Annotated in this window: 53 protein-coding genes and 3 pseudogenes (2 of these 56 only partly in view); 15 read left to right on the top strand and 41 right to left on the bottom strand. The window is 71.8% G+C overall.

Annotation, left to right across the window (positions count from 1 at the left end):
* Positions 1-298, bottom strand: the 5' portion of a protein-coding gene (locus E6W39_RS37420; RefSeq protein WP_141637242.1) for a dihydrofolate reductase family protein. The gene continues 266 nt to the left of window position 1, outside the view; 298 of the gene's 564 nt are visible here — the first part of the coding sequence; its start codon is at positions 296-298; its stop codon lies off the left edge, out of view.
* A gap of 383 nt (positions 299-681) precedes the next feature.
* On the opposite strand from E6W39_RS37420, the gene E6W39_RS37425 reads away from it, so the two are divergent.
* The 4 genes from E6W39_RS37425 (at position 682) to E6W39_RS37440 (ending at position 6202) form a co-directional block, all read left to right on the top strand.
* The gene (locus E6W39_RS37425; RefSeq protein ID WP_141637243.1) at positions 682-1320 is read left to right on the top strand and encodes a hypothetical protein; all 639 of its coding nucleotides are present in this window, start codon (positions 682-684) and stop codon (positions 1318-1320) included.
* Positions 1321-1464: 144 nt separating this feature from the next.
* Positions 1465-2673: a YncE family protein gene (locus E6W39_RS37430; RefSeq protein WP_141637244.1), complete on the top strand. Its 1209-nt coding sequence runs from the start codon at positions 1465-1467 to the stop codon at positions 2671-2673.
* Between the two features lie 50 nt (positions 2674-2723).
* Positions 2724-3860 carry a PucR family transcriptional regulator gene (locus E6W39_RS37435; RefSeq protein WP_141637245.1) on the top strand — a complete coding sequence of 379 codons (1137 nt, stop codon included), beginning with the start codon at positions 2724-2726 and terminating at the stop codon, positions 3858-3860.
* Positions 3861-3979: 119 nt separating this feature from the next.
* Positions 3980-6202, top strand: coding sequence for a HEAT repeat domain-containing protein (locus tag E6W39_RS37440; RefSeq protein ID WP_141637246.1), 2223 nt, complete (start codon positions 3980-3982; stop codon positions 6200-6202).
* A gap of 75 nt (positions 6203-6277) precedes the next feature.
* Here E6W39_RS37440 and E6W39_RS37445 read toward each other — a convergent pair whose 3' ends face one another.
* From E6W39_RS37445 to E6W39_RS37590, 32 genes are all read right to left on the bottom strand, one after another.
* On the bottom strand, positions 6278-7246 hold the full coding sequence (locus E6W39_RS37445) for a hypothetical protein (protein ID WP_141637247.1): 969 nt from the start codon (positions 7244-7246) through the stop codon (positions 6278-6280).
* Positions 7247-7480: 234 nt separating this feature from the next.
* On the bottom strand, positions 7481-8473 hold the full coding sequence (locus E6W39_RS37450) for a tetratricopeptide repeat protein (RefSeq protein ID WP_141637248.1): 993 nt from the start codon (positions 8471-8473) through the stop codon (positions 7481-7483).
* 17 nt (positions 8474-8490) lie between these two features.
* A complete protein-coding gene (locus E6W39_RS37455) occupies positions 8491-12324 on the bottom strand; it encodes an eCIS core domain-containing protein (RefSeq protein ID WP_141637249.1) in 3834 nt (1277 codons plus the stop codon).
* A gap of 74 nt (positions 12325-12398) precedes the next feature.
* Positions 12399-12686, bottom strand: coding sequence for a hypothetical protein (locus E6W39_RS37460; RefSeq protein ID WP_141637250.1), 288 nt, complete (start codon positions 12684-12686; stop codon positions 12399-12401).
* Entirely contained in the window at positions 12683-14362 is a 1680-nt protein-coding gene (locus tag E6W39_RS37465) for a hypothetical protein (protein ID WP_141637251.1), read from the bottom strand. The genes E6W39_RS37460 and E6W39_RS37465 overlap by 4 nt, the downstream gene beginning before the upstream one ends.
* A complete protein-coding gene (locus E6W39_RS37470; RefSeq protein ID WP_181799627.1) occupies positions 14325-16241 on the bottom strand; it encodes an eCIS core domain-containing protein in 1917 nt (638 codons plus the stop codon). The genes E6W39_RS37465 and E6W39_RS37470 overlap by 38 nt, the downstream gene beginning before the upstream one ends.
* A gap of 235 nt (positions 16242-16476) precedes the next feature.
* Positions 16477-18768: an AAA family ATPase gene (locus E6W39_RS37475; protein ID WP_141637253.1), complete on the bottom strand. Its 2292-nt coding sequence runs from the start codon at positions 18766-18768 to the stop codon at positions 16477-16479.
* Positions 18765-20513 (bottom strand): hypothetical protein, encoded by a 1749-nt coding sequence (locus E6W39_RS37480; protein WP_141637254.1) that lies wholly within the window; start codon positions 20511-20513, stop codon positions 18765-18767. Before E6W39_RS37480 ends, E6W39_RS37475 begins: the two co-directional genes overlap by 4 nt.
* Before the next feature lie 3 nt (positions 20514-20516).
* Positions 20517-21824, bottom strand: a complete 1308-nt coding sequence (locus tag E6W39_RS37485) for a hypothetical protein (RefSeq protein WP_141637255.1) — start codon at positions 21822-21824, stop codon at positions 20517-20519.
* 3 nt (positions 21825-21827) lie between these two features.
* The gene (locus E6W39_RS37490; RefSeq protein WP_141637256.1) at positions 21828-23300 is read right to left on the bottom strand and encodes a hypothetical protein; all 1473 of its coding nucleotides are present in this window, start codon (positions 23298-23300) and stop codon (positions 21828-21830) included.
* On the bottom strand, positions 23297-23833 hold the full coding sequence (locus E6W39_RS40070; protein WP_181799628.1) for a hypothetical protein: 537 nt from the start codon (positions 23831-23833) through the stop codon (positions 23297-23299). The genes E6W39_RS37490 and E6W39_RS40070 overlap by 4 nt, the downstream gene beginning before the upstream one ends.
* Complete coding sequence (locus tag E6W39_RS37495) at positions 23830-24843, bottom strand: hypothetical protein (protein ID WP_141637257.1); 1014 nt, start codon at positions 24841-24843, stop codon at positions 23830-23832. The genes E6W39_RS40070 and E6W39_RS37495 overlap by 4 nt, the downstream gene beginning before the upstream one ends.
* Entirely contained in the window at positions 24840-26048 is a 1209-nt protein-coding gene (locus E6W39_RS37500) for a hypothetical protein (protein WP_141637258.1), read from the bottom strand. Before E6W39_RS37500 ends, E6W39_RS37495 begins: the two co-directional genes overlap by 4 nt.
* A gap of 11 nt (positions 26049-26059) precedes the next feature.
* The gene (locus E6W39_RS37505) at positions 26060-28168 is read right to left on the bottom strand and encodes a phage tail protein (protein ID WP_141637259.1); all 2109 of its coding nucleotides are present in this window, start codon (positions 28166-28168) and stop codon (positions 26060-26062) included.
* A gap of 2 nt (positions 28169-28170) precedes the next feature.
* Positions 28171-30138, bottom strand: coding sequence for a putative baseplate assembly protein (locus E6W39_RS37510; RefSeq protein WP_141637260.1), 1968 nt, complete (start codon positions 30136-30138; stop codon positions 28171-28173).
* A gap of 1 nt (position 30139) precedes the next feature.
* On the bottom strand, positions 30140-30478 hold the full coding sequence (locus E6W39_RS37515) for a GPW/gp25 family protein (protein ID WP_407658649.1): 339 nt from the start codon (positions 30476-30478) through the stop codon (positions 30140-30142).
* Between the two features lie 68 nt (positions 30479-30546).
* Complete coding sequence (locus E6W39_RS37520) at positions 30547-30948, bottom strand: PAAR domain-containing protein (RefSeq protein ID WP_141637262.1); 402 nt, start codon at positions 30946-30948, stop codon at positions 30547-30549.
* Positions 30949-30956: 8 nt separating this feature from the next.
* Positions 30957-31541, bottom strand: coding sequence for a phage baseplate assembly protein V (locus E6W39_RS37525; protein ID WP_141637263.1), 585 nt, complete (start codon positions 31539-31541; stop codon positions 30957-30959).
* A 13-nt stretch (positions 31542-31554) separates the two neighbouring features.
* Complete coding sequence (locus E6W39_RS37530) at positions 31555-32673, bottom strand: phage late control D family protein (RefSeq protein ID WP_181799629.1); 1119 nt, start codon at positions 32671-32673, stop codon at positions 31555-31557.
* A complete protein-coding gene (locus E6W39_RS37535; protein WP_181799630.1) occupies positions 32670-33353 on the bottom strand; it encodes a CIS tube protein in 684 nt (227 codons plus the stop codon). Before E6W39_RS37535 ends, E6W39_RS37530 begins: the two co-directional genes overlap by 4 nt.
* A 4-nt stretch (positions 33354-33357) precedes the next feature.
* Positions 33358-33567 carry a hypothetical protein gene (locus E6W39_RS37540; protein WP_141637265.1) on the bottom strand — a complete coding sequence of 70 codons (210 nt, stop codon included), beginning with the start codon at positions 33565-33567 and terminating at the stop codon, positions 33358-33360.
* Complete coding sequence (locus E6W39_RS37545) at positions 33564-34004, bottom strand: phage tail protein (protein WP_141637266.1); 441 nt, start codon at positions 34002-34004, stop codon at positions 33564-33566. Before E6W39_RS37545 ends, E6W39_RS37540 begins: the two co-directional genes overlap by 4 nt.
* Positions 33997-35676: a phage tail sheath family protein gene (locus tag E6W39_RS37550; protein ID WP_181799631.1), complete on the bottom strand. Its 1680-nt coding sequence runs from the start codon at positions 35674-35676 to the stop codon at positions 33997-33999. The genes E6W39_RS37545 and E6W39_RS37550 overlap by 8 nt, the downstream gene beginning before the upstream one ends.
* Positions 35673-36125 (bottom strand): phage tail protein, encoded by a 453-nt coding sequence (locus E6W39_RS37555; RefSeq protein ID WP_101378748.1) that lies wholly within the window; start codon positions 36123-36125, stop codon positions 35673-35675. The genes E6W39_RS37550 and E6W39_RS37555 overlap by 4 nt, the downstream gene beginning before the upstream one ends.
* A 12-nt stretch (positions 36126-36137) precedes the next feature.
* On the bottom strand, positions 36138-37661 hold the full coding sequence (locus tag E6W39_RS37560) for a phage tail sheath subtilisin-like domain-containing protein (RefSeq protein ID WP_141637268.1): 1524 nt from the start codon (positions 37659-37661) through the stop codon (positions 36138-36140).
* On the bottom strand, positions 37654-38703 hold the full coding sequence (locus E6W39_RS37565) for a carboxypeptidase-like regulatory domain-containing protein (RefSeq protein ID WP_141637269.1): 1050 nt from the start codon (positions 38701-38703) through the stop codon (positions 37654-37656). The genes E6W39_RS37560 and E6W39_RS37565 overlap by 8 nt, the downstream gene beginning before the upstream one ends.
* Positions 38700-39311, bottom strand: coding sequence for a DUF4255 domain-containing protein (locus tag E6W39_RS37570; protein WP_181799632.1), 612 nt, complete (start codon positions 39309-39311; stop codon positions 38700-38702). The genes E6W39_RS37565 and E6W39_RS37570 overlap by 4 nt, the downstream gene beginning before the upstream one ends.
* On the bottom strand, positions 39308-39649 hold the full coding sequence (locus E6W39_RS40075) for a hypothetical protein (protein WP_181799633.1): 342 nt from the start codon (positions 39647-39649) through the stop codon (positions 39308-39310). The genes E6W39_RS37570 and E6W39_RS40075 overlap by 4 nt, the downstream gene beginning before the upstream one ends.
* Positions 39650-39948: 299 nt before the next feature.
* Positions 39949-40617, bottom strand: coding sequence for a LuxR C-terminal-related transcriptional regulator (locus E6W39_RS37575; protein WP_141637271.1), 669 nt, complete (start codon positions 40615-40617; stop codon positions 39949-39951).
* Between the two features lie 449 nt (positions 40618-41066).
* A complete protein-coding gene (locus E6W39_RS37580; RefSeq protein ID WP_228718576.1) occupies positions 41067-42659 on the bottom strand; it encodes a multicopper oxidase family protein in 1593 nt (530 codons plus the stop codon).
* A 201-nt stretch (positions 42660-42860) separates the two neighbouring features.
* Positions 42861-43937 carry an iron ABC transporter substrate-binding protein gene (locus E6W39_RS37585; RefSeq protein WP_141637272.1) on the bottom strand — a complete coding sequence of 359 codons (1077 nt, stop codon included), beginning with the start codon at positions 43935-43937 and terminating at the stop codon, positions 42861-42863.
* A 170-nt stretch (positions 43938-44107) separates the two neighbouring features.
* Positions 44108-45073, bottom strand: a complete 966-nt coding sequence (locus tag E6W39_RS37590) for a GlxA family transcriptional regulator (RefSeq protein WP_141637273.1) — start codon at positions 45071-45073, stop codon at positions 44108-44110.
* Positions 45074-45199: 126 nt separating this feature from the next.
* Here E6W39_RS37590 and E6W39_RS37595 point away from each other — a divergent pair, with 126 nt between their 5' ends.
* The gene (locus tag E6W39_RS37595) at positions 45200-45493 is read left to right on the top strand and encodes a putative quinol monooxygenase (protein ID WP_141637274.1); all 294 of its coding nucleotides are present in this window, start codon (positions 45200-45202) and stop codon (positions 45491-45493) included.
* 75 nt (positions 45494-45568) lie between these two features.
* Positions 45569-46066, top strand: a pseudogene (locus E6W39_RS37600) (MSMEG_1061 family FMN-dependent PPOX-type flavoprotein); the annotation flags it as partial.
* Between the two features lie 150 nt (positions 46067-46216).
* On the opposite strand, the gene E6W39_RS37605 reads toward E6W39_RS37600, so the two are convergent.
* Both E6W39_RS37605 and E6W39_RS37610 read right to left on the bottom strand, forming a co-directional pair.
* A complete protein-coding gene (locus tag E6W39_RS37605) occupies positions 46217-46627 on the bottom strand; it encodes a RidA family protein (protein ID WP_141637275.1) in 411 nt (136 codons plus the stop codon).
* A gap of 111 nt (positions 46628-46738) precedes the next feature.
* Positions 46739-47478, bottom strand: a pseudogene (locus tag E6W39_RS37610) (ArsR/SmtB family transcription factor).
* 65 nt (positions 47479-47543) lie between these two features.
* Between E6W39_RS37610 and E6W39_RS37615 the strand changes: the two are divergent.
* From E6W39_RS37615 to E6W39_RS37630, 4 genes are all read left to right on the top strand, one after another.
* Entirely contained in the window at positions 47544-48191 is a 648-nt protein-coding gene (locus E6W39_RS37615; protein ID WP_141637276.1) for a flavin reductase family protein, read from the top strand.
* 109 nt (positions 48192-48300) lie between these two features.
* The gene (locus tag E6W39_RS37620) at positions 48301-49068 is read left to right on the top strand and encodes a DUF72 domain-containing protein (protein WP_141637277.1); all 768 of its coding nucleotides are present in this window, start codon (positions 48301-48303) and stop codon (positions 49066-49068) included.
* A gap of 7 nt (positions 49069-49075) precedes the next feature.
* On the top strand, positions 49076-49342 hold the full coding sequence (locus E6W39_RS37625; RefSeq protein ID WP_181799634.1) for an acylphosphatase: 267 nt from the start codon (positions 49076-49078) through the stop codon (positions 49340-49342).
* A gap of 185 nt (positions 49343-49527) precedes the next feature.
* Positions 49528-50436 carry a G1 family glutamic endopeptidase gene (locus tag E6W39_RS37630; RefSeq protein WP_141637278.1) on the top strand — a complete coding sequence of 303 codons (909 nt, stop codon included), beginning with the start codon at positions 49528-49530 and terminating at the stop codon, positions 50434-50436.
* A gap of 94 nt (positions 50437-50530) precedes the next feature.
* Here E6W39_RS37630 and E6W39_RS37635 read toward each other — a convergent pair whose 3' ends face one another.
* The 5 genes and pseudogenes from E6W39_RS37635 to E6W39_RS37655 all read right to left on the bottom strand — a co-directional run bounded on the left by E6W39_RS37635 (position 50531) and on the right by E6W39_RS37655 (position 52964).
* Entirely contained in the window at positions 50531-50944 is a 414-nt protein-coding gene (locus tag E6W39_RS37635; RefSeq protein WP_141637279.1) for a hypothetical protein, read from the bottom strand.
* Entirely contained in the window at positions 50941-51312 is a 372-nt protein-coding gene (locus E6W39_RS37640) for a hypothetical protein (RefSeq protein WP_141637280.1), read from the bottom strand. Before E6W39_RS37640 ends, E6W39_RS37635 begins: the two co-directional genes overlap by 4 nt.
* 308 nt (positions 51313-51620) lie before the next feature.
* Entirely contained in the window at positions 51621-52031 is a 411-nt protein-coding gene (locus E6W39_RS37645) for a hypothetical protein (RefSeq protein WP_220140324.1), read from the bottom strand.
* 203 nt (positions 52032-52234) lie between these two features.
* Positions 52235-52444 (bottom strand): annotated as a pseudogene (locus E6W39_RS44405) (helix-turn-helix domain-containing protein); the annotation flags it as partial.
* Between the two features lie 127 nt (positions 52445-52571).
* A complete protein-coding gene (locus tag E6W39_RS37655) occupies positions 52572-52964 on the bottom strand; it encodes an SHOCT domain-containing protein (RefSeq protein ID WP_141637283.1) in 393 nt (130 codons plus the stop codon).
* A 141-nt stretch (positions 52965-53105) separates the two neighbouring features.
* Between E6W39_RS37655 and E6W39_RS43275 the strand changes: the two genes are divergently transcribed.
* A complete protein-coding gene (locus E6W39_RS43275; RefSeq protein WP_267286723.1) occupies positions 53106-53237 on the top strand; it encodes a hypothetical protein in 132 nt (43 codons plus the stop codon).
* Here E6W39_RS43275 and E6W39_RS37665 read toward each other — a convergent pair.
* Positions 53201-54001: a class I SAM-dependent methyltransferase gene (locus tag E6W39_RS37665; protein ID WP_141637284.1), complete on the bottom strand. Its 801-nt coding sequence runs from the start codon at positions 53999-54001 to the stop codon at positions 53201-53203. The two genes, E6W39_RS43275 and E6W39_RS37665, sit on opposite strands and share 37 nt — an antisense overlap.
* 105 nt (positions 54002-54106) lie before the next feature.
* Between E6W39_RS37665 and E6W39_RS37670 the strand changes: the two genes are divergently transcribed.
* The 4 genes from E6W39_RS37670 to E6W39_RS37690 form a co-directional block, all read left to right on the top strand.
* Positions 54107-54760: a winged helix-turn-helix transcriptional regulator gene (locus tag E6W39_RS37670; RefSeq protein ID WP_141637285.1), complete on the top strand. Its 654-nt coding sequence runs from the start codon at positions 54107-54109 to the stop codon at positions 54758-54760.
* A 318-nt stretch (positions 54761-55078) separates the two neighbouring features.
* Positions 55079-55600, top strand: a complete 522-nt coding sequence (locus tag E6W39_RS40080) for a hypothetical protein (protein ID WP_181799636.1) — start codon at positions 55079-55081, stop codon at positions 55598-55600.
* A 193-nt stretch (positions 55601-55793) separates the two neighbouring features.
* Complete coding sequence (locus E6W39_RS37685) at positions 55794-57125, top strand: VWA domain-containing protein (RefSeq protein WP_141638195.1); 1332 nt, start codon at positions 55794-55796, stop codon at positions 57123-57125.
* A 2-nt stretch (positions 57126-57127) separates the two neighbouring features.
* A protein-coding gene (locus E6W39_RS37690; protein WP_141637288.1) for a peptidase crosses the window boundary here: on the top strand, positions 57128-57671 show its 5' portion. The gene runs 374 nt beyond the window's last position; only the first 544 of its 918 coding nucleotides appear in the window; it begins with the start codon at positions 57128-57130; the stop codon falls past the right edge of the window.

Below are 57671 nucleotides of genomic sequence, written 5' to 3' on the forward strand. Positions count from 1 at the left end.
GGCGGGCATTGCCCTGCACCGCCGACAGCGTGGTGGAGAACACCACCTTTGGAAGCGGCTTCCAGATCGCGGCCCACTCGAGCATCGAGTCGTCGAGCGATGGATCCTGGTCGGCGGTCTCCCAGTACAGCATCGTCTCGTACAGCCGTCGTCCGAGCAGGTGGACGCCGACCCCTCGGATCTCGTCGGTGACGAAGCGAAAGACCTCCTCGTCGGGCACCGTCCAGTTGAAGTCGCCGTCCGGCCCGACGATGTAGCCGTCAAGGGAGACGCCCATCGAATAGGTCACGCTGCGCATCAGAAGTCCTCCTCGGCAACGGGTTCCACCGTACGACCGCCGGACGCCGCAGACTCGTCGCGGCTCGCGGCTCGCGGGACGCCCTGGGGCCTGCTGGGGTCACCCGCTTTGACGACAGGACCCAGCCGCCCCGCCGTACAGGGGAACGTGCAGGGGCGTGCGGCTCGCCTGGGCGTCGGCCCTCCTGTCGTCTGATAGGCAATGTTCCGCTTGGTGCACTCCTGCTCCCAGAGATGGCGACCGAATGGCCTCTCTGCGTTCGAAAAAACCCCGCGCCACGACGGCGCCTGAACCGACGGTCGAGGGAAACCATGGGTTGGACACTCACGCGTCGGGCGACAGCGTCAGCGGCTCTCGCCGGAGCGATCGCCATCGTCTCGACGGTGCTGCCGCCGGCCCATGCCGGAACGCGGACCGGGGTTGCGCAGGCGTTCGCGACCATGGCGGGGAACCGGCCCAGTTCGCCGACGCCGCCGCCCCCTTACCTCCCTCGGGACTTTCGCGGGAAGGGTGAGTGGGTCGTCCGGGACCTGGGCATCACGGTCCCGTTCACCTGGGAGGGGAGAAACGGCGACAGCCAGATGATCGCGGGCGGCCCGCAGTACCCGATCTGGTTCACAAACCTGATCTACCACGGCACGCTCTACACGCTGACCTACAAGTGGCCCGGCCTGACCGAACATCCGTGCTCAAAGATCCCGGGCTTCGACCTCGACCAGTTGAACCAGGCATTCCAAGGCGCACGGTTCGTCGGGCGGGAGATCCTCCAGCGGAGCCCGAACCGGCACGTGAACCACTGGAGGGTCGGCGTCGTCGTGCCGAAGCTGCCGCCGGGGAAATTCCTGCGCTTCCCCCTTGCACTGGGCGACATCTATGTCGATCAGGACGATCGGAGTACGTTCTGGCAGGTGCTGCAATTCGGCGTCCAGAACCTCTACGACCCTGAGTTGGACGAGTGGCTGGTGATGGACACCTTCGAGCAGAAGGCCGGTACGGTCACGCTTCCCGAACGCTGTTCCTGACCGTCCCCGCCCCGGGGCGTCCCCGCCCCGGATTGTCCCCGAACGCCAGTGCCGGGCTGCGGCGTTGGCGGTCCCGGACATGGCCCGTGGCCGCCCGCCCCGCCCAGACTTGACGCGACCCGGACCGAACGAGGGGAGCGCACCATGCCCGCACGCTGGATGGGAGCACGTCTGCTGAACGGCTCGGTCGCGCTGGCGACACTGGCCGGAGCCCTGGTGGCGACCGCCACCGCCCACGCCGACACGGCCGGCCTGCGCAGCGTGGTGCTGGTCGGCAACAGCCAGTCCGGCACCGTCTCCTTCCTGGACGCCCAGACCTTCGCCGTGCTCGGCACCTTCGACGTGATCCCGGACCTGCAGCAGCGGCTCGCCGAGATGGACCTGATCCAGCAGGCCGGCTACGCGGCCGTCAAGCAACAGGAGGGCGGCGACCGGTTCGTGGACGACGTCGCGCTGTCCCCTGACGGCCGCACCCTGTACGTGTCGCGCGGCAACCTGGACGACACCGCCGCCTTCGACCTGACGTCCCATCAGGAGCTGTGGCACACCCGGTTGGCCGGCTTCCACGCCGACCACGCCGCGCTGTCGCCGGACGGCACCCGCTGGGTGGTGTCCGCCACCACCGCCAACGAGGCCCAGGTGCTCGACACCGCCACCGGCGCGGTGGTCGGCAGCTTCCCGACCGGCACGTATCCGCACCAGAACGACTTCACGCCGGACGGCAAGTACATCTACAACTCCAGCATCGGCGTGATCATGTTCCCGCAGGCACTGGAGTGGATGAAGGGCAGCTTCCAGCTGACCAAGGTGGACGCCCGGACCCTGAACGTGGTGCAGACCTGGTCGTTCCCGCACGGGATCCGGCCCAACGTGCTGGCCGCCGACGGCACCACGTTCTACGCCCAGCAGTCCTACTTCAACGGCTTCATCAAGTACGACCTGAACAGCTCGAAGATCACCGCCACCGTGCCGATGCCGTTCAGCCCCGCCGGCCACGCCCTGAGCCCCGACGACTACCCGAAGAACTCCGCGCACCACGGCCTGGCGCTCTCCGGCGACCAGAGCCGGCTGTGCGACGTGGGCACCATCGACGACTACACCGCGCTGGTCGACACCGCCAATCTCGCCACGGTGGGCCGGGTCGACTACCCGGTCGGCAGTCTGCCGTACTGGGCGGTGAGCGCCGGGCCGGCCAACCGCTACTGCTTCGTCTCGCTCAGCCAGGCCGACCAGGTCTCGGTGGTGGACTACGCGAGTGGGCAGGAGCTGGCCCGGGTACCGGTGGGAGTGTTCCCGCAGCGCGAGCGGGCCGCTCAGCTGGCCGGGGACGCGCTGACCGCGCTGTCCCGGTAGGGCCGGCGGTAAAGCCAAAAGGGCGACAGGGCGGAGGGGTGACGGGGCGATTGGGCGACGGGACCGGCCGGTCGGCGCTGCGACGGGTGGTCGAGGGGATGCGGGCCGACCCCGAGGTGCTGGCGGAGGTCGTCGCCGCCGCCCGGGGCGCCTCGGACCCGGTGGCCGCGCTGCCCGAGCGCGAGGTCCGGCGCCACATCGCCGCGCTGCTCGGGGTGGTGTCCGCCGCGTTCGTCCACGGCTCCGGACTGTCCCGGGAGCATGCCGAGTCGGCCGCCCGGCTGGCCACCGACCGGGCGGTGCAGGGGGTTTCACTCGACGCACTGCTCGACGGCTTCCTGGCCGGGCGGACCGCCGCACTGCGGATCATCGCCGCCCGGCTGATCGGGACCGACGTACCGCCAACCGTGCTGTTCGAGGCACTGATCGAACTCGACGCCTACGTCGGCGAGTTGCAGAAGCAGCTGGTCACCGCCTACCGGGAGGCGGCGACCGACCTGGCCGGCAGCCGTTCCGCACGGCTGCTGGCCCTTCGCGCCGTGCTGGTGCACGGCGCGGTCGAGCAGTTGGCGGCGGCCGGGCTCGCCGCGGGCGGCGTGTACCACTGCGCGGTCGCAGAGTCGGGCGATCCGGTGCAGGTGCGCCGGGCCGCCGCCGAACTGACCCCGCGCGGCGGCGTGTCGGGGCTGGTGGAGGGTCACCTGTGCGTGGTGGCGCCGCGCGGCTGGCGGGCGGGCGACCTGGCGGCGGACGCGCTGCTGGTGACCGCTCCCGCCGTCCCCGCCGGCCGGCTGCCCGTCGCCTACCGGCTCTGCCGGGCCGCGCTGGACGCCGGGCGGCGGCGCGGACGCACCGGCCGGGCCGGGCTCACCGAGCTGGCCGTCGCCGTCGCCGTGGACGCCGTGCCCGGCATGGGTGAGCTGCTGGGCGTCGAGCTGCTCGCCGCGCTGGACCCGGGGAACGCCACCCACCGCCTGCTCGCCGAGACCGCCGCCGTCCACCTCGACCACGGTGCCCGGCTCGCGTCGACCGCCCGGGCCCTCCACGTGCACCCGAACACCGTCAAGCACCGCCTGCGGCGCTTCGCCGAGGCCACCGGCTGCGATCCCGCCGGCTTCGGGGCCGGCCCCGACCGGTTCGCGGACGCCGTCCGCTGGCGCTGGGCGCTGGAACACTGGCTCGGCTGACGCACCACCACCAAGCGTACCGGCCCCGGTCGGTCCGCAACTGGACCCGGCCGTAAGGGTGTCCGAGTGATCGGTGAGACTTGCCTGGCAACCGGCCATCTCACCACTCGGGGGACCCCATGCCTGACCCGCTCGACGGGCTCGACGACATCGACTGGACCGCCCTGAACCACGCCTACGGCGATGCCGACGACGTCCCCGAACTGCTGCGCGGCCTCAGGTCGCCGGATCCGGCCGAGCGTGAGGGCGCGCTGGACGCGCTCTACGGCGGCGTGCACCACCAAGGCGACCTGTACGACTCGACGCTGGCCTGCCTGCCGTTCCTGTGCGCACTCGCCGCCGACCCGGCCGTCGAGGACCGGGACGCCCTGCTCGGGCTGCTGGACAGCATCGGTGAGAGCGCCGACCAGGCCAGGGAGTGCGCAGGCGATGACATACCCGACCCGCAGGCAGTGGTCGACCAGGCCAAGGACGAGGACGAGTGGTACGAGGAGGTCAGCTGGGCATACGGGCTGCTGGCGCATGCGGCGCTTCGCGACTTGCTGCCGGCGCTGGTGCCACTGCTGGCCGATCCCGATCCGGGCGTACGCGCCGCAGCTGCCGGGCTGCTGGCGCGCCGTCACTCCCGACCCGACGCCGTGCTGGAGCTGCTGATCGAGCAGGCAGGCCGGGAGGACGACGGCGCCGCCCGGCACGCCCACGCCGGCTCGCTCGGCACCCTCGTCGGGCGGCTGCACGACGATCCGCCACAGAGGCTGCGGGCCGTCCGCGCCCTCGCCCGACTCGCCGAGCCGGGCGGGGATCCGGGCACCGAGCTCACCGCACTCGCCGCCCTCGCCCGCCACGCGCCGGACCAGCTGCCCGACGGCACCGCCGAACAGGCCGCGGCTGCCCTGGACCGCTCCCGCGAGCAGCCCCCCGCACCCGCCACCGACCCCCGACCGGACACCGACACCCTGCTGTCGCACCTGCGCAACCTGCGCGCCACGACCTTCGCCGAGGACGCCGACGAGCGGGTGGCCGATGCCCTGGGCGCACTCCATCAGGCCCTCGGCGACCGGGTGACGATCCGTCACCAGCTGGTCCTGCACACGCTGCGCCACGGTGACCCGCAGAGCCCGCTGGAGGCGGTGGACCGGGCGGGCGACCTGCACAGCGGCTGGCGGGTACCGGACTCGGCGGCCGCCGAGACGGCCGAGGCGCTGGGCCGGCTGCTGCGCGATCCCGACGAGGAACTCGCCACCGCCGCCGCCAGGGAACTGCGGCTCGGCCGACTGCCGCTCTCTCCAGAACTGCTGGACACGGCCGCGGCCATCGCCGAGGACGGGCGGTTCCACACCGGCTGGGGCTGGGAGCGCAACCTGGCCGGCCAGTGCATCCAGCTGCTGGCCGCCGCCGGTGACGAACGCGGCGTCAGCACCCTGGCACCGCTGCTGCCCGGGCGCATCGCCCCCGAGGACCTGCCCCACTGGTGCGAGCAACTGCGCCCGCACGTCAATGGCGACCTGTTCGGGATGCTGTACGTCCGGATGCGACAGATCGCCAAGAGCTGCGACAAGAAGGACGAGGACGGAAAGCTCAACCACACCGCGCTGCGTGAACTCGGCCGCCTGCTGGCCGCCATGGCAGCCACCCGGCGACCCGAGGCACCCAAGATCATCGGCCCGATGCTGACCGCCGCGCTCACCCTCACCCAGGACACCACCCGCGAGTTGCACGACGGCCCGGCCACGGCCCTGTCCCTTTCGGACGGTCTCGGCCCCGACGCCGAGGACGCCCTGCCGGTGCTGCGCCAACTGCTCGGCGACCCCGCGCAGAAGACCAGGGTGGCCGCCGCCCGCGCGCTGTGGCACGCCGGGCAGGACCCGGCCGAGTTCCTGCCCGCCCTCGGTGAGGTGATCGCGGATGCCGACAACTGGTACGCCAGGGTCTGCGCCCTCGAACTGGCCGCCGTGATGGGCCCGGCAGCGGCCCCGCTCGCCGAGCAGATCCGCGAGGACCTCGCTGCCGAACGGGACGGCACGGACCACGACCCGACCCTCGCCCGACTGCTCATCGCAGCCCGGGCGATCGCACCGGACGCCGAGCCCCACGACGAGCTGATGCGCGCCCTCTGGACTCGCCGCCGCGACATCCGACCGCTCATCGCCGCAGCCCTGGTGCGCGAGCGGGCCACCCGCGGCCTCCCGGACGGGTTCCCCGAGCTGCTCCGCGCGGAACTCGCGGACCCCCGTCGAGTCGACAACAACAGCAAGTACTACGGCCGGATGCGGTACAACACCGCCACCGACGACGCCTTCCGAGCCGACTGCCGGGCCTTGCTCGCCGAGCAGCCGGCCTGACACCAGGAGCAGACCCGGCTCGAACCCGACAGGTGACCGGCTCCGCAGGAGCTCGCGAGCGCAGGGTGCCGCGGCCTACTGCCGTCGGTCGCCCTTGGGCGTGGCCCGCCCGAGGGGTTCGCGGCGGGCCCCGGGCGCCGGCCGCTCCAGGCCGCGGGTGCTCGCCGCCGCCGCATAGCCGAGCAGCCCGAGGCCCAGCGCCGTGGGCAGGCCCCACAGCAGGCCGGCCCGCTCCAGCGAGGCCGAGTCCGCCAGCACCGGCCGCAGCGGCGAGTCACCGCCCGGCATGTAGTACGCGCTGACCAGGGCGCCGGCGGGTGCCGGGCAGGAGCCGGTGGTGCGCAGCGGCTCGGTGTCGCCGCCCGGCAGGTCCAGGTAGCACTGGCGGTAGTGGGTGCCGTGGCTGCCGATCTCGCCGTCCTCGTAGGCGATGCGCACGGTCCCGTGGGTGCCGAGCGCCATCACCGCCACCGTCCCCGTGGACGCGGTCGCGTAACACAGCACCAGGGCGCCCAGGATGTAGGCCACCTTCACCGCGCGCGGCGCGGTGCGCCGGCCGTAGACCAGCCGGCGCACCGGCAGGAGCCAGCCGATGATCAGCCCGACTCCGCCGAGCACCATGCCGATGCCCAGGTCCACGAAGCCCAGCAGCGCCTGGACGACGACCAGCAGCAGTACCAGCGCCCAGCCCAGCACCGCCCGCCGCGGGGTGCGCGGGCGCAGCGGTTTGCGCTCCCGCTCCTCCAGCGGCTTGCTGTCGCCGAGCGCCGAGCGGGTCAACCCGTTGTCCGGGTCCAGGCGGTCGAGGCCACGTTGCGCCAACTGGGCGCGCAGCACCGAGCCGGGCCGATGGCTCGCGATCCGCCATGCCTCGCCCACCCGCGCCACGTCCGCGATGCCGGGCCGTTCGCCCGGGTAGGAGCCGGTGAAGCACAGCAGCACACTGCGGATCTGGGAGACGCCGTACTTGCTGCGGCTCAGCTGGTAGAGCCGATCGAGGTCGAACCCGACCTCGGCCAACTCCCTGCGCTGCTTCTCCGTCAACCGCGGAAGCCCAGGTGAGTGCCAGTCCTGTGGAGCGTTCATGGTGTCCCCCGTTCGCCTGTCCGGCGGACCCTACCGCACGGCGCTCACACGGCCGCGCATGAGACAGGCGCAGGTGGATCCGCCTCGGTCACGGGCGGAACCGCCTGGTCGGGGGGTGGTATGTCGGCTGGGCGTGCCGGCGGATCAGGCGGACCTACCACCTGATCGCACACTACGGCTGGGCGCGCTGGACTATGACGCCTCGTCCACCAGCGCCTGCCGCGCGCGGTCCGCCTGCTCGCCGTCGCCGTCCGCGATCGCCTGCAGCAACTCGTCGGCCTCCGCGAGCCGTCCGAGCTCGCGCAGCGCGAACGCCCGGTGCAGCCGGGCCCGGTCGTCATCCGGCCCCGCCTCCAGCGCCCGGTCGAGCTGGGTGAGCGCCGCCGCGGCCCGGCCGGCGGACAGGTGCAGCACCGCCAGGTCGACCCGCGACGTCGCGTCGTCGGGCGCCAGCCGCACCAACTCGCCGAACTCGACGACGGCCTCATCCGTGCGGCCCAGGGACAGCAGCGCGAGCGCCAGGTGCCGACGCGGACCGGGGTCGTCCGGATCCAGCCGCTTCGCGTTGGCCAGCGCCTCACCGGCCGACGCCACATCGCCGCGCAGCAGCAGCACCGCGCCGAGCTGTGCCCACGCCGCGCCGAACTGCGGGTCCAGCGTCAGCGCCTGGTGCAGCAGGCCGGCGGCCTCGCCCAGCCGGCCGGTCGCGGCGACCGCGGTGGCGAGGGCGGTGCGCAGCCGGGGGCCGTCCTCGATCGCCAGGGCGTGCCGCCACGCCGCCTCCGCCTCGGCGATCCGGCCTTGCAGCATCAGGAGTTGGCCGAGGTTGTCGTAGGCGGTGGGGTCGCCCGGGGCGAGCTCGGTGGCCCGGGACAGTTCGGCGATGCCGCCCTCCAGGTCGCCGAGCGCGGCGCGGACGTTGCCGAGGTTCAGCCGCGCCGTGGCCCCGTCCTCGATTGCGAGCGAGCGCTCGTAGAGCTCCACGGCCTCGTCGAAGCGGCCGGACTGAGCCGCGGCGAAGCCGAGGTTGTTCAACGCGGTGGCATTGTCCGGGCTGGCGGCCAGCACGGCGCGGTAGCCCGCTTCGGCGCCTTCGAGGTCACCCCGGAGATGGTGCAGCACGGCGAGGTCGAGGTCGGGCGGGGTCGAGGGCGTGGCTGACGGTGTGTCGGTCGGCGCGGTCATGAGGAGGTCCCTCCCGGTCAGACGATCTTGTGGACCAGGTCAGTGAGGATGCTGGTGGGGTCGATGTTCGGGAGCTGGAACTTGACGTCGGAGGGGGAGAAGCTGAAGGGCTTGCCCTCCTCGTAGTGGATGGGTGCGGTGACGCCGATCTGGAGGCCGGAGCCGTACTGGACCGAGGCCAACTGCCAGTGCTTCTCGTAGAGGTTGACCGTGTCGAACCAGAGGTCTGCGGTCACCTTGACGTAGCCGTTGATGCCGAAGGTGAAGGTGGGTGAGGCGGTCAGGGATGCTTGGGCGTCGATGACCAGGCCCTTCTTGGGGGTCCAGTTGACGGTGACGCCGGCCTGGACCAGGGTCTGGAGGCCGAGTTGTCCGGTGATCTGCAGGCCGGCTTCCGCGCTGACGACCGGGATGCCGGCGCCGATTCCGCCGTTGACGTACAGGCGCAGGCCGGCGTGGGCGGGGATGTCGAGTTGGGCGGTGCCGGTGATCTGGGTCTGGTCCTCGTGCTCGGGGTTGTACTGCACCTTGAGGCCCAGTTTGTTGAGTTGGCCCGGTCCGACGCCGGCGGAGGCGTCCAGGCCGCCCGAGACGTCGGCGAAGATGCCGATGCTCTGGCCCAGGACCGAGACGCCGACGATCGGGATCTTGATGCCGACGTTGAGGATGTTCTTCTGGACCTCGATGGCCTTGAACAGGTCGATGGAGTCGGGCAGTTTGATCTCGCCCATGAGTTGGACGCTGCCGTCCTTTTGGATCTGCACCCCGGCGGTGCCCTGTAGCCAGGGTGTGATCTTGGCGGTCAACGTGCCGCTGCCGTAGGGGTGGAGTGGTCCGCTGGCCTGCGGCGCTCCGCCTGCCTTGGGTGCGCCGGGCTTGGGTGGGCCGGCGTCGGGGCGGCCGTCGGTGCCGAGGGGTTGGTTGGTGAGGCCGACGGTGAGTGATCCGGCCAGCATGCCCCGGGCGTAGGCGACGGTGCCTTCGATGGTGTAGATGCCGTCGTGGTAGGAGGCGTTGAGGGTGGTGTTGATGCCGGGGATCTTGGGTTTGACGGTGCCGGAGGCGGCGACGGACCAGTGGTTGGGGGGTTGCTTGGTGACGGTGGCGCTGACGCTGCCGCTTTCGATGAAGGCGCTGGGCGCGAAGGCGAGGGTGCCGCCGATGGTGAGGCCGGTCTTGTCGGCGTAGGTGATGGCGAGGGAGCCGTTCTGCAGGCCGGGGATGGACAGGTCGGCGCTGCCGTCGATGGCGAACTTGCTGTCGGCATAACTGACGTTGACGTGCGCGCCCTTGACGCCGGGGACCTTGCCGGCGGGGATGCCGAGGTTGCCGTTGATGCCCCAGGAGTAGTCGGAGGAGCCGGACTTGCGGTAGGTGAAGCCGAGGGAGGCGGGCTGGAACAGGGTTTTGTCGAAGTCGAGTTGGCCGTCGAGGGTGAAGGCGCGGTTGGTGTCGACGGAGGCTGAGATGCTGCCGGTGGCGACGGTTCCAAGAGCCAGGTCCAGTGTGCCCTGGACGCCGAACCCGTCGGTCCCGGCATGGACGGTGATGCCGCCGCTGGTGAGCTTTATCGGTGCGGGGACCGGTAGGTTGCGCACGCCGAAGGACTTCTCAAACGTGATGTCACCGTCCTGGAACGTGACATCGATGGGGGTGCCGCGCAGCAGCGGCACCGACGGCTTCAGCACGCCCAGCGCGGAGAATCCGACGAAGGGGATGAGCGAGGCTTGGGTGATGTCGATCTGGCTCAGGGCTTTGTAGTGGAAGAATCCGACCTTGGGTGCCAGATTCTGCTCGTTCAGTCGAGCGTACGGTCCGCCGCCGGGCTGCTGCTTGAACCCGGTGAGCTTCGTGCTGATGTTCTTGGTTTCATCCACATCCTTGTGGGTGACTGTGCCGTACAAGCGGTTGGCGTCGGCATCAGGGTTCTTCTCGTCGTATCTCACCCTGGTGACTGTGAAGTGGGGGTAGATGTGATCGAAAACGTTTTTGAGCTCGTCCTTTGGCTTCGATATCGTCCCGGCAGGCCACTCCACGCGCACGAACGTCCCACCCGACTTCCCGCCGAGGACGATCGTCAAGAACCTCTCGTTGCTGCGGATCAGCTTGAGCTTCTCCGCCTCGGCCTCGCTGACAATGGTGAGCTTGTCAGCCGGCTTGCCTTCGGCGACTTCCTGCCGTGACCAGTGGGCATCCGGGGAGCCGAGCGGCTCCTCAAGCCCCTCGACCAGATTGCGAATCTTGATCCGCCATCCGGCGTTGACAGCCGCCGTCCGGTTCGCGGGAGGGGGCGGTCCCGGCTTGCGCTGCGTCGCATGCGCTTTTCTTGCGGCGGCGAGCAGATCGTTGACACTCGTAGTGATCGCCGAGCGGAGCTTGCCACCCCCGCTCTGGTTGGCAACCGCCTCCCAGAGCCAGTAGTTCTCGAATTTGTCCGTGGCTTGTTTGCCGGCTACCTGTACCTCCACGACGTGGTCGATGTTCATCGGGTTGAATTTTCCGGTCTGGTCCCAATACGGCTGGAGGGCTGTAGTGATCAGGTCTTCCTTCGTGCCGATGATCACTCCCTGCAGCGTCTCCGCGGTGGCCGAGTCGGTGGTCGGCCCGCCGGGGCCGAAGCGCAGCAGATACAGCGGGTCCGCGGGGTCGGTGGCGTCCGGAGGAATCCTCGCGGGATTCTTCTTGATCAGATCCCCGATCTTTTTCGTGGTTGCCGCTGCATCATTCTTGATCCTGTTCGGCCAGATCGAGTCCTGCGAGGTGCTCCCTCGCTTCGGAGGGACGATCCGCGGGCTGCCCTTGAACAGCGACTCGGCGTCGACACCGGTCTTGTCCTTGTTCAGCTTCAGCTTCGAGTAGAGGACCTTGGCTACCTCGATCGTTTTCTTCTCGTCCCCGTCATTGTCGTTGGACGGGGCATAGTCGACCCTCCCCAGCGCCCCTTCCCCGTCGCTGAAGTCGTCGTACGGCGCCGGCGTCGTGTCCTGGGCGGTCCCCGAACTGTCGGCCTGCCGGTGCACCACCCCGCCCTGGTGGTGCAGCACGTGCGTCACCTCATGGGCCATCAGCGACAGGTCGGTCGGCGACGCGTCGCTGGCCAGGAAGATGTGGTTGCCCCGCGTCACCGCCCTTGCGTGGAGGGCGCGGACAGCCTGGTCGGCGGCGGCGTCATGGTGGACGACGACGTGGCTGAGGTCGGTCTTGAGCCTGGCCTCCAGGATGCCGCGGGTGGGCTGGGGGAGCGGCTGGCCGGGGCCAGGGTGGTCGAGGATGGCGGCGGGGTTGGGGCCGGCGGGGCCCGGGTGCTGGGTGGCCGCTACCTGGGTCGCGGGGTGCTGCGTCGCTGCTCCGTGCTGCGGGGTGTCTGGGTGCGGTTGAGCCGGGGCGGTGTGCGGGGCGATGGCGCGGTGGGTGAGCTCGGGGTCGCCGGCGATCTTGGGCGGGTCGCCCGGGGCGCCGCCGGAGGGGGCGGTCTTCGCGGCGGTGCCGTGGGAGTGGGTCGGATCGGCGCCGCTGGTGACGTGTTTGGCGACCGCCTCGGCTTCCTTCTCGTGGGCGTCGTCGGGGTGACTGACCTTCACACCGGCAGGGGTGTGCGGGTCCTTGTCGGGTTCGCGAGCCGCTCGCATCAGACGGTTGGCCTGCTGGTTGCCGACGGCCTGCTGCAGGGCGGCGGTTTGGCCCGCCGGGGTGGCCTGGTGCGGGGTCTGCTCGCCGCTCGCCGGCGGGGTCTGCTCGGCGGCCTTGGCCGGGCCCGCCTGCTGGTCCTTGGGTGCGGGCTGGGTGGTCGGCATCGGCGGCTTGTCGGTCTTCTTCACGCGCGGCTGGTCCGGCGCCTTCTCGTCACCCATGGTCCCCTCCGTTGCCGAGCCCGTTGCCGAGCGATTCGCGTGCCGCCCACTCGTAGCAGGGCCGGCTGATGTGGTCAGGCGATCTTGTGGACCAGGTCGGTGAGGATGCTGGTCGGGTCGATGTTCGGCAGTTGGAACGTGACGTCCGAGGGGGAGAAGCTGAACGGCCTGCCCTCCTCGTAGTGGATGGGCGCGCTGACGCCGATCTGCAGGCCCGAGCCGTACTGGACCGAGGCCAACTGCCAGTGCTTCTCATAGAGGTTGACCGTGTCGAGCCACAGGTCTGCGGTCACCTTGACGTAGCCGTTGATGTCGAAGGTGAAGGTGGGCGAGGCGGTCAGCGATGCCTGGGCATCGATCACCAGGCCCTTCTTCGGGTCCAGTTCACCGTGACGCCGGCCTGCACCCCGCCCTGGATCCCGAGTTGTCCGCCGATCTCCAGGCCGGCCTCCGCGTTGACGCCCGGGATGCCGGCGCCGATCCCGCCGCGTACGTACAGCCGCAGGCCGGCGTGGGCGGGGATGTTGAGTTGGGCGGTGCCGGTGATCTGGGTCTGGTCCTCGTGCTCCGGGTTGTACTGCACCTTGAGACCCAACTGCTTGAGTTGGCCCGGCCCGACGCCGGCTGAGGCTGTCAGGCCGCCCTGGACGGTGGCGAAGATGCCGGCATGGATCGGTCCCGCCGAAACGCCGACGATCGGGATGTCGATGCCGACGTTGAGGATGTTCTTCTGCACCTCGATCGGATCGAACAGGTTGATCGAGTCGGGCAGTTTGATCTCGCCCATCAGTTGGACGCTGCCGTCCTTTTGGATCTGCACCCCGGCGGTGGCTTGCAGCCAGGGTGCGATCTTGGCGGTCAAGGCGCCGCTGCCGTAGGGGCGCAGTGGCCCGCTCGCCTGCGGTGCCCCGCCGCCCTTGGGCGCGCCGGGTTTGGGCGGGCCCGCGTCGGGTCGGCCGTCTGCGCCGAGGGGTTGGTTGGTGAGGCCGACGGTGAGGGAGCCGGCCAGCATGCCTCGGGCGTAGGCGACGGTGCCTTCGATGGTGTAGATGCCGTCGTTGTAGGAGGCGTTGAGGGTGGTGTTGATGCCGGGGATCTTGGGTTTGACGGTGCCGGAGGCGGCGACGGACCAGTGGTTGGGGGGTTGCTTGGTGACGGTCGCGTCGAGGCTGCCGCTTTCGATGAAGGCGCTGGGTGCGAAGGCGAGGGTGCCGCCGATGGTGAGGCCGGTCTGGTCGGCGTAGCTGATGGCGAGGGAGCCGCTCTGCAGGCCGGGGATCGCCAGGTCGGCGCTGCCGTCGATGGCGAACTTGTTGTTGGTGTAACTGGCGTGGACGAGTGCCTTTTTGATACCGGGGACCTTGTTGGCGGGGATGCCGAGGGTGCCGTTGATGCCCCAGGAATAGTCGGAGCCGGACTTGCGGTAGGTGAAGCCGAGGGCGGCGGGCTGGAACAGGGTTTTGTCGAAGTCGAGTTGGCCGTCGATGGCGAAGTTCTGCTTGGCGTCGACGGACGCGGAGATTTTGCCGGTAGCGACGGTCCCGAGGGCCAGGGAGAGGGTGCCCCCGACCTGGAAGCCGTTGGTGCCGGCGCTGACGGTGATGCCGCCGCTGGTGACCTTGAGGGGGGCCGGGAGCGGGAGGTTTTTGGCGTCGAATGTCTTCTCGAAGAAGATGTCGCCGCCGTCGAACACGACGTCGATCGGGTTGTTGCGGAGGACCGGGATCGACGGTTGCAGGATGCCGCGCGCGCTGAAGCCGGTGTAGGGCACCATCTCGGCTTCGGTGATCGTGATCGGGCTCAGCTTCTTGAAGTTGATGGGGCTGACCTGCTGCGCCAGCAGCTGCTCGCTCAGTTTGGCGAACAGTGGATCGTCGGGTTTCTGACCTGGAAACTTGGTGAGCTTCAGGCTGAGGGGCTTGATCTCCCACTGCCGGCCCCTGACGTCGACTTCTCCGTGCAGTTCCTGATTGGTCTTGTCGAAGTCGATCTCGGTGGCTTTAAAGTGAGGGAGGAGCTCCTTGAAGGCGTTGTTCACGTCCTTGCCGGAAGCGCTCCTCTGGTCCTTTTTCCAGGGCAACCGCACCAGTGCTCCGCCGCCTGACGCGCCGCCGACGATGATGATCAGGTCGCCCTTGCTCCCCTTGGCGTCCAGGCCCATTGCCTCTGCGTCGGCGGTGGTGACCTTGCTGAGCAGCTTGGCGGGCTCGCCGCTGCTGACCTCCGCAGCGGTCCAGTAGACGTTGGCGCTGCCGTTTATTCCGCTGAGATTGGCCCCAGATTGCCGATCTTGATCTGCCACTGCGGCCGGTTGTACTGGGTGAGGCTCTCGGGAACGGCAGGCCCCCGGGGTCGTTCTTGTGCTTCTTCCTCGCGGCGGTGAACAGGCGGGTGACTTGCTCGTTGATCGCGATGAACAGCTGTCCACCAGCGCTCTGGTTGGCCTTTGCTTCCCACAGCCAGTAGTTGTCGAACTCGTCCAATCCGCCAACCTGCAGCTCGACCAGGTGGTCGACGTTCATGGGGTTGTATTTCCGGTTTCGGTCCCAGTGAGGCAGTAGGGCGGTATCGATGAGCTGGTCCTTCGTGCCGACGATGACTCCGTCCAGGGGCCTGGCAATCTTGACGCCGTCCGTTTCGGCGTTCTGCCTGGCAGCAGTCGATCCGGCGACCCCGAACCGTAGCAGGTGCATCGCGCTCGGGTCGGTGGCCGGTTTCCGGTCCGCCACTGGTAGCTGTGCGGTGTCAGGCTTGATCAGATCCGAGATGATCTTTTCGGTCTCGCTGCGGTTGATGTTCTTCCACCACTTGTCCCGCTGTTTCTTCGCGCTGCTGCTGCGGGGGTTGGGTCGGACGGTTCGGGTACCTGCCTTGAACTTGGCGCGGACGTCGACTCCTGAGAGTTTCAGTTTCGCGTTGGCGTAGGGCACGTCAGGTATTTCGACTGCTTTCTTCGTCGCGCTGTCGATGGTCCCCTCTTTGCCCTTGTAGTACGGCGCTGCCGGCGCGTTCGCCGGTGCCGCTGGCGCGTTGGCAGCCTGCCGGTGCACCACTCCGCCCTGGTGGTGCAGCACGTGCGTCACCTCGTGCGCCATCAGCGACAGGTCGTTCGGGGACGCGTCGCTGGCCAGGAAGATGTGGTTGCCCCGGGTCACCGCCCTTGCGTGCAAAGCGCGGACGGCCTGGTCGGCGGCGGCGTCGTGGTGGACGACGACATGGCTGAGGTCGGCCTTGAGCCGGGCCTCCAGGATGCCGCGGGTGGGTTGGGGGATCGGCTGGCCGGGGCCCGGGTGGTCGAGGATCGAGGCGGAGTTGCGGCCGGCGTGGCCCGGGTGTTGGGTGGTTGCCCCATGGGGCGCCGGGTGCTGGGCAGTTGGCGACTGGGGCGCTGTGTGCTGCGGGGCAGCGGTGTGGGGTTGGGCGGGACCGGGGTGCTGGGTGGTCGCCCCGTGGGTTGCCGGGTGTTGGGTGGCCGATGTCTGGGGTGCCGCGTGTTGCGGGGTGGCCGGGTGCGGGGTGCTCGCAACCGGGGTCGCCGGGTGCTGGGCGGCTGGTGTCTGGGACGCCGTGTGCTGTGGGGTCGCCTGGTGTTGGGCGGCTGGCGTTTGGGGCGCGGTGTGTTGCGGGGCGGCGGTGTGGGGCTGGGCGGGGGCTGGATGTGGGGTGCTCGCCACCTGGGTCGCCGGGTGCTGTGCAGCCGCCGTCGGGGTCGCGGTGTGCGGGGCAACCGCGCGGTGGGCCATCTCCGGGTCGCCGACCACCTTCGGCGGGTCGCCCGGGGCGCCGGCGGAGGGGGCGGTCTTCGCGGTCGCGCCGTGCTCGTGGGCCGGGTCGCCGCCGCTGGTGACGTGCTTGGCGACCGCCTCGGCCTCCTTCTCGTGGGCGTCGTCGGGGTGACTGACCTTCACGCCGGCCATGGCGTGCGGGTCCTTCTCCGGCTCCCGGGCCGCCCGCATCAGGCGGTTGGCCTGCTGGTTGCCGACCGACCTCTGCAGGGCGGCGGCCTGGCCGGCCGGGGTCTGCTGCGGGGCCGGCTGCTTCTGCTCGGTGGCCTGCGCCGGGCCCGCATGCTGGTCCTTGGGCGCGGGCTGCTGGACCGGCATCGGCGGCTTGTCGGTCGTCTTCGCACCCGCCTGCTCCGGCGTCATCCCGTCACCCATGGTCCGCTCCCTCACCGAGCCCATCGCCGAGCAGTTCGCGTTCCACCCACTCGTAGTAGGGCCGCCCGAACTCGCCGGGCGTCACCGGAAGTCCGAGCTTCTGGTACTCGCGGCCCGCCGACACGACCAGGTCGCGGACACCGACCGTCTCCGTGCTGGGGTCCGCGCGCAGCGCCCGGAACGCCGCGTCCAGCACGATGTTCTTGATGCTGCCGCCGGACACCGGGAACCGGGCTGCCAGCACGGCCAATTGGTCGTCGTCGGGGAACCGCAGGCCGGGCGGGAACATGCCGCGCCAGATGCGCAGCCGCGCGGCGGCGTCCGGTGCCGGGAAGTCGACGATGGCGTGCAGCCGGCGCAGGAACGCCGTGTCGATGTTCTGCCGCAGGTTCGAGGCCAGCACCACCACGCCGCGGAACTCCTCGACCCGCTGCAGCAGGAACGCCATTTCCACGTTGGCCCAGCGGTCCCGGGCCTCCTTGACCTCGCCGCGCTTGGCGAACAGCGCGTCGGCCTCGTCGAAGAAGAGCATGGCGTTGGACTGCTCGGCGTCGGCGAACACCCGGTCCAGGTTCTTCTCGGTCTCGCCGACGTACTTGCTCGCCACCGCCGACAGGTCCACCTTGTACAGGTCGGCGCCCTGTTCACGGGCCAGCAGCTCGGCCGCCATCGTCTTTCCGGTGCCGGAACCGCCGGTGAACATCGCCACCACGCCGCGGCCGAGGCTGAGCCGCCGGTCGAAGCCCAGCTCGGTGTAGACCCGGCCGCGCAGGCCGATCCGGGCCCGCAGCTCCTCCAGTTGACGGCGGCTCGGGTCGGGGAGGACGAGGTCGTCGAAGCCGGTGTCGGTGTGCGCGTCGACGCGCCGGGCGAACGCGACCAGCCGGCGGCCGGACTGGCGGCGGCAGCCCTCGAACAGGTCGTCCGGATGCAGCAGCGGTCGTGCAGGGGTGCGCAGCCGGGCCACGCCGCACGCGGAGGAGACTGCGTCGGTGATCTGGCCGGCGGTGAGTTGGAAGGTGTTGGCCAGTGCGTGGGCCAGCTGGTCGCGGCGGGGGCGGGGGCGATCGAACGCGGTGTCCGGCGGCAGGAGTTCCAGCCACAGGGCGCGGCGCTGGGTGAAGTCGGGCACCGGCAGATCGACCCGGACGAAGCGGCCGGTGGCGACCGCGCCGGCCGGCTCCCACGGCTCGGTGCTGGTGACCAGGGTCGGGCCGGCGAAGCGGTCGGCGGCAGCGGTGAGGACGTCCCAGCGGTCGTCGTGCTCCGCGCCCCCGGCTCCCTCGGGGTCGGTGGCGAGCAGGCGGTCGGCACCGAGCCAGCACAGGGCCGCGCCGCGCAGCGTCGCCTCCCGGTAGCTGAGCTCGACGATGGTCGGCCACGGCTCGCTCGCGACAGTCGGGATGGTGGCGTGCAGCAGGGGCAGGGCCGCGTCGCCGCAGAGCGCGGTGGCGGTGCTGCGCCGGCCGGTGCCGTACGGGCCGTGCAGGAACAGCAGGGTGCCCTCGGGGCGGGTGCGCAGCCAACTCGCCATCTCCCGCAGCTCGTTGCGGCGGGCGGCGGCCAGCACCAGGTCGTCCAGGGAGGCGGCCGGGTCGGCGACGGTGAGCACCCCGGACAGGCGCTCGTCGACGCGGTCGTCACCGAGGAGGTGGCCCGCGATCCGGGGGTCGATGCGCAGCGCGCCGGACGGCCCGTGCTCCAGCAGACGGTGGTTCAGCAGTTGTGCGGACGCGCCGAACAGGGCGAGGCCGTGCTCGGTGAGGCCGTGCTCGGCGCCGGACGGCTCCGGGTCGACGATGCGCAGCGCCAGGTCGGCGGTCGGCGCGGACGCGGTCGCGTCGTCGAGGAGGTAGCCGAACAGCCGGCGGTAGCGCGGCTGGAGGTAGCCGAGCAGGCAGAGCAGCAGCACGTCCTGTTCGCGGCGGTCGAGGCCGAAACTCCGTGCCAGCATGGGGAATCGGAGCGGGACGGTGCTCTGGGCGGTGCGCTTGTCCAGCTCGGCCAGCGCGGTCGCCGCCGCGTCGAGGTGGGTGCGGGCTGCCGCCGGGAGCGGGTCGACGAGGGCGAACGGCTCGGCGAGGTAGCGGTCGATCTCGCCCTCGGCGACGCTGGGCAGGCCCCACTGGGTGGCCGGTTTGTCGGCCCCCAGCTGGTGGCGGAAGACCTCGATGCGCGCGCGGACCAGCAGGTCGGCGCGGTGCAGTTCGGCGGCCAACTGCGCCGCGCTGTCGATGTAGCCCGCGCTGTCGACGTAGCCCGTGCTCTCGGAGTATCCGGTCATGACGCTCCCATCCGGTACCGAACCGTCCGCCCGCCCAGCCACGGCACCGCCTCCAGCGGCCGGTCATAGCCGGCCATCGACACCACGACGTCCAGCGGCCCGGGTTCCAGCTCCACCACCAGCTCCTCGGCCGTCCAGTGCAGCCGCCCCCGGCGCCGCACGAAGTGCGCCAGCAGGTAGCTGCCGCTCGACTCGCTGAACTGGCCCAGCCAGCGCGACCAGGTGCGCAGCACCGCGCCCGCCAGCAGCCCGATCACCGCGTCGGCCTTGGGCCGGCCGAGCTTGCCGTCCGGCAGGTCGGTGTCGGCCAATGCGGTCAGCTCGGCCGGGTCGGGCAGCCGCTGGGCAGCCGCCTGGACCTGCAACTCGCTGCGCAGCGACGCCAGATGGTGCACCTGCCGCCAGCCGCGGCGCACCTGGGTCGGGCGGCCGGCGAAGGCCCGCACCGCGGGCTCGGCGGAGTCGGCACCGGTCAGCCGGCCGGCCACCGCGAGCAGGATCTCGGGCAGGAAGTCGGCGAGGCCGGCGCGCGCCAGCACGGCGGGCACCCGCAGCTCGGTGACGGCGCGCAGCAGGAGCAGTATTCCGGCGCAGGGACTGTCCTCGACATCCGCGTCGAAGTGACCGGCAAGTCCGGCGAGTTGAGCGAGCACCGGATCCGCCTGGCCCGCCGCCCAGCGGTCCTGCACCTCGGCGAGGACCGCGACGACGAATCCGTCGTCGGCCCACTCCGGATGTTCCGCGACCAGCGCGGCCCGTAGCAGCAGTGCGGCGCGCGGCCCGGGGCCGGCCACTCGCACCGCCGCACGCAGCTCGGGGCTCGCGGCCAGCACATCGGCCAGCGCCTGCCGGGCCGCCGCCTCGCGCCGCCCGGCCGGTTTCGGCGAGGCGGCGGTCAGGCCGGGGAGCAGCAGGTCGGTCTCCAACCAGTCGAACCGGTCGGCGAGCTCGGCCGGCGGGGGAGCGGTCGGCGTCCGCAGGTCGCCCCGGGCCGCGAGCCGCCGCAGCACGTCCACCACGACGAGCGTCAGCGCGGTGGAACTGCGCCAGTCCGGCACGGCGCGCGAGCGGTAGAGGCGAGCCACGTCCAGCGCGGCGAGCGGGACGCCGGTCCACAGCCCCCAGGCGTCGGCGATCGCCACGGCGGTGGTCAGCAGCGGCCAGAGTCCTGACACATCGTCAGTGGGAGCCGGTGGCCGGGCGGTGTCGGCGGCCAGCTCCCGGATCGCCGCGTCGGGCAGCGTGGCGAGGAGCGCGGGCAGCATCGCCTGCCGGTGCAGGGCGGCCAGCACCGGGACCGGCGGCTGGGTCGCGAGCAGGGCGCGCGCCGCGCTGCCGGTCGGCTCGGCGTGCCAGGCGGCGAACGGATGGAAGTACCAGTGCTGGGCAGCCGTGCCGCCGAGGTGTTCGACGAGGTAGGCGGCCAGGTACTCGGCCTGGTCCGCGAAGCGGATCACGTTGCCGTCAGCCGACGCTTCCGCCGCGACGGCGGTCACGATCGCGCGGGCCAGCGCCTCGGCCCAGTGGCGGGCAGCGGTCGGGGCGTCGGCGCGCAGCGCGAACTCGGCGTGCACCTGGCGGATGACGTAGACGGTGGGGTCGTCGCCGTACACGGAGTCCAGCAAGGTGCTGAGGATGCCGGGGAGTTCGAGGCGGGCGAGCTGGTCGAGGTGCGCGGCAGCGGCGGCCGGCTCGACGCCCCGCGCGAGGTAGTCGCAGGTCAGCGACCTGATGCTGCCGTCCACCGATCAGCCCTCCCCGGTCAGGTGCTGCGCCAGCGTGCCGGCCGTGGCGCCGTACCCCTGCTTCAGCTGCGCCGCGACCTGCTGGAGCAGCTCCGGATCCGCGGCCAGCGCCGTCGCCACCACCGACGCCGACGCGGTCGTCCCCTGCGGCCGGTACAGCCGCGCCGCGACCCCGGCCGCGCCGCCGATGCCGCTGAGCAGCGCCCCGGTGGCCAGCGACTGCACGGCGGCGCTCGGCGCCAGCGCCGCGGTCGCCGGGGCGCTGAGGTTGCCCTGCACCGTCAGGTTGCCGTGCACGGTCACGGTGTTGTCGCCGCGGACCGTCAGACAGGGCGTGAAGGTGGCCTTGTCCGCCGACCACGTGCCGATCACCAGCGCGTTCGCCGCCCCGGAAGGCAGCTCGACGCGCAGCTCCCGCTGGGTGCCGCTCTGCGCGCCGTAGACCTGCCACGGCTGCGCGGCGTCCATCGGAGCCTTCGCTGACGCCTCGGCCGGCGTTGACTGCGCGGCCTGGACCGGGAACTCCAAAGCCCCCTGCTCGATGCGCAGTTCGCCGTTGACCGCCAGGTTGCCGTGGACCGTCGCCGTGCCGGTCGCGGCGATGTCGAACAGCGGGTCGGTGTTCGAGTCGGCGCGGACCGCGAAACGGGTCGGATCGGTGTCCGCCGCCGCACCGAGGTCGATCCGGGCGTCGCCGCGCGGGTGCGCCACCGAGGCGGCGACCAGGCCGGCGTAGCGACGGCCGGATCGGTCGATCGCAAGGCCGGACCCGGTGGTGCGGCGGACCCGGCCGAGCAGCACCGGCCACGGCATGGTCTCCTCCGGCGCGGTCCGCTCCGGGCCGAACTCGAGGTCACCGGGCGGCACTTGCGGCGGCTGGTTGGCGTCCACGGCGTCATCGGCCGCGGTGATCAGCAGCCGGGGCAGCTCCAGCCAGCGGTAGTAGGCGGTCGCCTCGCTGCCGCAGGCCCCGTAGCCGGTCGGCGCGGTGTCGGAGCCGGCCCGGTCGTAGATCAGCCAGATGTCGTAGGCGATCTCGCCGGTCAGCGGCGCGGGCGGCAGCGGCGGCACGGTCATCCGCTCGATGACCACGACCTCCCGGCCGTAGCCGTCGACGGCGAGGCCCGGCTGCACGGCGAGCGGGCCGCCGTCCGCGGTGAGGTCCAGGCCGTGCAGGATGCCCCAGCTGTGGCCGGCGACGTTGTGCCGGCGCCGCATCGCAACGTGGTAGGCCTGCTCGTCGCTGAAGTCCTGCGGGCGCAGGAACTGCCGGTCGAAGTACCGCACCCGGACGATCCGGTCCGCGTCCACGGTCTACCTCCAGTGAAACCGTCCAGTCCGGGGACTGGCGCTGGGATTGGGGACCGGCGGCACGCTCCGCCAGTCGAAACTGGTGACCCCGAGCGTGACCTTGCCACCGGGCAGCAGGCCGAGCGCGACCACCTCGACGTGCACGGTCACACTGTCGGCCGCGGGCAGCGGCACGCTGCCGGGGATCTCGAACTCGGCGTCCGGCTGCAGCAGTTGCGACGACCCCAACCGCTCGCTCTTCTGTACGCCGTTGACCGTGATGACCGCCGCCACCGTCAGGTCGGTCACCGCCTGACTGGTGATGCTGGTGACCTTGACGTCGTAGGCGAGGGTCTGCGGCGGCACCACCGGCGCCGCGGCGGCCTTCCGCGCGGACTTCTGCTGCTGCGGCGGCGGATTCGGGTCCTGGACGACCGCTGCGACGGTCAGCGCCGAGTTGTCGAACAGGTCGCCGCTGAACTGCCGGTCGATCGCCAGGCTGCTCTGCCCGACCGCGCCGGTCCAGGTGCTCATCAGCGTCGCGGCCAGCCGGGGGTCGCCGGGATCGACGGCCAGCGGCCCGAAGATCAGGGTGCCCTCGACGTCGAGGGAACCGACGGTGGTGTCGCCACCCGCGTGGACCACCAGCGGCAGGGCGCCGTCCGGGGCGGTGCCCACCGCGAACCGGTACCAGTCCGGCACCTCGGTAGGCCCCGGCGCGCCCATCTCCACGCGCAACTCCTGCCCGGTCTGCACGCCGTCGGCGAGGATCGCCGCGCGGTACCAGCGCCACGGCGACGCCGTCTTCGGCGCGGGTACCGCCGGGTCGAACCGGAGCGGCCCGCCCGGAGCGAGCCGCGCGCCGTGGGCGATGACCGAGCCGTTGACGGCCGTCCCGGTCGTCGGTGACACGGCCAGGCGCGGCACCGGGCGGCCGGCCGGGTCGGGGAGCGTGACGGTGAGCGCCGGGTCGTGATCCAGTTGCATGGTCCCGCCGGTGGGAGCGGCCACGGCCGCGCCCTCGGCGGTGCCCCACGTGACCGGACTGGACGCGGGCACGTACGGCGGCCCGGTGGACGCGACCAGCCGCCCGAGGTAGACCGTCCCGGCCGGCCCGGCCACGTCGTCGCCGGGCTGGACCTGGGTTACGTGGACGTCGGCGCCCTCGGTGACACGATCGGCCGCTGTGACGTCCTCGCGGTAGCCGAGGAACAGGTCCAGCGCCGCCGCGCCGGCCGGCAGGTCCGACCAGCGCAGCAGCACGGGATCCGGCAGCACCACGGCCCGGCCGAGGCCGTCCACGGCCAGCCCGGCCGCGATCTGGCAGCCGGTGTGCCGGGTGGACAGGCCGAGGCCGTGAGCCACCCCGGCGGTGTGCGCCGTGGTGTCGTGGCGACGGCGGGTGGTGATCCGGTACTCCTGCTCGGCCTCCAGGTCGGCCACACCGAGCTGCTGGTTCTCCCGGTAGTGCGGGCGGATCAGATCGGGCCGGGTCATGACGACCCCGGGGCGGGCGGCTGTGCCGGGGCCGGGGTGATCGGTGCCGCAGGTGCCCCAGGTGCCCCAGGTGCCGCAGGGGGCGGGCCCGGTGTCGTCGGTACCTGGGCCTGTTCCGTTGCCCGCGTCATCGGCACGGAGTTGTCCGCTGTCGCCTGTGCCTGCGCCCGTGCCATCGGCGGTACCTGCGTCTGCACCTGTGCCGTCGTCGGTGCTGGTGCTGGTGCTGGTGCTGGTGCTGGTGCCGGTGCCTGTGCCTGTGCCGTCGTCGGCGTCACCGGCGCGGCGTTGCCCGTCCGGAACCCGACCACCCGCAGCCCCGTGAGATGCGTCGCCTGGTGGGACGGCACGAAGTAGGCCACGTCCACCGCGTCATCGGCCCCGAAGAACACCGGCGGCGTGCCGAGCATCGTGATCAGGTCGTCCAGGGTGGACGGCGCCCACTGCCTGACACCGCTGACCGACACGCCGAGGTCCCGCAGCGCCAGTTGGGCCTCTTCGAGCCGGTGCCAGACCACCCGGCCGAGGTTCACCCGACCGAACGGAGCCGGCCACTGGACCGGGCCGAAGTCCCTGCGGAAGGGCGACACCGGGTCGATCGCCTTGACCACCCAGTGCCTGACCTGCTGGGCGTCGTCCTCGGCGGCCAGCCAGACCCGCGCCAGCGGCACCGCGTCCCCGGGACACCCCGGCGGGCGGGACCCTCCCCCAGACTCCGTCCGGGGGTGCCCCATAGCAGGGAGAGGATCCGGTCCTGGGCGATCCAGAACAGCAGCTCCGTGAACTGCCCGGCGTCGAGCGCGCCCGAGCCGCCCACCCGGTCCGCGACGAACGGGAAGTGCCGCAGCGGCCGTTCGCGCAGTCGCGCGCCCAGCCAGGACTTCAGGCCCGCGTCGTTCGCGGTGCCCGGCAGCCCGTCGGCCTGCGCTCGGTACAGGACCGCGACGGCGTCCTCGTAGGCCTGCTGCCACTGCCGCCAGTCCGGCCGGTCCGGCTCGCTGCCGTCGACCACGGACACGCAGCGCAGCTCGAAGGACTCCACGATCCGGCTGTCCTCGCACTCGCCGGCCTGCGAACAGCCCGCCGTGCCGAGCGCGGGCACCGGGTCCTCGCCGACCTCGCGGTAGGCGATGCCGATGTCGAGGACGCACGCCGTCGGCGGCTCACCGGACGGCGCCCCGCACGGCGAGGTCGGGTCCGGGCAGGAGGCCGCGAGGTCGAGCGTGGTCGCGGAGCCGACGACGACGTCCTCGCCGCAGGAGCTGACCGCGTAGCCGGGCTGGAGGACCACGGTCGCCGCCGAGGCCCCCGGCGTCGGGTCGAGGCCGATATCCAGGCCGGTCACCACGCCCCAGCCGTCCCGGTACCGGCCCAGCCGCCGCCGGTCCAGCACCCACGAGGCCAGCCCGGACAGGTCCTGGTCGGTGAGCAGTTGGCCGCAGAAGAACCGCGGGCGCACCAGGGCCTCCAGCCGGCACCGGCGCCCGTCACACGGCTGCGGGCAGCCACACCCGTGGCCGGCCACACTGAGCACGGCGGTCATCGTTCAGTCCTCCGGTCGTCGTCATCGTCGTCGTCGCGAACCTCGAACCAGCTCTCGAACAGCCCGCCCTGCACGCCGTCCCCGGACGGCAGCCGGCCGCGCAGGTGGTTGCCGTCCACCGGCACCCCGCGGCAGTCCGGGATGAAGTCGCAGCGCAGCGACACGAAGACGGTGGTGTCGCGCAGTGCGCGCCGGCCGTGCCCCGCGATGTAGCTCGGGTCGATGGTGAACACCGCGACGCAGCCGTCGTCCTCCAGGCGGGCCGGCAGTTCCTCCGGGTAGGGCAGGAACGCCAGCGCCTCCGAGGGGCCGGTCGCGTACTGCACGACGAAGGTGTACGGGTTCACGCCGTGCCCGGCGCGGTGGCTGTGCCGTAGCGGCCGGTCGAAGTGGACCCGCAGCTCGCCGCGCAGGTGCTCGCGCAGGTGGCGCAGGGTGACCGCGCCGCCGTGCGGCCAGTTCACGTGGGTGATGTGGGTGAGGTCGGCCGGGGACGGCGGCTGGACGCGGCGGCCGTCCAGGTCGAGCTCGAAGCCGCCCTCCGGCAGCGGGATGATTCGGGCCAGCGGGACCAGGTTGCCGCACGGGCACTCCGGCTCCGGGCAGTGCCCGCCGCAGCCGCGGTGCCGGCGGTGCCGGCGGTCGTCATCCGCACAGTCGTTGTCGTCGCCATCGCAGTCGTCGCCGTCGCCGTCCTCGCACGGATCGTCCGGCCAGCACCCCGGTGTGACGTCCGCGACCACCAGCTGCACGCCGTCCCGGAACCGGTTGTACTCGCGGTGGCGAGGGTCGCCGGTCTCCTCCGCGTAGAGCGTCGGTACCGGCTCCACCTGCTCCTCGGTGAACTTCGCGCACAGCAGGTACGGCTCCGACCGCTCCGGAAGCTCGAACGCGGTGTCGCAGCGCAGGATCAGCTCCCGGCCGTGGCAGTCCAGCGCGAAGCCGGCGGTCACCACCACCCAGGTCCGGGCGCACTCGGGGCGGGGGTGCCGGTGCACGTCCAGCCCGCACACGATGCCCCAGCCGTGCAGCAGCCGGTTGTGCAGCCGGTGGTGGTCCAGCAGGTAGTCGGTGTCGGCGGCGAAGTCGCGGGCCGCCATGAACTTGCCGGTGAAGTAGCGGTTGCGTTCGGCCTCCACCTCGCCGGTGTGTCCGCTGTGGTCGTGGCTGCCATCGTCGTGACATCCGCACCGTCGTGCTGACATGCGTCCTCTCCTCACCTGATCCCGGTTCCGGTGTCGATGCGGGTCGTCGCTTCGACCCGTACCGGTTGCTGTGGTCGTGCGGATGCCAGCACCGTGTCCCAGCCGAGTCGGTGCCGCGGTGCGCGGCTGGGTGGTGCGGCGGCGTCGTGGGCGCAGGCCAGCCGCGCCCGGGGCACCGCGCCGATCACGGTGTCCAGGCCGACGGCGGACTGCACGGCCACCCGCAGCCTGGGCTCGACGAGGTCCAGGTCGTACCGGCTGGTGGCCGGGCGTTCGGCGGCCAGCAGCCGATGGACGGCCCGCTCGTCCTCCGCGGTCCGCACCCACACCGACGGCAGGTACACGCGGAAGCTGTTGGCGGTCTGCGTGAACAGGTCGTGCGCAGGGTCCCCGGTCGACACCAGGCGGGCCCGCCCGACCTCGGCGTAGGCGCCGAGCCGCAACCGGGCCACCACGTCCGGGCTCCAGAGCGGCAGCGGCGTCGGATCCGTGGACCCCAGCTGCAGTCGGCCCCTGGTCCGGAAGCCCTCGACCAGCGCCGGCAGGCCGATCTCGCCCGCCGGGACACCGGACTCGGTGGCCAGCAGCGCGGCCAGCAGCTCGGTGATCGCCGCCGGGGTGCCGCGCCGGCGCAGCACCGCCAGGCTCGCCAGCAGCCAGGCGCGCTGCTGCTCGGCGGTCCAGCGCTGGTCCAGCGGGACGCCGACCCAGCCGGCCAGGTAGCCGAGCGGCGCGCCGGCCGGCACCGCCTTCGGGTCGATGTACGCCGGCAGGTCGGCGATGCGCGCCGCCACCTCGTCCCATTCGGCCTGGAACACGCCGAGGAACCGCTCCAGGAAGTCCTTGCCGTCGGCGTCCATGCCGAAGACGGCCGGCAGGAACTCCAGGTACGACGAGCGCGGGTAGTGCGCGCGCACCGCGCGGACCAGCGGCGTCGCCCGGCCCGGCCCGGTCAGCCGCAGCCGGACGGCGAGGTAGCGGCCCGGGGCGCTGCGGACGGGCCAGTCGACGTCGGCGGACAGCGGCGCGGCGGCCGGGGCGTGCGCCTGGCCGGTCTGCGCGCCGGCGGCCGTCCACTCACCGAGGCCGGGCGTGTCGGAGGTGGTGGTCTCCACCGCGACCGAGGTGCCCGGCGGCAGCGCGGCCAGGTCGAGCCGGACCCGGTCCCAGACGCAGCGGTAGATCCGGCTGTCGAGGACGGCGCTGACCCACTCGCCGTCGCGCCCGTACGGCTTGGGGCCGCGGGTGGGCCGGGGCGGCGGCACCGGCTGCCCGGCGCGGTCGAACGCCGGGCCGTGCGGCGCGCTCGACGCCGGCTCCGCGACATCGCCCTCGCGGTCCGGGTCGGCGTGCCGGTCGCACTCCCCGGTCAGCCCGGCCGGCAGCACGAACACGGCGGCGAGCAGCCGGATCGGCGGCGCGGTGAACAGCGGGCGCAGCGGGCCGGGGTCGGTGAAGACGGGGCCGCGGCGGCCGGCGGCGTCGTACCGGGTGAGCGCGCCGGGGCTGGCGAGGTAGACCGTGCCGCCGTCGTCCATGGCCAGCCCGGTGGCCCGGCCGGCCTGCTCGGCCGCGGTGAAGAGCACCCGCGGCTCGTCCTCGTGCGGCAGGTGCCGCCAGACCGTGCCGGTGGCGGCGTCGAGCAGTTGGGTGGCACCGCCGCCGGTCCGGACGTCGGCGAGGTCCCAGTCCCCGGTCCAGACGTGCCGCAGGCTCAGCTCCGGCAGGCCGTAGGCCAGGACCCGCCGGTGGAGCCGGTCGGCCAGGTACAGCAGCCGCCCGGTGATCGCGATGTTCACGACCCGGCCGAGCTCGGTCACGTCGCCGCGCGGTGGCGGCACCGCGCCGAGTACGGGCTCGAACCGCTGCGTCGCCGGATCGAAGCGCCGGACCAGGGCGCCACCGGGGTCGAGCAGGTAGCAGATCCCGTCCTCGGAGACCGCGAATCCGGTCGGCAGCACCAAGCCGCCCAGGCTGCCGTCCTCGGCCGCCAGTCCCAGCGGGCCGTCCGGGATCGTGGCCAGCCGCAGGTCCGGGCCGGCCACGACACCGTCGGCGCTCGCCGTCCGCCAGCCGGTGCGGGCGTCGAGCAGCCAGTGGGTGGGTCCTTGCGGTCGCACCGCTACACCTCCTCGCGGGCGGTGCTGCCGGAGTCCGGCGTCACGTCCAACTGGTGGGTGCCGGAGCGGGTCAGACCGCCCGGCGGCAGGTCGATCGCCACCCGTGGGTCGTCGTGGACCCGGCCGTCGACGGTGATCTCCAGCGCGGTGACCGCGAGCACCCCGGGCACCGCCAGCAGCACCGCGTAGAGGCTGGTCGGCTGGAACTGGTCGGCGAAGTGCGCGGACCGGGTGCCGTCGGCGGCCCGGTGCAGCGGCGCGAGGAAGTCGCGCAGGGCCTGGTCGGCGAGCGCTGCGACCCCGTCGGCCGCCGCGTACGGGTCGATGGTCAGCGCCGCGTGCACCGAGACCGGCACGAACACCGGGCCGCTGACGTACAGTTCGGTGGCGATCAGCCGGTACTGGTCCAGGTAGCGGCAGACCGCGGCGATCAACTCGCCGCTGGGCGCCGGCGGGTCGTCGTCGGTGTCCGCGACGACCACCACGGTGACCGAGCCGGCGACGTCCACCCCGGGGTGGTCCGGGTGCGCCAGCGGCAGGGCGAGCGCGTCGGCCACCCCGCCGACCTGGCGGGCCAGCGACGCGTAGTCGGCCGCCGTGACCGCGCGGCCCTGGCGGCGCAGTAGCGCGGGCGCGTTCCGCTTGAGCTCGTCCAGCGACTCCAGGTCGGTACCGCCGGCGGCCGCCCGGGAGTTGGTCACCGAGTCGACGCCGGGCAGCGCCGACAGCAGGGTGTCGATCGCCCCCGCCGGCACGTTCCCGGCCGCGCCGCCGCCGGAGCGGTACGAGACGGCGACGATCTCGGCGTCGACCGCCGGGATCAGGCCCCGCACACCGTTGCCGAAGGTCACGATCCCGGTGGCCGGGTCCAGCGTGTAGTGGCGGTCGTTCGGGCCCGACGCCAGGAAGTCCGAGACCTGCGTCCAGGTGGTGCGCGTCAGGTTCGCCGGGTCGCCGGTGTCCTCGCGCACCTCCAGGGTGACGCTGCGGTCCTGGACCGGCGGCTGGGCCAGCGGGAAGGTCTGGTCCGGGTGCGCCTCGCTGACCCCGAGCAGCTCGTCGCGCACCGTCGCCAGGTTGCGGGCGGTCGTGGTGTTCGCCGTGACGGCCTCGATGACGGGCTCCTGGCCCGCCGGGTACCGGCCCGCCACGACCCGGACCCGCAGCCAGTACCTGGGGTCGTCCACATCGGCGGCGCGCGCCGGCAGGATCGAGGCCGGCCCGGCGAGGGTGACGTAGCCCTGCGCGGTGAATGCGGCGCTGCCGTCGGCGAGCACGTTGAGCCGGCTCCACTGGGTGGCGTCCGGCCGCGGCAGGTACTCCCAGACCAGGGTGACCGGCGCCAGCGGGGGCCGCACCGCCTGCCCGGCCCGCTGCGGCGCCCCGGCCGCCGCGGCCGCCGACAGCGTCACCAACAGCCGCAGCTCCTGCGGGAACTGGCCCGGCTCGGTGGCCGTGGTCGGGGCGAACCCCAGGTACAGCGCGTTGTTCGGCTGCGGGATCCAGCCCAGCGGCCGGAACGGCGCACCCGGCGTCACCGTGGTGAAGACCTGGCCGTCGTCGACCACCAGGTCGGTCAGCTGGTAGGGGACCAGCGCCAGCGCCTGGTCGGTCTCGAACACCAGCGGCAGCCCGGTCGGCCCGGTCGCCGACAGCTGCGACCGCGCCGGCACTACCACGCCCGCGGTCCGCGCCGTCGGGGTGAAGGTCACCTCGGCCACGGCCGGCGCCGCCGGGTTCTGCTGCAGACCGATCAGGTCCAGGAACTTGACGTAGGTCAGATCCGGCACCTGGTTCAGCTGGTACAGCGTGATCTCGGTGAGCCAGGCGAACAGTTCGACCAGCGTCACGCCCGGATCGCTGGGGTTGAAGTCGGTCCAGTCCGGCGTGAAGCGCAGGATCCGGCGCTGCGCCTCGGCCACCAGCTGGTCGTAGGTGCGGCTGTCCAGGTTGGGAACGTTCAGCGCCATCTCAGACCCCTGTGCCCTCGGAGAGGAAGAACGGGTAGACCAGGTTGTGCGCGGTGTTGGTCGCGCGGATGCGGTAGGCGATCCGGATCAGCAGCACGTTGGCGGCGTCCGGAGGGGCCTCGACCGTCACGTCCAGCACGTCGATCCGCGGCTCCCAGGTGACCAGCGCGTCGCGCACCCGCTGCGCGACCACGCCGTGCAGGGCGGTGGTGTTCGCCTGGAACACCAGGTCGTGGATGCCGCAGCCGAAGTCCGGCCGCATCCGGCGCTCGCCGGGCGCGGTGGCCAGGATCAGCCAGATGCTCTGCCGCACCTTCTCCGCGCCGGAGGTCGTGGGCAGCGCCTTGGTGAGGTCCGGCCGGACCGGGAACGCCAACCCGGTGCCGAGGAACGCGGGTTCGGCCATCGTCAGCCCCCGATCCGCACGACGCGGGACGGGCCCGCCGGCGCCACCACGACCGTGCCCACCGGCGCCGGCGCCGGGTCGTTGCAGGTGATCGCGGTGTCGCCGGCCCGGGCCGCCGGCCTCTTGTTGATCCGGACCGTTGAACTCCCGGTGCTGACCGAGCCCTTGTTGGTCGGCGGGTTGACGAACGTGCCGCCCTGCGGGACGTGCGGCGGGGTGTTCGTCGCCGTGCTGCCGACCGTCGCGGCCGGCCGGCCGTTGATCCGCACGTTCGGCGACAGCCCGCCGTCGATGACGCCGCTGAACGGATTCGGCAGCGCGACCGGCGGCCCGGACGGCGGCTGGATCAGGTGCGAGTCGACCGCCGTCACCCGGTCGCCCTGCTTCGCTGCGGGCTGGCCCATCACATCCCCTAGTTGATGTCCACGGTGTCGCCGGTGATGGTCACTTGGGCGCCCGCGAGCGTCAGGGCCCCGGTGGCGCGCACCTCCACCGTCTGGCCGGTCAGCTGGATGTTCCCGGTCGGCGCGTGGACCTCGACATCGCCCTGGGCGGCGGTGACGGTGACCTTCTTGCCGGCGCTGTCCAGCACCACCGAGCGCTGGCCGTCCTTGTCGATCACCTCGACCTTCTCGGCACCCGGGGTGTCGTCGAAGCGGATCACGTGGCCGCTGCGCGAGGTGAGGGAGCGCCAGTTGTTCTGCGTCGGGTTCCCGTCGTCGGGCGGCGGCGGGCTCTGCTTGCTCCACGAGCCGCCGAGCACGTACGGCGCGCGCATGTCGCCCTGCAGGAACCCGACCACGACCTCGTCGCCGACCTCGGGCCTGAACATTGAGCCGCGGTTGGAGCCGGCCATCAGAGTGGCCTGCCCGGCCCAGTCGCTGACGACGCCGCCCAGCTCCGGGAACGCCACCTGGACCCGGCCCAGCCGGTCCGGGTCGTCCAGGGAGTGCACGACCCCGACCAGCAGGCCGTTGCGGGTCGATGTGCTGCTCATCGGATCGCCTTCCTCAGTCGTCCCGCCGGCAGGTGAACTGCGTGACGTAGCCGGAGTCGTCCAGGGTGTGGGTGGTGCCGGTCACGAAATAGCGCCCGTTGAAGCGGGTGCCCAGGCCGTCGATGCTCATCCGGCGGCCGGCCCGCAGGTCCGGCAGGCCGACCGTCGAACCGGTGCCCGTCACCATCTCGTGCGCGATGTCCCGCAGCCGGTCGGCCGCGACCCGCTTGGCCTCGGCCTCGTCCGCGACCACCACGCTGGTGATGTCCTCGCGCTGGTTGAACGACGACTCGACGTCGGCGTCCTGCTGGCTCGGCGGCCGCTGCGCCGTCACCGTGATCATCTTTCCGGCGCTGCGGTTCCAGGCCCGCACGGTCACCTGGCCGACCTGGTTGGCGGTGGTCAGCGTGGGCTGGAACTGGACCAGCGACTTGCCCCAGGTCAGCTGGTAGGTGACCGGCTTCAGGTTCTCCGAGGGCTCGAAGTGCAGGGTGCTCTTGCCGGTGCGCTGGTCCTCCTCGACCCAGAGGTCGTAGCCGATCCGCCGGGCCCGCTCTATCAGGAAGACCACGTCGTACTGGTTGTCCTGGACGATGTACGGATACGGGCGCTCGTTGTCGGGCCGGGTATGGACCGGCACCCCGAGCCGGGCGGCCACCTGGCGGGCGATCTGGCTGTCCGTCTTGTTCAGGTAGGGATGCGTCTCCTGCTTCTTGCGGAACCGGTGCAGCACGTTCAGCGCGCTCACGGTGAGCGTCGGCGCGCCGTCCGAGGGGAAGTTCGGCTGGAGCGAGGTGATCTCCCCGGTGATCAGGCGCCGCAGCGGGTCCTTGCCCCGGTAGCCCATCCACAGCTCCAGCTGCTTGCCGGGCAGGAACGTGGACCCGTCGCTGTACTTGAAGGTCCTGGTCCTGGCGTCCCAGTTGTTGACGGTCAGTTGGAAGCTGTCGATCGTCGTGATGTCGTCGGTGTAGCTGACGCTGATCACGTCGTGCAGCACCTCGTCCGGCAGCCGGCTGCCCTGGCCCGGCGGGGTGACCTCGAACGCCGGCACGTAGAAGTCCTGGCCGGGGTAGATCGGCTGCGCCGCCGGGTCGTTGCCCGGGTCGGTGGTCGGCAGGGGGGTACTCACCGCGCACCTCCGCCCGGGGCCAGCGGCGGGATCTCCAGCGCGGTGCCGGGGCGCGGCCGGCGTGGATCGGCGATCCGGTTCCGGTCGGCCAGCACCCGCCAGGCGCCCGGGTCGCCGTACTCGGCGGCCGCGATGTCGGACAGCGTGTCGCCGCGCCGCACCACGTACACCTTGGTGCGGTCCGGGGACTCCAGCTTCAGCTCCCGGAGCTGCTCCTCCAAGGTCTTGTACTCGCGCAGCGTCAGCGACACCGTGGCGCGCAGCGGCACCCCGGTCGGGCTGAACAGGGTGAACTTCTGCTGCACCTGCTCGGCGATCGCCTTGAAGGACAGCGAGGTGCCCCAGGTGACCAGGAACCGCGGCGGCGCGTGCGTCGCCGGCTGGATCTTCACCAGCTGGTACACCTGCCGGGTCAGGGTGGTGACGTCGACGGCGGCCTCGTCCATCCCGCTGTCGGTGGTGTCGAACAGCAGGTCCAGGGTGAGGCGTTCGTCCTGGCCCCGGACGAACTGGAGCACCGGCGAGTCGACGCCCGGGATCCCGATCTCGGCGATCTGCGCCGCCTTGGTCAGGGTGTACTCGGTCGGGTTGAACTCGACGTCGAAGTGGTCCAGCAGGCCTTTGCCGCTGTCCACCGCGTCCTTGTCGAGGATCTCGATCCGCAGCTTCGTCAGCGCCATCGGGTCACCCCTCGATCGGGCTCGGCGGGACCACTGACCGGCGCAGGCGGGTGGCCTCGGCGTGCGCCTCGGCCTGCTGCTCGGCGCGCGCCAGCCGGGCCGCGACCAGTTCCACCAGCCGGGTCAACTGCTCATCGGTGAACGGCAGTTCGCCGGAGGTCACATGCACCTTGCTGGTGAGGTCGTCGATGTGGATCGGCACGGTGCGGCTCACCCCATCCTCTTCAGGCCCTCGTGGACCAGTTCGAGCGTCTCGATGGCGACCTGGTTCTGGGTCGCGTTCAGCGACGGGCCGACCCACTTGACCGGGTAGACCCGGTGCAGGCCCCACTGCGCCACCGGGGTGTCGCCCGCCTGGTCGTAGAGCAGCACCACCACGTCCCAGCGGGTCACCCGGCCGCTCACCACGTCGTCGTGCCAGTCCCACAGGATCCGGTCGGCGAGGCCGCGCTTGAGCGAGAGGTTGGTCTGCTTGGTGCGCACCGGGAGCTTGTGCACCACGTCGTTCACCCCGCCCTCGGGGTAGTCGAAGACCTCGGTCTCCAACTGCAGGCCGCCGACCTCGCTGAAGCCGCCGATCGGCTGCCCGTTGCGCAGCACCGTGAAGCGGAACCCGGGGAACGGGTCGGTCCGCCGGGCCAGTTCAGGCATGGCCGCCTCCTGACTCGTCGTGCGTGTCGACCACCGACACCCCGGTCGGGGTGCGGACCACCCGGATCACCACGAACTCGGCCGGCGGCGGCGGATTCAGGGTGATCAGGCAGGTGAGCTTGCCGACCGCCACATCGGACGGCGGGTTCACCGAGGCGTCGCAGACCACGGTGTAGGCGTCGTCCGCGGTGGCGCCGTTGAGCATGCCGCGCCGCCAGACCTGGTCCAGGAGACCCCGCACCAGGCTGGTGATCTGCGCCCACAGCACCGGGCCATTGGGCTCGAACACCGTCCACGCCGTATCGGCGGCGATCTGCGCCTCCAGCGCGCACACCAGCCGCCGCACGTTCAGGAAGCGCCACTCGGGCAGACTGACCGTCAAGGTCCGGTCGCCGAGCACGCGGACCCCGCGCTGCACCCGGATCGCGTTGACGTTGCCGTCGTTGAGGTCGCCGTGCGCCAGGTCGTCGACCGCGAACACGGTGTCCACCGGGAGCTCGATCACCTCGCCGGCCGGCGGCTTGTGCACGCCCACGGTGGTGTCGACGCGGGCGCAGACCCCGGCGAGGTGACCGCTCGGCGGGACGGCCGTGACGTCGGCATCGAGTGACAGCGGGTCGGTGACCAGCAGCCAGGGGTAGTAGAGCGCGCCGAAGTCCGAGTCGAAGCGGGCCCGCCAGGCCAGCGCGTCCGCCGGGCTGGTCAGCGGGTCCTGCGGCGAGTCGAGCAGCGCCACCCGGTTGTGGTGGCGCTCGCAGTGCGCGACGATCGCTTGCTGGAGATCGGCGATCTGCTGCGCCGTGAACTGCGGCCGAGCGGCCGGTACCGGTTGGGGCGGAGGCGGAGGCGGAGGCGGTGGCGGCGGGGCCGGGATGTCCGCCCCGGCGCACAGGTCGCCGCACTGCGGCGGGGGCGGCGGTGCCTGACGGAGCACCGGGACCGGCCGCGCCCACAGGTCCGGCGCGACCACCATGGCGACCTCGTCGATCACGTCCAGCACGGCCAGGCCCCAGTCGTGGTCATGGCCCTCGAAGTGCTCGGGGAGCAGGCTGTCCACGCCGTCGGCACCACCGGACGGCGTCAGCCACCCGGCCGCGGCCGGCGTGCCCGACCAGTCGGAGACCGTCACCAGCCGGGACCCGGTGGCGGGGTCGTTGAGCAGCGTCAGCGGGTCCCGGCCCGGCGTACCGAGGTTGCGCCAGACCTCGGTGGCGGGTCCGTAGGACAGGAACAGCGTGAACGCCCCGGCACCCGCCTCCTGCACCCGGTACCGCACCTGCTCGCCCCAGCTGCCGGGGCTGCCGGTGGCCAGGGTGAGCGCCGGCTTCCCCGAGGCGTCGAGCAGCTGCGCCGTCGCGGCCCTGGCCCGGTCCGGATCGGCGACCCGGACCACCCAGCACGTCGTCCCGCCGTTGGCGTAGAAACCCTCGACCGCGTACGCGAGGTACGCGGTGGGCAGGTGGTCGCCGAACACGCCCCGGAACTGGTCCCAGCCGTCCACCCGCACCGGGCGGTGCAGCGGGCCGCGTTGGGCGACACCGATGAAGCCGGCGATGTCGGTCCGCAGCGGTGTGCGCGCCTGCGAGGCGGCGTCCAGCCACTCCAGCCGCACCCCGGGGGTGCGGTAGGAGCTCAGCGAGGATGTGCGCGGCAGCGCACCTGAACCGGTCACGAGGTCGGCTTCTCCAGTTCGAGGCCTTCGACGGCCAGCACCAGCTCCTCGACGGCGACCTCGTTGGTCTTCGCGTTGAAGGCCGGCGCCGAGTACTTCTTCGGCCAGGCGTTGGTGAACTTCCAGCGCAGCGCGTCCCGGCCGGCCTCGTCGCGGAGCACCAGGTGGCCGCCGCGGCGCACCACCGAGCCGTCCATCGCGGTCTTGCGCCACAGCCACAGGTCCTGGCTGGTGGTGAAGCCGCGCTTGAGGGTGATGTCGCCGAACTTCTTCAGCCCGGGGATCTTGATGACGGTGATGTCCATCGTGCCCTCGCGGTACTCGATGACGTCCTGTTCGGAGTTCGCCCCCGTGCACTCGGAGAAGCCGTGCACCCCGGTCAGCCCGTCGATGTCCAGGGTGAAGTTGAAGGCGGCGTACGGGTCCAGCCGCGCACCGGTGTTGGCCATTCGTCAATCCCCTTACTGGGTCGCTTCGGAGGTGAACTGCGAGAACCGCAGGATCACGAACTCGGCGGGCCGCACCGCCGCCAGGCCGATCAGGCAGACCAGCCGGCCGTTGAGGATGTCGTCGGTGGACATCGTGGTGCGGTCGCAGCGCACGAAGTACGCCTCCTCCTTCGTGGTGCCCATCAGCGCGCCGCTGCGCCAGACGTTCTCCAGGAACGTGTCGAGGGTGCGCCGCACCTTGGCCCAGGTCGGCTCGGCGTTCGGCTCGAACACCAGCCACTGCAGGCCGCGGTCCACGGACTTCTCGACGAAGATGAACAGCCGGCGGACGTTCACGTACGTCCACTCCGGGTCGCTGGACGTGGTCCGCGCGCCCCACAGCCGGATCCCGTTGCCCGCGGGCCGGAAGTCGCGGAAGCAGTTGACGCCGGCCGGGTTCAGCTCGTCCTGCATGCCCTTGGTGACCGGGAACTCCAGCGGGCCCTCGGTCGGGCTGATGTCCGCGTTGAGGATGCCGGCCACCTGGTAGTTGGCGGGTGCCTTGTGCACGCCGCGGGTGATGTCGTTGTTGGCGTAGATGCCGGCGACGAAGCCGCTCGGCGGTACCAGTGCGGTGGTCCGGCTCACCGGGTCGATGACCCGCAGGTGCGGGAAGTAGATCGCCGAGTAGTCGGAGCGGCGGGTCACGTAGGTGTTGGGGTTGTTGGCGATGTTCCCCGCGCCCGGCGGGATGTCCAGCACCGCGACCCGGTCGCGCAGCTGCTCGCACTGGTCGACGACCGCGTTCACCAGGTCGTTCTGGTCGGCCGCCGCCAGCGACGGGTTCACCGCGTCCGGCACGGCCAGGATGGCGATGTCGTCGATGACGGCCAGCGCGGCCAGGCCGGTGAGCTGGTTCGGCGGCTGGCTCGGGTCGCCCTTGAAGGCGGCCGAGGTCAGCGCCGCGCTGCCGTCGTCGCCGCCGGCCAGCGGAGTGGTGGCCACCGCCGCCGGGGCGGCCGCCGCGGTGCCGGCCGGGAAGGCCAAACTCACCAGGTGCGAGCCGGCGTTCACCACGGAGGGCGCGTAGCGGGAGTCCTTCGGGTCGGTGCTCAGCTGGTCGAAGTCCTCGGTCAGCGTCTGGTAGCTGACGGTCAGTCGGAACCGGTTGGCGTCCCGGACCGACACCGCCACCTGGACGTGCACGTCGTTGCCCCAGGCCCCGGGGCCCAGCGCCGTGATGGTCGGCGCGCCGTCGGCGGTCAGCGTCAGGCTCGCGGTCTTCGCGTCCGACCGGACCACCCGGGCCACGAACACCCGCTGGCCGCCGTTGGCGAAGAAGCCCTGGACCGACCAGGGCAGCGCGGACACCGACGGCTCGATCAGGCCGCCGTACCAGCGCGTGTACTCGGGCCACGAGGTGATCAGCATCGGCTGGGTCGGACCCCGCTGGGTGAGCCCGACGAACCCCGCTGTGCTCGTGCTCACCCCCTGGATGGGCACGACGTCGCCGCGGACCTCCTCGACATAGGTGCCGGGGCTGAGGTACTCAGGCATCGGTACTCCTCTGGGCTGTGATCGCGGGTTCTACTCGTGTCGGTGTCGTATGCGGTGTCGTATTCGGTGTCGGTGTCGTATCCGGCGTCGGACCGGGGCGGGGGAGCCGCAGGTCGGGGACGGCCGTGGTGGTCCTCGGGACCACCTGCACGCCCGGGACGGACAGCGAACGCCCGTCCGGCATGGTCGCGTTGACGGTCACGGTCGTCGCGGCCTGCGTCGGCGCGAAGTAGTAGGCCCACACGCCGTCGCTCCGCACGCCGGCCCGTCCGGGCTGCCCCGCGATCTCGACCGTCGCCGCCGTGGGATCGACGCCGGGGGCGACGATCCGGCCGCGCAGCGCGGTCTGCGGCAGCGCCGCCTCGCCGCCGGGTGTGACGGCGACGCCGGTCACCACCGCCGGCCCGGCCCCGGGCGCGGTGATGGTGACGTCGACGGCACCGGCGGCCGGCACCCCGCCGGCGAACACCAGCACCCACTGGCCGTCGGCGTCGGTGCGGTACGGCGTCGCGCCGGGCGCGGACACGTTCGCGTCGGCGACGCCCGAGCCGTCCGGGGCCAGCACCGTGCCGCGCAGCAGCGCCAGCGCCGCCGACGTCGGGCCGCCGACCTCGACCGACGGTGCGGTGGCCGCGACCGGGAACGGATAGCTGTAGCCGGCCGCCAGCACCATCTCGTACGGCTCCGGCTGGCCGACCGTCGCCGGCAGGGACACGCCGTCGAAGTCGGCGACCTGATAGCGGTCGGAGCGAACCCGCAACAGGTACGGTCCGGCCCCGAACGGCTCGACGTGCCGGCTGCCGTTCGGCTGCTGCACCACTCCGAAGCTGATCGCGTAGCCGCTGTCGCTCGTGGCCAGCACCAGCTCCGGCGGGTCCGTGAACGTCCGCTCAGCACCGGGGGTGCGGTCGGCGACCAGGAACAGCCGCACTCGCCCGAGCGGCCGGGGGCGCTCGCCGTCCAGCCCACGCTGCGCCGCGAAGCCGTCGACGATGTCGAAGACCCGGGTCGCGGCCAGGCTGCGGTGATCGTACGTGGTCATGACGCTGACGCCGACTCAGTCGTTGGCGCAGCCACCAGCGGCCCGAGGCCGGTGGTGATGTCCAGGATCGGGGCGCTCTCGTCCAGCTGGGTGCTGTCGATCCGGATCGAGCGCACGAGGTAGCACACCGACAGCCGGTACGGCTCTTGCAACGCCTCCCAGATCCGGGTGACCTCCTCCAGCGGCAGGCGGCACAGGATGAGCCGGATCTCGTCCACCACGTCGTTCAGCGGGTCGCGGACGTAGATGCTGGCATTGTCGTGCAGGACCTGCATCGTCTTGCCGAGCAGCAGCTGGTCGTTCTCGCCGGAGCTGGTGAACGGCGTGATCAGGTAGAGCAGGTCCAGGGCCAGCGGCGAGCCGCGCCGGATCCGGCGGTCCGGCTCGATCTGCGGCGGCAGGTTCTTCAGGAACTCGTTCTCCGTGATCCGGTACAGCCACAGGGACAACCGGTGCGACGGGTCCTGCGCCGTCTCGGTCGGGTTGCTGAAGACGATGCCCGCTTCGCCGCCGACCAACGGCCCCACGGTGAGGTCCGCGTCGTAGGCGACGGCGAGGATGCGCCGGACCGTGCGGCTCACCGTGTTGATCGCGAGGTAGCCGCTCACCGGTCGGCCTCCGACTCGATGGCCCCGCACGGTGTCGCCGCCGACCGGATCGCCGCCGCCAGCGTGCTCGGCCCGAGCGCGCCCAGCTCGGCGCGGTGCGGGCGCAGCCGCCACAGCGTCCCGCAGTCGCCGTCCCCGTGGATGGTGATCACCAGGTTGGGGTGCTCCGCGCCGAAGAACTCCGGATGCTCGGCCAGCAGCGAGTCGTCGTCCAGGCGCCAGACCACGACGTCGGGGCGCAGCAGGCGCAGCTGGCGTTGGAACTCGCCCGTCGGCGCGATCGGCAGGTCGTCGATGAGTTCCACGTCGGGCAGCGCGGACAACAGCTCACAGAGCACTCCGCTCAACACCCCCGTGCCGGCTGACAACGCGACACGCAACCGCTGTGGCATCCGCCCTCCCCAGGTCGACTGAAGACAGGTCGTCCTGCCTTCAAGTCAGCCAGGGCGGGCCGGGGTGGAACAATGAACAATTGGATCTGATCGCGACTCAGGAGATCCGGTCCCCGATCTGGGCCCGGTCATCCGTCACGGGCCGGGGATCCGGATCCTCTGAACCTCTGGATCCCCTCGACTCCGTCGTTCGGGGAACCTCACTGGTGCGGGGATCCGGTCCGGTGGCCGGTTGGCCCTCGCCGTCACGCCCAGGAGTGGGTGAACGCCGCCACCTCGCTGCGCCGCCGCACGTTCAGCTTCTCCAGGATGTTGTGCACGTGGTTCTTCACCGTGCACAGTTCGATGCCCAGCCGCCGCGCGATCTCCTGGTTCGCCAGCCCGAGTGCGATCAGGTCGACGATCTGCCGCTCACGCTCCGTCAGCCGGGCCGGCGGCCGCTCCGGCGCGGCCCGGTCCGACAGCAAGGCGACCTGCCGGAACAGGCTGGCCGCGATGTGCGGCGCACACACCGCCTCGCCCTTGGCGACGTGCCGAAGCGTCGTCACGAGATCGTGTACCGACCCCTCACGCGGCACGTACCCCACGACCCCGGCCTTCGCGCAGGCCAGCACGTGCCCCTCGGTCTCCGGCACCGCCAGCGCCACCACTCTCGTCGGCGGCGTGCCGTGCGCCAACACCCGTACCGTCTCCAGACTGTCCGCGAGCGACATGTCGAGCAGTACGATGTGGGGCCGGAACACCCTGACCCGGGCCACCCCCTCGCGCCCGTCCTCCGCGGTGTCGACCTCCGCCACGTCCGGCAGCCGGCCCAGGATTTCGGCCAGCCCCTCCCGGTACAGCCGGATCCCCGCGATCACGAAGATGCGCAGCGGCGAGGCTGCCGCGGGCATATTCATGGCCTGTGCAAGCATGTGCGCCCCCTTATGCGTTCCCCCTGCGCATCCCCCAGGATTGCGCAATCCTGAACCACTGTCGGATATTACTGCAGATCATGATGATTGACAGGGAATTTGCATAGAAAGGGTTCAGTAAAGACTTCTGTGGCGGATGGGGTGATCTTCTGGTCCTATTTTTCTGGCCGCCGGAAATATTCTCCGATGGTCAGGTGGGGACGCGCAGGGTAGCGGCGGTCGTCGGGGAAGAGCCCGTCGTCCGGGGGTGCGTGCCTCGGAAGCGATCCGCAGGGATTCGTGAAGATCGCACCCTCGCTGCATGGAAGATCTGCACACAAAGCACAAGTGGAACTTCAGTGCGACCTATTCGCGTTCGAGATCCACGGCAAGGACGTCGAAGCGGATCTCCTGCCTTGCGGGGTATGTCCCACCTGCGTCTCCACAGGTGGGACACCATGCAACCCGGACTACCGCACGACGTTGATGAAGCTCATCATGCCGTTGTCCTCATGGGCGGCGATGTGGCAGTGGAACATCCACGCGCCCGTGTAGTCCGAGAACGGGATCCGGATCACCACGCGGCCGGGTACCCCGTTCACCGCGTGCGGGACCACGACGATGTCCTGGTCGTGGATGTACCGCTTGGGGTCGCCGTTGATCGACATCACCTGGAAGGCGGTGGTGTGCAGGTGGAACGGGTGGTCCTCACCGGCGGTGTTGGTGATGGTCCACTCCTCGACGGTGCCGAGCTTGGCCGGGGTGGCGAAGACCGAGGCGTCCGACGAGAACTGCTTGCCGTTGATGTAGAACTGGGTGCCGTCGGAGTTCTCGGAGAGCTGCAGATCGCGGTTCTGGGCGATCGGCGCTGACCTCAGGTCGGCGGGTGCGGTCGGCATCGAGCCCGCGAACGCGGGGAGCCGCTTGACCGGGGTGCCGGCGACCTTGAGGGTGGCCAGCGTCGTGTCCGGATACTGGTCGCCCTGCGGGCCGTTGCTGTAGGCGGTGGTGCGCAGGGTCGCGGTGCCCGGGGTGCCGTTCGCGGTGACCAGCACGTCGTACCGCTTGCCCGGCGGCAGCAGCAGGGTGTTCGGCGTGGTGGTCAGGGCGACCGGGGTGCCGTCCTCGCCGATCACGGTGAAGCTGTAGCCGTCGAGTTGGAGCTGGTAGAAGATGTCGGCGCCGGCGTTGACCAGCCGCCAGAGCTGGGTCTCGTTCGGCTTCATGCTCAGCACCGGTCGCAGCTGGCCGTTGACCAGGCGCACGGTGGGGTTGTTGGAGTTGATCGAGTTGCCGCCGGTGTTCTGCGGGATGTGCCCGGTCGCGTCGATCTGAGCGTCCTTCAGCACCAGGGTGCGCGTGGTGATGTTGCGCAGGTCCTTGGGCAGCAGGGTGCGGTCGTCGCCGATGATCAGCGCACCGGACAGGCCGGCGAAGATCTGGTCCTCGACGTCACCCGTCATCGAGCCGGTCATGCCCGACATGTCGTAGGAGCCGGGCGAGCTGCAGCTGGTCCCCATGGCGTGGCTGTGGTACCAGAAGGTGCCCTGCGGGTGGTTGGCCGGAATGGCCAGCTGGTAGGTGGTGGTGGCGCCCGGAGCCACGCACAGGAACGGGTCGTCCGACTGGCCCGTGGGCGACACGTGCAGGCCGTGGAAGTGCAGGTTGGTGGCGACCGGCAGGTGGTTGACCAGCTTGATGGTGACGGTCGATCCGGGCCGCGCCCGGATGGTGGGGGCGGTGAACGTGCCCGAGTAGGTGTCGCCGTAGACCTTCTTGCCGCCCACCTGGAACGAGGCCTGGGACGCGCCCAGTGTGATCGTCACGTTCTGCTGGTTGCCCGTGTCGGCGTCGGCCGGGTCGTGGAAGGGCAGCCCCGGGTGCATGCCCTTTTCCTGCTGGGCCGTGGACGGCGGTTGGGTGTCTCTGGGCGAGTCGGCCATCGCCTCGGTGCCGACTGCCACCGAGAGCAGCAGCGCCACGGCGGTCATGGCGTGGATGGTGCGTCTGGTCCGCCGTATGTGCAGACGGTGGCCGTCACGCACCATGATGTCCCTGGACATCTGGTCTCCGAAAGAGTGAGGGTGCTTGGGGTTGAGTGGTGCGGCTCAACCCTTCCGGATCCCTCGGATATCGGACAAGCGTTTGCCTCAAATATGACCGCCCTTTTCCAGCTCGGCATCTTGACAAGCCGGGTGCGCGGGCACAGCGAAGCAGCCTTCGGTGACAGGTTGTCACCGAAGGCGTGTCGGCTCGCTGTCGGCTCAGAGCAGGCCGGCGTCCTGCAGGAGCTGCAGCGCCTCCTTTCCGTCACCGAGGTCGGCGACGTTGGCCATGGTGCCGATCGAGTCGAGCGGCGGCAGGTTCTCCTTGCTCTTGACGCCCGCCACCAACGGGTACTCGTAGCTCTGCGAGTTGGCGATCAGGGTCTGGGCGGGGGCGCTGGCCAGGTAGGCGAGGAACGCCTGGGCGGCCGGCTGGTGCTTGCTGCTGGAGAGGACGCCGGCACCGGAGACGTCGACCAGCGCGCCGGCGTCGCCCTTGGCGAAGTAGTGCAGCGCGCTCTTGGTGCCGGCGGGGGTCTTCTCGTCGCGCAGCCGGTACCAGTAGTAGTGGTCGACCACGCCACCCTGCACCTCGCCGCTGTTGATCGCGGCGGACAGGTCCTCGTTGCTGTCGTAGACCTTGGCGTTGGCCTTCAGGCCCTGCAGCCACTTCTTGGCGGCGTCCGCGCCCTGGGACTTCAGGACCCGGCTGACGATCGGGGCGAAGTCGGTCTCGCTCGGCGCGATGCCGAGACGGCCCTTCCACTCCGGCTTGGCCAGGTCGAGCACGGAGGTGGGCGGGGCGCTGTCCGCCGGGGTGCCGGTGGCGGCGTCGAACGCGGCGGTGCGGGCGGAGACGCCCACCCAGTCGCCCTTGGGCGAGCTGTCCGCGGCCGGCACGGCCTTGAGGGTGTCGTCGGCCACCTTGGTGAGCAGGCCCTTCTCCTCAAGGATCGTCAGGGCCGGCGGGTTCTCCGCGTAGAAGACGTCGGCAGGGGAGGCGGAGCCCTCCTGCAGGATCTGGTTGGCCAGCTCGGCTTCGTCACCCGAGCGCAGGTTCACCTTCACGCCGGTGCGCTTCTGGAAGTCGTCCGCCAGCGCCTTGGTGGTCTGCTCGTGCTGGCCGCTGTACACCGTGATCGACTGGCCCGCCAGCGCCTGACCGCTGGCCGGCGCCGCGGCCGCGGCCGGCGAGGCGTCCGAGGCGGCGCCGCCGCCCGATCCGCATGCCGTCAGGGCCAGGCAGGAGACGGACAGGATGGCGATCGCGGCGGTGGCACGCGCGGTTGTGGGCACGGTGAGCTCTCTCCAGTTCGGGACCTGACGGGAGGACTCTAGAGGAGGTAAGCCTTGCCTAACAAGCGGGTGGGTGAATTGCGTGGATCTGTTGACGCTCGCGGGTCACCTCGCCGGTCACCCCAGTGCTCACCCCGCCCGCGCGTGTCGCGACCGCCTCAGTGGCCGCCTCAGTGGCCGCCCCGGCGGTGCGCGCCGGCCGTGACCCCGGTCCGCTCGCGCAGCAGCAACCGCAGCGACCCGGCGTTCTCGTAGCCGACCCGCCGGGCGATCACCTCGATCGGCTGGTCGGTGGTGCGCAGCAGGTGCACCGCCTGCTCGACCCGCAGCTCCTGGACGAACCGCACCGGCGAACTGCCCAGCACCGCACGGGTGGTGCGCTGCAGGGTGCGCTCGCTGACACCCAGCGCCCGGGCGGCGGCCTTGATGTCCAGCGGCTCGGCCAGCCGCTCGCGGGCCCAGCGCTCGAAGGCGGCCACCGTGGGGTCGCTCTGGGCCAGGGTGCTCGGCAGGGTGTGCGCGGTCTGCGAGGGGCGCTCGTCGATCACCAGGTGACGGGCCACCAGGTCGCTCAGCGCCGGGCTGGCCCGCCGCACCAGGGTGAGCGCCAGGTCGACGTGGCCGAAGGCGGCGCCCGCCGTGGTCACCCCGTCGGCGTGGGTCACCATGGCGTCCCGGTCGAGCCGGACCCGCGGATAGCGGCGGCCGAAGTACGGCGCCAGCCACCAGGTGGTGGTGGCTGACAGTCCGTCCAGCACCCCGGCCTCGGCGAGCAGGAAGCTGCCGGCGCAGGCGGTGGCGATCGGGGTGCGGCGCTCCCGGGCGCGGCGCAGCAACTCCCGGGCCGGGGCCAGGTCGGGGCCCGCCACCAGCTCGATCAGCTGGTCCGGGTCGAACCGCGGCACGGCGGGCACCAGCAGCAGGTCGCAGTCGACGATGCGCTCGACCGGCGCGACGCCGACGGTGAGTCCGGCGCCGGTGCGCACGGTCGGGGTGAAGCCGACCGTTTCGACCTCCCAGGCGGGCGGCGGCTGCGGCAGCCTGCCGCGCAGCCCGTTGGCGCAGCGCAGGATGTCCAGCACCGCCGTCAGGCCGGAGTCGAACACGCCGTCAAGGACCAGCACACCAACCCGCATGTCGGAAACGATATCGGATGTGTCGTTCCCGCCACTGAGGCGGGTGCCCGAGGGGCCGTAGCTTTCTGGTCAGCGGCCGGGCGATGCGCCCGGCGGATGATGCAGACGACGGAGATTGGAGCACCCATGTCGAAGCTCGGATTCCTGGTCCGGTTCGAGGCCAAGCCCGAAGGCGCCGAGGCGGTCGGCCAGTTGCTGCGGGACGCGGTGGAACTGGCCCGCGCCGAGGAAGGCACCGTCAGCTGGTACTCCTTCCAGGAGAGCCCCACCGTCTTCGGCGTCTTCGACACCTTCGACGACGAGGAGGGTCGCGACGCCCACCTCAACGGGCGGATCGCCGACGCCATTCGGGAGATCGCCCCCACGCTGCTGGCGGCGCCTCCCGAGATCAAGCGCACCACCATCCTCGCCATCAAGTAGCGGGCTGGATCGGATACGCTCGGCCTCTTGATCGGCTATCACACAGGATCAGCTATCCGGGGGCAGGGGGTCGTCATGGAGACGGATCTGGTCGAGGTGACATCGGCGGACGAACTGAGGGAGCTGCTGGGGGAGATCACGCCGGCGGCAGCCGACAAGGTGCGGCCCGGCCTGCACGAGTACGACAAGGCGTGGCTGGCCGCGTCGCCGTTCTGCCTGGTCTCCACCTCGGCGGCCGACGGCAGTTGCGACACCTCGCCGAAGGGCGATCCGGCCGGCTTCACCCTGGTGCTGGACGACACCAGGATCGCCATCCCCGAGCGGCCCGGCAACCGGCGCGCCGACGGGTTCCACAACATCCTCAGCAACCCGCGGGTCGGCCTGCTCTTCATGATCCCCGGTCGCCCCGACACCCTGCGGATCAACGGCCGGGCCCGGATCCTGCGGGACGCGCCGTTCTTCGACCGGATGGTGGTCAAGGGCCACCGTCCCAAGGTGGCGCTGCTGGTGGAGATCGAGGAGGTCTTCTACCACTGCCCCAAGGCCCTGCTGCGCGGCGGCCTGTGGAAGACGGAGGGCTGGCACCCGCAGGCCGCGCCGTCCCGCGCGCAGATCGCCAAAATCCTGGAGCAACGCCCGGAGGCGCTGGGGAGTTGGAGGAGTACTACGGCGCCCGGTACGGCGAGCAGCTGTACAGCGGTTCCTGACGGACCATCAAGACTGTCAGGCGTCCAGAACCGCCGCCACCGCTTCGATCTCCACCAACTGGTCGTAGTAGCCGAGCACCGTGACGCCCATCAGGGTGCTCGGCACATCGTGGTCGCCGAAGGCGTCCCGCACCACCGCCCAGGCGGTCACCAGGTCCTGCTGCCGGCTGGAGGCCACCAGCACCCGGGTGCTGATCACATCCTCCATCGTCGCCCCGGCATCGCCCAGCGCGGTCCGCAGGTTGGCCACGGCCTGCGCGGCCTGACCGGCGTAGTCGCCGACCGCCACGGTCGCCCCGGCCGCGTCCAGCGGGCAGGCACCGGCGAGGAAGATCAGCCGCGCCTCGGCCGGCGCGGTGGCCGCGTAGGCGTACTCGGCGACGTCGGACAGCGAGGCGGAACGGATCAGGGAGACGGCGCGCGGCACGGGCGGTCCTTCCGGGAGAGCGGAGCGGCTGGCCCCGAAGGGCGCAGCGGGTCGCCGTCATCCTGCCAACCGGCGTGGGTGCCGGCACCTGGTTTTCGCGTGGCCGGGCCCTCAGGGAACGACAATTCCCAGGTGTCGCCGAAGCGCTGAGGTGCCGTCATCGGTGAGCCGCACAGCCCGGGAGGTTCCGATGCGCTGCAGCCAGCCGGTGTCGAGTGCGTGGCGGCAGAGCGCGGCACCCACCGAGCCGGCCAGATGCGGGCGGCGCTCCGTCCAGTCGATGCACGGGCGTACGGCGGGCGGCGGGAGCGGGCGGGCCCGGCGGGGGAGGGGACGCCGAGCTCGGCCAGCCAGGCCTCGCCGGTCGGCGTCAGCGTCAGGCCGCGAGTCCAGTCGAGCAGGCCGCGTTCCGTCATCGCGTCCATGATCGCCACGCCCAGGGTGCCGGCCAGATGGTCGTAGCAGGTGCGGGCCCGGGCCAGCGCGCGCCGGCGGGAGTCGCCGGCCAGTGTGGCGGGCGCCGGTGACGCGGGAGCCGCCGGATCGGCCCGCTCGGCGAGCAGCTCGACCAGTTCCGCCGCCGCCGGATCGGCCAGTTGCAGATACCGGTGCCGGCCCTGCCGGGCCTCGGCCAGCAGGCCGCCGTCGACCAGCGCGTTCAGCTGCTCGGTCGCGGTGGAACGGGCGACGCCGGCCTGCCGGGCCAACTCACCGGCCGTCCACGCCCGGCCGTCCAGCAGTGCCAGGCAGAACGCCGCCCTGGTCGGCTCGGCCAGCAGCGCCGCGAGCGCGGCCAGCCGCCGGGCGTCGACGGGCTGCGCCGCGGATTGCGAGCGCTGGGTGTGCTCCATGCCGCCCATCATGGCCCAGTGACTGTTCGGCCCACCCCGAACAACGGCGCGCCTACGGTCGCCGCATGACAGTCACGCAGCAGTTGGACGGCGCAGTGCGGCCGAGCCACCAGACGATCACCCCGAGCATCCTGTACTTCGGCACGCCCGTCGTGCTGCTCACCACCGAGAACCCCGACGGCTCGTTCAACCTGGCGCCGATCTCCTCGGCGTGGGCGCTCGGCCAGGTGGTGGTGCTGGGCCTGGGCACGGACGGGCAGACCGGCGCCAATCTGGCGGCCCGGCCGGAGCTGGTGATCAGCCTGCCCGAGCCGCACCAGTGGCCGCAGGTGGAGCGGCTCGGCGAGCTCACCGGCAGGGCGGAACCGCGCACCCACCCGCGCCGGGTGTTCCAGTACGAGCCCGACAAGTTCGCGGCGGGCGGCTGGCACCCGCAGCCGTCGGTGGCGGTGCGCCCGCCCCGCGTGGCGCAGTGCCCGCTGCAACTCGAAGCCCGCGCGCAGCGGGTCGGCACCGACGCCGCCGGCGACTTCCTGATCGTGGAGGCCCGGGTGCTCAAGGTGCACGCGGACCCGCGCCTGGTGGTGCCCGGAACCCAGCACATCGAACCGGCTGCCTGGAGCCCGCTGATCTACAACTTCCGGCACTACTTCGGCCTCGGCCCGGAACTCGGCTCCGCCGACATCACCGAGACCCCGCGCGGCCGCGAGTAGCGCGTCACGAGCGCCGCGGCGGCCTACCATCAGGAAAAGGGGGCCGCGGCGGCCGTGAACGACCGGTGCGGCCCAGGCACCGCACCGCACCGCGAGAGCGCACGCAGCGATGGTTCTGTTCGTCGGCACTTCGGGCTGGCAGTACGACGACTGGCGCGGCGTCCTCTACGAACCGGGGACACCGCGCCGGCAGTGGCTTGCGCGGTACGCCGAGCGCTTCAGCACCGTCGAGAACAACGCCGCCTTCTACCGGCTGCCGCCAGCCGACACCTTCGCCGACTGGCGCGACCGGACACCGCCCGGCTTCCGGATGGCGGTCAAGGCGAGCCGCTACCTCACCCACATCAAGCGGCTGCGCGATCCCGCCGAGCCCGTCCAGCGGCTGTGCGCCGCCGTGGCCGGCCTGGGTGACCGCCTCGGCCCGGTCCTGCTGCAGCTGCCGCCCACCCTGCGGGCCGACCCCGGGCTGCTGGAGGCCTGCCTGGGCTGCTTCCCACCGCAGCTGCGGGTGGCCGTCGAGCCGCGCCACCAGTCGTGGTGGACCCGGGAGGTCCGTTCCGTGCTGACCAGGCACAACGCGGCACTGTGCTGGGCCGACCGCCGGTCCCGCCCGGTCACTCCGCTGTGGCGCACCGCCGACTGGGGCTATCTGCGCTTCCATGAGGGCCTGGCACACCCGTTCCCCCGGTACGGTAAGCAAGCGCTCGGTCACTGGGCGGCGCGGGTCGCCGAGACCTGGCCGAACACCGCCGACGTCCACGCCTACTTCAACAACGACCTCGGCGGAGCCGCCGTGCTCGACGCCGCCGCCTTCGCGGCGATCGCCGCCCGCACGGGCCGCACCGTCGCCCCCGTCCCCATCCTTACGACCCGGTGAGGTACCCGTGATCCGCAACCGAGTGATCGTCTCCGGCCAGGTGCAGGGAGTGTTCTTCCGCGACAGCTGCCGCGTGCTGGCCCAGGAGAACAGCGTGAACGGCTGGGTCCGCAACCTGCCCGACGGCACCGTGGAGGCCGTCTTCGAGGGGCCGCCGGCCGGCGTCGCCCAGCTGCTCCGCTGGAGCCACCACGGCCCGGAGGGCGCGGTGGTGGAGCACGTCAGCCAGCACGAGGAGACGCCCGAGGGGCTGACCTCCTTCGAGGTGCGGTGATCCCGTCCCGAGGACGGCCGCGCCGAACCGTGTCGTGCGGGTACGGATGACCTTTGGTGACGCGGTGTCATCCGGGCGGCCGCGCTGAGTTGTCGTCCGTCGGGCATCCGGCTTGCCTGGTGCTAGCTCTGCTGCTGCGTCAGTGGTGGAGCCGGCACCATCCTCCACCCCTTGAGGGAGCAAGCATGCCCGCACCACGTCGTTTGGCGCTCACTGCCTCGGTCGCCCTGCTGGCGGCCCTCGGCAGCGCGGCCCCCGCACTCGCGGCTCCGACTCGCCCGGCCACTGGGACCCACCCGGCCACCGCTGCCGACCCGGCCACATTGACCCACCCGGCCGTCCAGCAGCTCACGGCGCTGCTCGGCCTCCCGCCGCTCGTGCACCACCTCACCGTGCACGGGCACCAGACCAAGCCGCGGATCCCGAGCTCGGCACCCGCCCACCTGGTCGGGCCGCACGGTGAGACGCCGGCCAACCAGAACTACAGCGCCAACTGGGCCGGCTACGTCGCCAACGCCAACAGCGGCACCGGCCCGTACAAGACCGTGAGTGCGAACTGGACCGCGCCGACGGCCACCTGCACCAGCCAGGACACCTACTCGTCCTTCTGGGTCGGCCTGGACGGCGACGGCAGCGACACCGTCGAGCAGACCGGCACCTCGGCGGACTGCTCGGGCGGCTCGCCGGTCTACTACGCCTGGTACGAGATGTACCCGGCCTACCCCGTGCAGCTCCCCGACCACGTGCAGCCCGGCGACCAGCTCAGCGCGAGCGTCGTCACCGACGGTTCGGGCAGCTTCACGCTCACGATCAGCGACTCCAGCCAGGGCTGGACCGAGAGCACCAGCCAGCAGCTGTCCGGGGCCCAGCTGGCCTCCGCCGAGGTGATCGCCGAGGCGCCGAGCAGCAACGCCGGGGTACTGCCGCTGACCGACTTCGGCACGGTCCAGTTCAGCGGGGCCAGCGTCAACGGCGGCTCGCTGACGGCCGCCAACCCGGAGAAGGTCGACATGGCAGCCAATGGCGTGCTCAAGGCCGCCACTTCGGACCTGTCCGGCGGCACCGACTTCTCGGTGGCCTGGAAGAGCACCTGAACGCGCTCCACCCGCTGACTGGTTGAGCTGCCGACGCGGCGCCGGGGCACGAACGACCGTGCCCCGGCGCCGCGTTGCGCGTGTTCGGCGAGGATCAGCTGTTGCTCAGCTTCTCGGCCTGGTACATGCCGCACGCCGCCGTCTGGAAGTAGCCGGCGGAGACCCAGTACCCCGACGGGATCGGCGAGTCCGCGCAGGCGGTGATGCCGTTGTAGACGATGCCGAGGCTACCGCCCAGGTACTGGCCGCAGCTGTTGACCGTGTAGTTGCCGGTGATCACGTAGTTGGCGGGGATCGGCGAGTTGCCGCAGAACTGCATGCCGTTGTAGGCGGCGGTGAGGTTGGCGGCCTGGTAGATGCCGCAGGCCCCGAGCGTGTAGTTGGACGTGATCACATAGCCCGACGGGATCGGCGAGTTGCCGCAGATCTGGATGCCGTTGGAGACGGTCCTGATCACCTCGCTGTAGTACTGGCCGCACGGCCCGCTGGGACCCTCCGAGGTGATCACGTAGTTGCCGGGATCGCCCCGTTGCCGTTCCCGCAGATGGTGATGCCGCTGTACGGCGTGTTGAGCGTGCCGCCCTGGTAGCTGCCGCAGTTGTTGGTGGTGTAGTTGGAAGTGAGCACATAGCCCGACGGGATCGGCGAGTTGTCGCAGATCTGGATGCCGTTGTACGGGAGCTGGATGGTCTCGGTGAGGTAGCCGCCGGTACAGGTGTTGGTGAGCGTCTCCGAGGTGATCACATAGCCGGGCGGCACCGGTTGGCTGCCGCACACCGTGGCCGCCTGCGCGGTGGCGCCGAACCAGACGAGGCCACCGGCCACCATGGCCAGCACGGCGACCAGCCGGCCCAGCCAAATTCCTGCGAACTTCATGGGTCCCCACTTCTCTCGTCCCGGTCCGGGCGGACCGGGCATGACCTGCCGTCATGGCCGTGCGGTCACGGCTGTCCGGCTCGGCCACCACACTGGGGCGGCGCGCTGCGGCAGCCAACAGCCGCCGCGGATGGACAAACAATCGTGGAAAATCCGCCGCCGCCGACCCGCCGCACCGCCTGGTTGGCCGGGGTCCGGTCAGGGGCTGGTGCTCGCCCAGCCCTGGTTGGCGTCGACGGTCGCCAGCGGGGCGACGGAGGTGCCGCTCGCGGTGCCGAAGCTGACACAGACCGGGGTCGCCGTGTCGATCACGACCAGCGGGTTGCGGGACCGGTGTCGAGCTTGGCGAAGAGCAGCACGGTGCCGCCGACCGCCTGGGCCGGGTCGCCGGGGTTGACGGTCACCGGGTGCCGCCACACCCACTCACCCCAGGTGATGGTGGTCGGCACCTCGGTGGTTCCTCCGGTGGGGCCGGCGAGTTGGGCGTACACCTGCCCGGTGTAGGCCTGGGCGTACTGGTAGACCCAGTGGGTGCGCGCCTGGCAGCCGGAGCCCTGGGCGGGCCACGGCGCCGGTGAGGGGGCGGGGACGATCACGACGGAGGGCATCGGCGTCGGCCGGGGGGCGGCCGCGGCTGCCGCGCCCTGGGTGGAGTGGCCCGGCAGCGCGGCGCCCATCGGGATGCCGACGGCCAGCCCCACCGCCAGGGCCGCCAGCATCCGCAGGCGCGGGGGCGGTGTCGGCAGCCTGCGGCGCGGCGCGGCAGGCCGTGGTGGTGGCGGCTCGGCGGGGGCTGCGAGGGTGCGGGGTCGGCGGGGAGAGGGGTGGGCTCCTGGGGTGCCGGGTCCGGGGCGGCCGCCTGCGCGATGGCCGCCTGGGTCGCCTCCCAGCGCTCCCGCCACGGGGCAGTCTCGCTGTGTCCGCAGGCGTGCACGAAGGCCTCGACCGTCGGCCAGGTCGGGAACTCCACGCCGCCGGCCGCCTCGGAGAGCGCGGAGATGGAGCGGTGGGCCCGCCGGCTCATGGCGGCGAAGGTGGGGTTCCCGGCGCTTTCACGGGCGGCCCGCAGTAGTGCGGCGAACTCGGCCACCGGGCCGCCAGACATGTCCAAGTCTCGCTGTCTACGGCCCATTTGTGCCCTTTCCGGTCGGATTTCGTGTGCCGGGGCGTACTCTGGCACATCCGAAGGCCGGGCGGAGCAGCGCTTTTCGGCCGACTGGCGGCGACCGGTGGCCGAGAACGGGCGATCGCCCGACGGCTCAGGCGAGCAGCTTCGCCTTCGCCTTCTGGTACTCCTCCTCGGTGATGGCACCACCGTTCTTCAGCTCGGCCAGCTTGGCCAGTTGGTCGGCCTGGCTCGCGCTGCTGCCGCCGGCCGCGTCGCGGATGTAGGCCTGGAACGCGGCCTCGCTCTTCTTGGCCTGCTCGATGTCGCGTTCGCCCATGCTGTGCCCGCGGGCGATCAGGTACACCAGGACGCCCAGGAACGGCAGGATGATCACGAAGAACACCCAGCCCGCCTTGCCCCAGCCCTTCAGGTCGTGGCTGCGGAAGATGTCCGTGATCACCTTGAAGAGCAGGAAGAGCCAGACGATCCAGAGGAAGAACTCCAGCATCGTCCAGAACAGATCGAGCAGCGGGTAGTTGTGCATCGTGGGCGCTCCCTCGCGGGCCGGACGGACGGTGCCGTCAGCGGTGCCGCCATGCGGGCGGGGTGGGCGGCTGACCAGGGCAGCCGTATTCGCGAGCGTATGACCCGAAGATGCCTTCTGCCCGATTTATTGCGCCATGAGGTGCCGCTTCGCGAGCACGGCATCGTGCTGCCCGAGCCGTACCGGACCTTCGTCGCGGAGATCACCGACGGCTCCTACCGGGGGCTGGCGGAGCGTCAGTTCAGCGGCCGGTCCACCACCGCCAGCAGGTAGGCCGCCTCGACCACGATGTCCGCGCCACCTGACCGGTTCCACTCGGTGAAGACGGCGGCCAGGTCGTGGTGGAGCGCGGTCCAGCTGCCGTCCGCTATCAGGCGGGCCCGCTCGGCCTGCAGGTGGCCGGCCGTGCGGACCCAGAACTCGGCCGCCGCGACCGGTGACGGGAACTCGAAGCGCACCTGCTCGACGGTGGCCGACACCGCCAGCGGCGCGAACAGCGCGCGCAGCACGTCGAGGTCGCCCCAGCGGGTCGGCGGCTGACCACCGGGCGGCGGGGGCGGCAGATAGCGGGACGCCGCGCGGTTGGTGGCGGCCATGAAGCCGTCGGGCGTCCAGGCGGCCGACACGATCCGTCCGCCCGGCGCGCAGCAGCGCACCAGCGCGTCGGCCGCCCGCCGGGCGTCCGGGGCGTACATGGCGCCGAAGACGGTGACCACGCGGTCGTAGCTGCCGCGCAGCCCGTCGGCGGCGGCCGGCTGCCAGGCGATCGGCAGCTGCTCGGCGCGGGCCCGCTCCACCGCCAGCCCCAGCAGCTCGGGGGTCGGGTCGGCGCCGGTGGCCAGCGCACCGCGTCGGGCGGCGGCCAGCACGGCGTTGCCGGTGCCGCAGCCGACGTCCAGCAGAGTGGTGCCGTCCGCCACCTCGGCCGCGGTGACCACCCGGTCCGCCACGGCGGTGAGGCGCCGCGCCATCGCGGGGTAGTCGCCGGCGGCCCAGGTCGAGGTCGAGGTGGCGCTGGGCGGGGGAGTGTCGGTCACGGCGGTGCCCTTCCAGGTTGCTGCGGTCGGCCGGAGTCGAGCCTCCTATGGTCTGATGGTCCGTCGGTGGTACAAGAACTGGACCGGACCGGGGGTGGGTCGCGGATGCGGCACGGGATCGAGTACTGCCCGGTGTCGGTGGGGGCGGAGCTGGTCGGCGACCGGTGGACCCTGCTGGTGCTGCGTGAACTGCTGCTCGGCTCCCGCCGGTTCAACGACATCCACCGCGGGCTGCCCGGCATCAGCCGCACCCTGCTGTCGGCGCGGCTGCGGCGGATGAGCGCGCACGGGCTGGTGGAGCGCGAGCTCGACGACGGCGGACGGCCCGAGTACCGGCTGAGCCGGGCGGGGGCGGAGCTTGAGCCGGTGGTCTGGCAGCTCGGCGACTGGGCCAGGCGCTGGGCCTTCGGTGACCCGGAGGCCGAACAGCTCGACGGTGGTTGGCTGTTGTGGCGGCTGCGGCAGTTCGTCAAGGTCGCCGCGCTGCCCGCGCGGCGGGTGGTGGTGGAGTTCGCCTTCCACGACCCGGACGAGCTGGGCTGGTTGGTGCTGGCGCCGGGCGAGGTGAGCGCCTGCCGACGGCACCCGGGCTATGAGGTCGACGTCTGGGTGACGGCCGACCAGGCCGAGTTCCACCGGGTCGTCGCCGGCAGCGGCTCCCTGGCCGCCGCGCGGCGCTCGGGCCTGCTGGAGCTCGCCGGCGAACCGGGTCTGGTGGCCGCCTTCCCGCGCTGGTTCGCCTGGCGGGACGGCAGTTGAGCTGACCGCCCGCAGTGCGGCTCCGCTGCTCGGCGGCTACTGACCAAGCGCGTCGGCGCAGTGCCGGTGGGGGTGTCAACTCACAGGTGAGCGCGGCTACTTGGCGTTCAGCGTGATGAGTGTCACGCCTCGGTTCAAGCCAACCTTGTCTGAATCCTTCACTTCTCATCCCCGCGCTCTTCATTCTGACGATGCGTCAGGTACGGTGAGCTAGTGAAATATCACATTGCAACAGCGTCGGAGTCTCCGATGCCGTGCGCCGTCCGGTGCCCACTGCCCTGGCGGTCCTCAACTCACCAACCCTGGAAGGAAGATCCCATGTCCCGATCCCTGCTGCTCGCTGCCGGTGCGGCGAGTCTCGCGCTGCTCGGCGCGGCGCCCGCACAGGCGGCCACCGTGCACCCGGCCACCGTCTCCCCGGCGGTGGCCGGGCAGCCGGTGTGCGCCACCGGCATGCAGTCCGGGCTGGCCACCACGGTGTGCGCCACGGTCTCCGGCGACAGTGTCTCCGTCACCGGTCAGATCGCGCTGGCCGGTCCGCCGAGCGACCCCACCGGCGCCGGCCCGACCGGCCCGGGCCCCACCGGTCCCGGCCCCAGCGGTCCGGGCTCCGGTGGCTTGCCGGTCCAGCAGCTGGACACCCGGCTGGCCGCCGACGTGGCCGGCGGTGCGAACCTGGACGCCCTCCCGCAGAGCGTGACCTTCACCGCCTCCACCGTGGTGCTCGGCCCGCTCGACACCACCGCGCCGTGCGGCTCGACGGTGCACGCGAGCCTCGCGGTCTCCTCCTACCCGTGGGCCGCCGTGCCGGTCAGCGTGGACGTCCCGGTCGCCTGCTGACCCGCGCCTGACGCGGCGTCGCCAGTCGCCGAACGGCCCCGCCGCACCCGGTGGAAGCGGGTGCGGCGGGGCCCGACACGACGGTACTCCGGCTGGTCGTCATGCGCACCACCAGTGCCCGGCCGTACCACTTCCGGCGGGCCCGGTTCCAATTGGCTCCGTCCAGCTGATGGTTCATAAGATGCGCGCCGTGATGATCACCCGACGACGATTGCCGGGCCGCCCAGCCGCGTTGCTGACAGCCCTGCTGACCATGGCCTTCGCCACCCTGGGCGTGCTGCCCGCGCAGGCCGACAGCCCGAGCCCCAGCCCCACGGAGCAGACCGCGGGCGGCGACGACGCCCCCAAGGTGGACCTGATCCTGGACGTCAGCGGATCCATGGGAATCGCCGACATCGACGGCCGCAGCCGGATATCGGTCGCCCAGCAGTCCATCGACGACGTCATCGACGCCCTGCCTCCGGAGGCCGAGTTCGGCATCCGCACCCTGGGCGCCACCTACCCGGTCAGCGACAAGACGGACGGCTGCACCGACACCAAGGTGCTCTACCCGGTCGGCCACACCGACAAGGTGGAGGCCAAGACCGCCGTCGCCACCCTGCGCCCCACCGGCTGGACCCCGATCGGCCTGGCGCTGCGCGGCGCGGCCCAGGACCTGGGCACCGGCACGGCCACCCGCCGCGTGGTGCTCGTCACCGACGGCGAGGACGACTGCGCCCCGCCGGACCCGTGCGACGTGGCCCGCGAACTGGCCGCCCAAGGCACCCACCTGGTGGTCGACACGCTCGGCCTGGCCCATGACGACAAGGTCCGCCAGCAGCTGCTCTGCATCGCCAACGCCACCGGCGGCACCTACACCGACGTGCACAGCCAGCAGCAGCTGACCGAGCGGCTGAAGCAGTCGGTCCAGCACTCCGACAACAGCTACCGCGCCACCCCGGCGAACGTCACCGGCACCGACCAGTGCGCCACCGCCCCGCTGCTCTCGCCCGGCGTCTACGCCGACCGCGAGAAGTTCTCCGAGCACCGGGTCTACCGGGTGCCGGTGAAGAACGGCCAGGAGCTGCGCGCCTCGGTGAGCGTCACCCCCGACCGCGCCGTGGCCCGCGACTACGGCGTGCTGCTGCAGGCCACCGACGGCAGCGGCCAGGAGCTGGTGCGCGGCACGGACGCGGGCAGCGGGCGCACCGATGTCGCCGCCACCGGCCTGCGCTGGTCCGCGACCCGCAGCGCCTCGCCGACCGCCTCGGCAACCGGCACCACCGGCGTGGCCAACGGTGACCAGGTGGTCTGCCTGGTGGTCAGCAACTCCTTCGCCGGCCAGCCGGGCGTGCAGTCCGACCCCGGACTGCCGCTGGAGCTGACCGTGGACGTCAAGGCGGCTTCGTCCGCCCCCGACGGCCCGGCGCTCGGGCTCGGCCGCGGTTGGATCATGCTGCTGGTGCTGACCGGCGCCGGACTGGTCTGCGGGCTGCTCTGGGGCTGGATCGCACGCTGGCGGATCCGGATCTGGCAGGAGAACTGACGATGCGTAGGACTCGTACTCTGCTGGCCGGCTTGCTGGCCGCCGGCGCCGCCCTGACCGGCGTCGTCACCGCGGCCCCGGTGGCCGTCGCCGACGCGCCGTCGCCCACGGCCGCCGCGTCGGCCTCCGGCTCGGCCGCCCCGGTCACCACCTCCGGCACCTCGTTCCTGACCGCGACCACCCTGGCGCCCGGCCAGGACGCCGTCGTGACCGGCTCCACCGGCGACTACCTGTACTGGGCGTTCGGCGCCTCGGCCGGGCAGACCGACACCGTCACGGTGAACGTCACGCTGCCCCAGGCCTCCGACCGGCACGGCCCGCAGACCTGGACGGTGGACCTCTTCGACGGCCTGCGCCGCCGCCAGGCCTGCACCGCCGGCCCGCAGACCGGCACCGCCGACCAGAACACCGGCTCCCTGTCGCTGAGTTGCACGCTGCGGCAGATCCGCTCCTGGGCCGAGCCGTGGTCCGGCGACCCGCTGCCTGGCAGCTACTACGTGCGGCTCTCGGTCACCGACGTGCCGCAGAACGACCTCGGGCTGGCCA

The sequence above is a fragment of the Kitasatospora acidiphila genome (genome assembly GCF_006636205.1).
GTDB lineage: Bacteria > Actinomycetota > Actinomycetes > Streptomycetales > Streptomycetaceae > Kitasatospora > Kitasatospora acidiphila.

Bases quoted from the DNA above. Each gene is read 5' to 3' on its own strand.
- E6W39_RS37430 (WP_141637244.1), top strand. From the start codon at position 1,465: ATGCCCGCACGCTGGATGGGAGCACGTCTGCTGAACGGCTCGGTCGCG.
- E6W39_RS37440 (WP_141637246.1), top strand. From the start codon at position 3,980: ATGCCTGACCCGCTCGACGGGCTCGACGACATCGACTGGACCGCCCTG.
- E6W39_RS37450 (WP_141637248.1), bottom strand. From the start codon at position 8,473: ATGACCGCGCCGACCGACACACCGTCAGCCACGCCCTCGACCCCGCCC.
- E6W39_RS37455 (WP_141637249.1), bottom strand. From the start codon at position 12,324: ATGGGTGACGAGAAGGCGCCGGACCAGCCGCGCGTGAAGAAGACCGAC.
- E6W39_RS37470 (WP_181799627.1), bottom strand. From the start codon at position 16,241: ATGGCCGGCGTGAAGGTCAGTCACCCCGACGACGCCCACGAGAAGGAG.
- E6W39_RS37475 (WP_141637253.1), bottom strand. From the start codon at position 18,768: ATGACCGGATACTCCGAGAGCACGGGCTACGTCGACAGCGCGGGCTAC.
- E6W39_RS37490 (WP_141637256.1), bottom strand. From the start codon at position 23,300: ATGACCCGGCCCGATCTGATCCGCCCGCACTACCGGGAGAACCAGCAG.
- E6W39_RS37495 (WP_141637257.1), bottom strand. From the start codon at position 24,843: ATGACCGCCGTGCTCAGTGTGGCCGGCCACGGGTGTGGCTGCCCGCAG.
- E6W39_RS37500 (WP_141637258.1), bottom strand. From the start codon at position 26,048: ATGTCAGCACGACGGTGCGGATGTCACGACGATGGCAGCCACGACCAC.
- E6W39_RS37510 (WP_141637260.1), bottom strand. From the start codon at position 30,138: ATGGCGCTGAACGTTCCCAACCTGGACAGCCGCACCTACGACCAGCTG.
- E6W39_RS37520 (WP_141637262.1), bottom strand. From the start codon at position 30,948: ATGGGCCAGCCCGCAGCGAAGCAGGGCGACCGGGTGACGGCGGTCGAC.
- E6W39_RS37525 (WP_141637263.1), bottom strand. From the start codon at position 31,541: ATGAGCAGCACATCGACCCGCAACGGCCTGCTGGTCGGGGTCGTGCAC.
- E6W39_RS37535 (WP_181799630.1), bottom strand. From the start codon at position 33,353: ATGGCGCTGACGAAGCTGCGGATCGAGATCCTCGACAAGGACGCGGTG.
- E6W39_RS37545 (WP_141637266.1), bottom strand. From the start codon at position 34,004: ATGCCTGAACTGGCCCGGCGGACCGACCCGTTCCCCGGGTTCCGCTTC.
- E6W39_RS37555 (WP_101378748.1), bottom strand. From the start codon at position 36,125: ATGGCCAACACCGGTGCGCGGCTGGACCCGTACGCCGCCTTCAACTTC.
- E6W39_RS37560 (WP_141637268.1), bottom strand. From the start codon at position 37,661: ATGCCTGAGTACCTCAGCCCCGGCACCTATGTCGAGGAGGTCCGCGGC.
- E6W39_RS37565 (WP_141637269.1), bottom strand. From the start codon at position 38,703: ATGACCACGTACGATCACCGCAGCCTGGCCGCGACCCGGGTCTTCGAC.
- E6W39_RS37575 (WP_141637271.1), bottom strand. From the start codon at position 40,617: ATGCTTGCACAGGCCATGAATATGCCCGCGGCAGCCTCGCCGCTGCGC.
- E6W39_RS37580 (WP_228718576.1), bottom strand. From the start codon at position 42,659: ATGTCCAGGGACATCATGGTGCGTGACGGCCACCGTCTGCACATACGG.
- E6W39_RS37590 (WP_141637273.1), bottom strand. From the start codon at position 45,073: ATGCGGGTTGGTGTGCTGGTCCTTGACGGCGTGTTCGACTCCGGCCTG.
- E6W39_RS37595 (WP_141637274.1), top strand. From the start codon at position 45,200: ATGTCGAAGCTCGGATTCCTGGTCCGGTTCGAGGCCAAGCCCGAAGGC.
- E6W39_RS37615 (WP_141637276.1), top strand. From the start codon at position 47,544: ATGACAGTCACGCAGCAGTTGGACGGCGCAGTGCGGCCGAGCCACCAG.
- E6W39_RS37620 (WP_141637277.1), top strand. From the start codon at position 48,301: ATGGTTCTGTTCGTCGGCACTTCGGGCTGGCAGTACGACGACTGGCGC.
- E6W39_RS37630 (WP_141637278.1), top strand. From the start codon at position 49,528: ATGCCCGCACCACGTCGTTTGGCGCTCACTGCCTCGGTCGCCCTGCTG.
- E6W39_RS37640 (WP_141637280.1), bottom strand. From the start codon at position 51,312: ATGAAGTTCGCAGGAATTTGGCTGGGCCGGCTGGTCGCCGTGCTGGCC.
- E6W39_RS37645 (WP_220140324.1), bottom strand. From the start codon at position 52,031: ATGCTGGCGGCCCTGGCGGTGGGGCTGGCCGTCGGCATCCCGATGGGC.
- E6W39_RS37655 (WP_141637283.1), bottom strand. From the start codon at position 52,964: ATGCACAACTACCCGCTGCTCGATCTGTTCTGGACGATGCTGGAGTTC.
- E6W39_RS37670 (WP_141637285.1), top strand. From the start codon at position 54,107: ATGCGGCACGGGATCGAGTACTGCCCGGTGTCGGTGGGGGCGGAGCTG.
- E6W39_RS40080 (WP_181799636.1), top strand. From the start codon at position 55,079: ATGTCCCGATCCCTGCTGCTCGCTGCCGGTGCGGCGAGTCTCGCGCTG.
- E6W39_RS37685 (WP_141638195.1), top strand. From the start codon at position 55,794: ATGATCACCCGACGACGATTGCCGGGCCGCCCAGCCGCGTTGCTGACA.